General features: G+C 70.0%; 46 protein-coding genes and 1 riboswitch (2 of these 47 cut by a window edge). Of the genes, 22 read left to right on the top strand and 24 right to left on the bottom strand.

What is annotated here, in order from left to right; genetic code table 11:
* On the top strand, positions 1 to 531 hold the end of the coding sequence (locus L324_RS00765) for an acyl-CoA dehydrogenase family protein (RefSeq protein WP_037303322.1). The gene continues 1,200 nt to the left of window position 1, outside the view; 531 of the gene's 1,731 nt are visible here — the last part of the coding sequence; its start codon lies beyond the left edge, outside the window; its stop codon occupies positions 529 to 531.
* A 100-nt stretch (positions 532 to 631) separates the two neighbouring features.
* On the opposite strand, the gene L324_RS00770 is transcribed toward L324_RS00765, so the two are convergent.
* A complete protein-coding gene (locus tag L324_RS00770; protein WP_037303323.1) occupies positions 632 to 3,001 on the bottom strand; it encodes a Tex family protein in 2,370 nt (789 codons plus the stop codon).
* Between the two features lie 161 nt (positions 3,002 to 3,162).
* Here L324_RS00770 and L324_RS00775 point away from each other — a divergent pair, with 161 nt between their 5' ends.
* Positions 3,163 to 4,659, top strand: a complete 1,497-nt coding sequence (locus tag L324_RS00775; RefSeq protein WP_037303325.1) for a chitinase — start codon at positions 3,163 to 3,165, stop codon at positions 4,657 to 4,659.
* A gap of 134 nt (positions 4,660 to 4,793) precedes the next feature.
* Here the strand turns inward: L324_RS00775 and L324_RS00780 are convergent, their stop codons facing one another.
* The 3 genes from L324_RS00780 to L324_RS00790 form a co-directional block, all read right to left on the bottom strand.
* The gene (locus tag L324_RS00780) at positions 4,794 to 6,461 is read right to left on the bottom strand and encodes a GMC oxidoreductase (RefSeq protein ID WP_037303326.1); all 1,668 of its coding nucleotides are present in this window, start codon (positions 6,459 to 6,461) and stop codon (positions 4,794 to 4,796) included.
* Complete coding sequence (locus tag L324_RS00785; RefSeq protein WP_037303328.1) at positions 6,458 to 7,915, bottom strand: flavin-containing monooxygenase; 1,458 nt, start codon at positions 7,913 to 7,915, stop codon at positions 6,458 to 6,460. Before L324_RS00785 ends, L324_RS00780 begins: the two co-directional genes overlap by 4 nt.
* Positions 7,916 to 8,044: 129 nt before the next feature.
* Positions 8,045 to 9,148, bottom strand: a complete 1,104-nt coding sequence (locus L324_RS00790; RefSeq protein WP_037303408.1) for a winged helix DNA-binding domain-containing protein — start codon at positions 9,146 to 9,148, stop codon at positions 8,045 to 8,047.
* 78 nt (positions 9,149 to 9,226) lie between these two features.
* Here L324_RS00790 and L324_RS00795 point away from each other — a divergent pair, with 78 nt between their 5' ends.
* Entirely contained in the window at positions 9,227 to 10,255 is a 1,029-nt protein-coding gene (locus L324_RS00795) for an AraC family transcriptional regulator (RefSeq protein ID WP_037303330.1), read from the top strand.
* On the opposite strand, the gene L324_RS00800 is transcribed toward L324_RS00795, so the two are convergent.
* Positions 10,182 to 10,847, bottom strand: a complete 666-nt coding sequence (locus tag L324_RS00800) for a TetR/AcrR family transcriptional regulator (RefSeq protein ID WP_037303332.1) — start codon at positions 10,845 to 10,847, stop codon at positions 10,182 to 10,184. The two genes, L324_RS00795 and L324_RS00800, sit on opposite strands and share 74 nt — an antisense overlap.
* A gap of 125 nt (positions 10,848 to 10,972) precedes the next feature.
* Here L324_RS00800 and L324_RS00805 point away from each other — a divergent pair, with 125 nt between their 5' ends.
* Positions 10,973 to 11,254 carry a hypothetical protein gene (locus tag L324_RS00805; RefSeq protein WP_037303333.1) on the top strand — a complete coding sequence of 94 codons (282 nt, stop codon included), beginning with the start codon at positions 10,973 to 10,975 and terminating at the stop codon, positions 11,252 to 11,254.
* A gap of 79 nt (positions 11,255 to 11,333) precedes the next feature.
* Here the strand turns inward: L324_RS00805 and L324_RS00810 are convergent, their stop codons facing one another.
* Genes L324_RS00810 through paaI form a run of 3 tightly spaced genes read right to left on the bottom strand, consistent with a single transcriptional unit; the run spans position 11,334 to position 13,611 of the window.
* Positions 11,334 to 11,927 carry a TetR/AcrR family transcriptional regulator gene (locus L324_RS00810; protein ID WP_037303334.1) on the bottom strand — a complete coding sequence of 198 codons (594 nt, stop codon included), beginning with the start codon at positions 11,925 to 11,927 and terminating at the stop codon, positions 11,334 to 11,336.
* Positions 11,924 to 13,207: a phenylacetate--CoA ligase PaaK gene (gene paaK / locus L324_RS00815; protein ID WP_037303335.1), complete on the bottom strand. Its 1,284-nt coding sequence runs from the start codon at positions 13,205 to 13,207 to the stop codon at positions 11,924 to 11,926. Before paaK ends, L324_RS00810 begins: the two co-directional genes overlap by 4 nt.
* Entirely contained in the window at positions 13,204 to 13,611 is a 408-nt protein-coding gene (gene paaI, locus L324_RS00820; protein ID WP_037303409.1) for a hydroxyphenylacetyl-CoA thioesterase PaaI, read from the bottom strand. Before paaI ends, paaK begins: the two co-directional genes overlap by 4 nt.
* A 204-nt stretch (positions 13,612 to 13,815) precedes the next feature.
* Between paaI and paaZ the strand changes: the two genes are divergently transcribed.
* From paaZ to paaE, 6 genes are read left to right on the top strand one after another with little or no spacing between them, the layout of a single operon-like run.
* Entirely contained in the window at positions 13,816 to 15,846 is a 2,031-nt protein-coding gene (gene paaZ / locus L324_RS00825) for a phenylacetic acid degradation bifunctional protein PaaZ (RefSeq protein WP_037303336.1), read from the top strand.
* The gene (paaA, locus tag L324_RS00830) at positions 15,843 to 16,787 is read left to right on the top strand and encodes a 1,2-phenylacetyl-CoA epoxidase subunit PaaA (RefSeq protein ID WP_037303337.1); all 945 of its coding nucleotides are present in this window, start codon (positions 15,843 to 15,845) and stop codon (positions 16,785 to 16,787) included. Before paaZ ends, paaA begins: the two co-directional genes overlap by 4 nt.
* Positions 16,784 to 17,068 (top strand): 1,2-phenylacetyl-CoA epoxidase subunit PaaB, encoded by a 285-nt coding sequence (paaB, locus tag L324_RS00835; protein ID WP_037303338.1) that lies wholly within the window; start codon positions 16,784 to 16,786, stop codon positions 17,066 to 17,068. The genes paaA and paaB overlap by 4 nt, the downstream gene beginning before the upstream one ends.
* Position 17,069: 1 nt before the next feature.
* Positions 17,070 to 17,927 (top strand): 1,2-phenylacetyl-CoA epoxidase subunit PaaC, encoded by an 858-nt coding sequence (paaC, locus tag L324_RS00840; protein ID WP_037303340.1) that lies wholly within the window; start codon positions 17,070 to 17,072, stop codon positions 17,925 to 17,927.
* Positions 17,921 to 18,409, top strand: coding sequence for a 1,2-phenylacetyl-CoA epoxidase subunit PaaD (paaD, locus tag L324_RS00845; protein ID WP_037303341.1), 489 nt, complete (start codon positions 17,921 to 17,923; stop codon positions 18,407 to 18,409). The genes paaC and paaD overlap by 7 nt, the downstream gene beginning before the upstream one ends.
* Position 18,410: 1 nt before the next feature.
* Complete coding sequence (gene paaE / locus L324_RS00850) at positions 18,411 to 19,484, top strand: 1,2-phenylacetyl-CoA epoxidase subunit PaaE (RefSeq protein WP_037303343.1); 1,074 nt, start codon at positions 18,411 to 18,413, stop codon at positions 19,482 to 19,484.
* Here paaE and L324_RS00855 read toward each other — a convergent pair.
* Together L324_RS00855 and L324_RS00860 are read right to left on the bottom strand one after the other, a co-directional pair.
* Positions 19,462 to 21,048 (bottom strand): ABC-F family ATP-binding cassette domain-containing protein, encoded by a 1,587-nt coding sequence (locus tag L324_RS00855; protein ID WP_037303344.1) that lies wholly within the window; start codon positions 21,046 to 21,048, stop codon positions 19,462 to 19,464. The two genes, paaE and L324_RS00855, sit on opposite strands and share 23 nt — an antisense overlap.
* A gap of 196 nt (positions 21,049 to 21,244) precedes the next feature.
* A complete protein-coding gene (locus L324_RS00860) occupies positions 21,245 to 22,459 on the bottom strand; it encodes an HNH endonuclease signature motif containing protein (RefSeq protein ID WP_037303345.1) in 1,215 nt (404 codons plus the stop codon).
* Positions 22,460 to 22,768: 309 nt separating this feature from the next.
* Here L324_RS00860 and L324_RS00865 point away from each other — a divergent pair, with 309 nt between their 5' ends.
* Positions 22,769 to 23,857, top strand: a complete 1,089-nt coding sequence (locus tag L324_RS00865) for a dihydrofolate reductase family protein (protein WP_037303346.1) — start codon at positions 22,769 to 22,771, stop codon at positions 23,855 to 23,857.
* A gap of 202 nt (positions 23,858 to 24,059) precedes the next feature.
* On the opposite strand, the gene cobN is transcribed toward L324_RS00865, so the two are convergent.
* The 3 genes from cobN to L324_RS00880 all read right to left on the bottom strand — a co-directional run bounded on the left by cobN (position 24,060) and on the right by L324_RS00880 (position 30,276).
* Positions 24,060 to 27,656, bottom strand: a complete 3,597-nt coding sequence (gene cobN / locus L324_RS00870) for a cobaltochelatase subunit CobN (RefSeq protein ID WP_037303347.1) — start codon at positions 27,654 to 27,656, stop codon at positions 24,060 to 24,062.
* A 53-nt stretch (positions 27,657 to 27,709) separates the two neighbouring features.
* Positions 27,710 to 27,785, bottom strand: a riboswitch (cobalamin riboswitch).
* 79 nt (positions 27,786 to 27,864) lie between these two features.
* Positions 27,865 to 29,118, bottom strand: a complete 1,254-nt coding sequence (locus tag L324_RS00875) for an SLC13 family permease (RefSeq protein WP_173426331.1) — start codon at positions 29,116 to 29,118, stop codon at positions 27,865 to 27,867.
* Positions 29,119 to 29,148: 30 nt separating this feature from the next.
* Positions 29,149 to 30,276 carry a PrpF domain-containing protein gene (locus tag L324_RS00880; RefSeq protein ID WP_037303348.1) on the bottom strand — a complete coding sequence of 376 codons (1,128 nt, stop codon included), beginning with the start codon at positions 30,274 to 30,276 and terminating at the stop codon, positions 29,149 to 29,151.
* A gap of 126 nt (positions 30,277 to 30,402) precedes the next feature.
* Between L324_RS00880 and L324_RS00885 the strand changes: the two genes are divergently transcribed.
* Positions 30,403 to 31,356: a LysR family transcriptional regulator gene (locus L324_RS00885; RefSeq protein WP_037303349.1), complete on the top strand. Its 954-nt coding sequence runs from the start codon at positions 30,403 to 30,405 to the stop codon at positions 31,354 to 31,356.
* 66 nt (positions 31,357 to 31,422) lie between these two features.
* Here the strand turns inward: L324_RS00885 and L324_RS00890 are convergent, their stop codons facing one another.
* Genes L324_RS00890 through L324_RS00900 form a run of 3 tightly spaced genes read right to left on the bottom strand, consistent with a single transcriptional unit; the run spans position 31,423 to position 33,428 of the window.
* Positions 31,423 to 31,668: a helix-turn-helix transcriptional regulator gene (locus tag L324_RS00890; RefSeq protein ID WP_005162705.1), complete on the bottom strand. Its 246-nt coding sequence runs from the start codon at positions 31,666 to 31,668 to the stop codon at positions 31,423 to 31,425.
* Between the two features lie 3 nt (positions 31,669 to 31,671).
* The gene (locus L324_RS00895) at positions 31,672 to 32,523 is read right to left on the bottom strand and encodes an ABC transporter permease (RefSeq protein WP_037303353.1); all 852 of its coding nucleotides are present in this window, start codon (positions 32,521 to 32,523) and stop codon (positions 31,672 to 31,674) included.
* Entirely contained in the window at positions 32,520 to 33,428 is a 909-nt protein-coding gene (locus L324_RS00900) for an ABC transporter ATP-binding protein (protein WP_037303355.1), read from the bottom strand. Before L324_RS00900 ends, L324_RS00895 begins: the two co-directional genes overlap by 4 nt.
* Positions 33,429 to 33,526: 98 nt before the next feature.
* Between L324_RS00900 and L324_RS00905 the strand changes: the two genes are divergently transcribed.
* From L324_RS00905 to L324_RS00915, 3 genes are read left to right on the top strand one after another with little or no spacing between them, the layout of a single operon-like run.
* The gene (locus tag L324_RS00905; RefSeq protein WP_037303356.1) at positions 33,527 to 34,609 is read left to right on the top strand and encodes a ferredoxin-like domain-containing protein; all 1,083 of its coding nucleotides are present in this window, start codon (positions 33,527 to 33,529) and stop codon (positions 34,607 to 34,609) included.
* Positions 34,606 to 35,229, top strand: a complete 624-nt coding sequence (locus tag L324_RS00910) for a precorrin-8X methylmutase (protein ID WP_037303357.1) — start codon at positions 34,606 to 34,608, stop codon at positions 35,227 to 35,229. Before L324_RS00905 ends, L324_RS00910 begins: the two co-directional genes overlap by 4 nt.
* Positions 35,226 to 36,731, top strand: coding sequence for a precorrin-2 C(20)-methyltransferase (locus L324_RS00915; protein WP_037303358.1), 1,506 nt, complete (start codon positions 35,226 to 35,228; stop codon positions 36,729 to 36,731). Before L324_RS00910 ends, L324_RS00915 begins: the two co-directional genes overlap by 4 nt.
* Here L324_RS00915 and L324_RS00920 read toward each other — a convergent pair.
* The gene (locus L324_RS00920) at positions 36,722 to 37,351 is read right to left on the bottom strand and encodes a response regulator (protein ID WP_235783371.1); all 630 of its coding nucleotides are present in this window, start codon (positions 37,349 to 37,351) and stop codon (positions 36,722 to 36,724) included. The two genes, L324_RS00915 and L324_RS00920, sit on opposite strands and share 10 nt — an antisense overlap.
* A gap of 94 nt (positions 37,352 to 37,445) precedes the next feature.
* On the opposite strand from L324_RS00920, the gene L324_RS00925 reads away from it, so the two are divergent.
* Positions 37,446 to 41,111: an nSTAND1 domain-containing NTPase gene (locus L324_RS00925; protein ID WP_051173552.1), complete on the top strand. Its 3,666-nt coding sequence runs from the start codon at positions 37,446 to 37,448 to the stop codon at positions 41,109 to 41,111.
* A gap of 236 nt (positions 41,112 to 41,347) precedes the next feature.
* The gene (gene helR / locus L324_RS00930; protein WP_173426332.1) at positions 41,348 to 43,525 is read left to right on the top strand and encodes an RNA polymerase recycling motor ATPase HelR; all 2,178 of its coding nucleotides are present in this window, start codon (positions 41,348 to 41,350) and stop codon (positions 43,523 to 43,525) included.
* Between the two features lie 56 nt (positions 43,526 to 43,581).
* Here helR and L324_RS00935 read toward each other — a convergent pair whose 3' ends face one another.
* The 5 genes from L324_RS00935 to L324_RS00955 are packed head-to-tail and all read right to left on the bottom strand — an operon-like array spanning position 43,582 to position 50,361.
* Positions 43,582 to 46,686 carry an arabinosyltransferase domain-containing protein gene (locus L324_RS00935; protein ID WP_081736151.1) on the bottom strand — a complete coding sequence of 1,035 codons (3,105 nt, stop codon included), beginning with the start codon at positions 46,684 to 46,686 and terminating at the stop codon, positions 43,582 to 43,584.
* Positions 46,687 to 46,719: 33 nt separating this feature from the next.
* Positions 46,720 to 47,466, bottom strand: a complete 747-nt coding sequence (locus L324_RS00940) for a cobalt-precorrin-6A reductase (protein WP_037303415.1) — start codon at positions 47,464 to 47,466, stop codon at positions 46,720 to 46,722.
* Positions 47,463 to 48,458 (bottom strand): Gfo/Idh/MocA family protein, encoded by a 996-nt coding sequence (locus tag L324_RS00945; RefSeq protein ID WP_037303359.1) that lies wholly within the window; start codon positions 48,456 to 48,458, stop codon positions 47,463 to 47,465. Before L324_RS00945 ends, L324_RS00940 begins: the two co-directional genes overlap by 4 nt.
* The gene (cobM, locus tag L324_RS00950) at positions 48,455 to 49,216 is read right to left on the bottom strand and encodes a precorrin-4 C(11)-methyltransferase (protein WP_037303360.1); all 762 of its coding nucleotides are present in this window, start codon (positions 49,214 to 49,216) and stop codon (positions 48,455 to 48,457) included. The genes L324_RS00945 and cobM overlap by 4 nt, the downstream gene beginning before the upstream one ends.
* The gene (locus L324_RS00955; RefSeq protein WP_037303361.1) at positions 49,213 to 50,361 is read right to left on the bottom strand and encodes a bifunctional cobalt-precorrin-7 (C(5))-methyltransferase/cobalt-precorrin-6B (C(15))-methyltransferase; all 1,149 of its coding nucleotides are present in this window, start codon (positions 50,359 to 50,361) and stop codon (positions 49,213 to 49,215) included. Before L324_RS00955 ends, cobM begins: the two co-directional genes overlap by 4 nt.
* A gap of 59 nt (positions 50,362 to 50,420) precedes the next feature.
* On the opposite strand from L324_RS00955, the gene L324_RS00960 reads away from it, so the two are divergent.
* From L324_RS00960 to L324_RS00980, 5 genes are all read left to right on the top strand, one after another.
* Complete coding sequence (locus tag L324_RS00960; protein WP_037303362.1) at positions 50,421 to 52,385, top strand: putative cobaltochelatase; 1,965 nt, start codon at positions 50,421 to 50,423, stop codon at positions 52,383 to 52,385.
* On the top strand, positions 52,385 to 52,999 hold the full coding sequence (gene cobO / locus L324_RS00965) for a cob(I)yrinic acid a,c-diamide adenosyltransferase (protein ID WP_037303363.1): 615 nt from the start codon (positions 52,385 to 52,387) through the stop codon (positions 52,997 to 52,999). Before L324_RS00960 ends, cobO begins: the two co-directional genes overlap by 1 nt.
* Entirely contained in the window at positions 52,993 to 54,327 is a 1,335-nt protein-coding gene (locus tag L324_RS00970; protein WP_037303364.1) for a cobyrinic acid a,c-diamide synthase CobB, read from the top strand. The genes cobO and L324_RS00970 overlap by 7 nt, the downstream gene beginning before the upstream one ends.
* Positions 54,320 to 55,327 (top strand): Rv2231c family histidinol phosphate aminotransferase CobC, encoded by a 1,008-nt coding sequence (gene cobC / locus L324_RS00975; protein ID WP_037303366.1) that lies wholly within the window; start codon positions 54,320 to 54,322, stop codon positions 55,325 to 55,327. The genes L324_RS00970 and cobC overlap by 8 nt, the downstream gene beginning before the upstream one ends.
* 62 nt (positions 55,328 to 55,389) lie before the next feature.
* The gene (locus tag L324_RS00980; protein WP_037303367.1) at positions 55,390 to 56,037 is read left to right on the top strand and encodes a hypothetical protein; all 648 of its coding nucleotides are present in this window, start codon (positions 55,390 to 55,392) and stop codon (positions 56,035 to 56,037) included.
* 81 nt (positions 56,038 to 56,118) lie between these two features.
* Here the strand turns inward: L324_RS00980 and L324_RS00985 are convergent, their stop codons facing one another.
* Positions 56,119 to 56,895, bottom strand: a complete 777-nt coding sequence (locus tag L324_RS00985; protein WP_152546658.1) for an adenosylcobinamide-GDP ribazoletransferase — start codon at positions 56,893 to 56,895, stop codon at positions 56,119 to 56,121.
* Positions 56,892 to 57,671: the 3' portion of a nicotinate-nucleotide--dimethylbenzimidazole phosphoribosyltransferase gene (cobT, locus tag L324_RS00990; RefSeq protein WP_037303369.1), read on the bottom strand. The gene runs 240 nt beyond the window's last position; only the last 780 of its 1,020 coding nucleotides appear in the window; the start codon falls outside the window, past its right edge — the gene reads right to left on this strand; its stop codon occupies positions 56,892 to 56,894. The genes L324_RS00985 and cobT overlap by 4 nt, the downstream gene beginning before the upstream one ends.

Here is a 57,671-nt window from a genome sequence, read left to right on the forward strand (position 1 = left end):
CTGTTCGCGCCGCAGGCCTACGAGCCGGTGCCGACGCGCACCGACGCCGCCGACGACGAGTTCCTGTTCCGGCAGGGCCCGGCACGCGGGCTGTCGAAGGTGCGGTTCCACGACTGGCGCGAGGCCTACGCGAAGGCGTCCGCGATCCCGAACGTCGCCCGGTTCACCGAGCAGGCCGAGGCACTGGTGAAGCTGTTCACCGACGCGGCCCCGGACGAGGCGCAGCAGCAGGACATCGACTTCGGGCTCGCGCTGACCGAGCTGTTCACGCTGGTCGTCTACGGACAGCTGGTGCTGGAGCAGGCGGAGATCACCGGCATCGAGACCGAGGTCGTCGACCAGATCTTCGCCATCCTGGTGCAGGACTTCAGCGCCACCGCGGTCGAGCTGCACGGGAAGTCGTCCTCGACCGAGGCGCAGCAGGCGCTCGCGCTGGCTTCGATCCGGAAGCCCGTCGTCGACGCGGCCCGCTTCGACCACGTGTGGTCGCTCGTGCGGGATCTCTCCGGCGCCTACGAGATGGCCCCGTGAGCTGAAGGACGCTTTCCCCTCATCTGACGCGGTGAAGGACGCTTTCCTCGCATCACATGCGGGGAAAGCGCCCTTCAGCCGCTTCTAACGCGCCCAACCCTTACTTGCCGAAGCCGGCCTTCCGGAGCGCGTCCGCCATAGCGCCGCCCCCTCCAGAGTTCCCTCCACGGTCCCGGCCACCTCGGCTACCACCACCCTGACGCTGACCGCCCTGACGCTGGCCGCCACCCCCCTGACCGCGATCGCGCCCGCCGCCCTGCTCGCGAGCAGGCTTGCCCGGTTCGTCGTCCAGCCGCAGGGTCAGCGAGATCCGCTTGCGCGGCACGTCGACTTCCAGCACCTTCACCTTGACGATGTCGCCGGGCTTCACGACCTCACGCGGGTCCTTGACGAAGTTCTTCGACAGCGCGGAGACGTGTGCGAGGCCGTCCTGGTGCACGCCGACGTCGATGAACGCGCCGAACGCGGCCACGTTCGTCACGACGCCTTCCAGCCGCATCCCCGGCTTGAGGTCGCCGATCTTCTCGACGCCCTCGGCGAAGGTCGCGGTCTTGAACGCCGGACGCGGGTCGCGGCCCGGCTTTTCGAGTTCGGCGAGGATGTCGGTCACCGTCGGGAGGCCGAAGGTCTCGTCGACGAACTCCGTCGGCTTCAGCGCCTGCAGCGTCCGCGAGTTGCCGATCAGCGAGCGGATGTCGGTGCCGGTCGAGGACAGGATCCGCCGCACCACCGGATACGCCTCCGGGTGCACCGAGGACGAGTCGAGCGGGTCGTCGCCGTCCGGGATCCGGAGGAAGCCCGCGCACTGCTCGAAGGCCTTCGGGCCGAGCCGTGCGACCTCCTTGAGCCCGCTGCGCGTCTTGAACGGGCCGTTCTGGTCGCGGTGCGCCACGATGTTCTCCGCCAGGCTCGTCGTGATGCCCGAGACGCGGGTCAGCAGCGGCGCCGACGCGGTGTTGACGTCCACGCCGACCGCGTTCACGCAGTCTTCGACCACCGCGTCGAGCGAGCGCGACAGGGAGATCTCCGACAGGTCGTGCTGGTACTGCCCGACCCCGATCGACTTCGGGTCGATCTTCACCAGTTCGGCCAGCGGGTCCTGCAGCCGTCGCGCGATGGAGACCGCGCCGCGCAGCGACACGTCCATGCCCGGCAGTTCCTGCGACGCGAACGCCGACGCCGAGTAGACCGACGCGCCGGCCTCGGAGACGACGGCCTTGGTCAGCTTCAGTTCCGGGTGCTTCTTGATCAGCTCACCGGCGAGCTTGTCGGTCTCGCGGGAGGCGGTGCCGTTGCCGATCGAGATCAGGTCCACCTTGTGCCGGGCGCACAGCGCGGCCAGTTCGGCGATCGACTGGTCCCATTTGTTGGCGGGCTGGTGCGGGTAGATGACGTGGGTGTCGACGACCTTGCCGGTCGCGTCGACGACGGCGACCTTGACGCCGGTGCGGAAACCCGGGTCGAGGCCCATCGTGGCGCGGGTGCCCGCCGGGGCGGCGAGCAGCAGGTCGCGCAGGTTCGCGGCGAACACGCGGACGGCGTCGTCCTCGGCCGACTGGCGCAGCCGCATCCGCAGGTCGATTCCCAGGTGCAGCAGGATCTTCGTGCGCCAGGCCCAGCGGACGGTGTCGGTGAGCCATTTGTCGGCCGGGTGGCCCTCGTTGGCGATCCCGAACTTGTGCGCGATGCGGACCTCGTAGTCGGTCGGCCCGGTCTTCGGCTCGTCGGACGGCTCCTCGGGCTCCATCGTGAGGTCGAGGATCTCCTCCTTCTCGCCGCGCAGCATCGCGAGGATCCGGTGCGAGGGGAGTTTGGTGTAGGGCTCGGAGAAGTCGAAGTAGTCGGAGAACTTCGCGCCCTCGTCGGCCTTGCCTTCGCGCACCTTCGAGGCGAGACGGCCCTGGTTCCACATCTTCTCGCGCAGTTCACCGATGAGGTCGCCGTCCTCGGCGAAGCGTTCGACGAGGATCGCGCGGGCGCCGTCGAGCGCGGCCTGCGCGTCCGCGACACCCTTGTCGGCGTCGACGAACACCGCGGCCGCGGCATGCGGGTCGGTGTTCGGGTCGCTCAGCAGCCCGTCGGCGAGCGGCTCCAGCCCGGCCTCGCGGGCGATCATCGCCTTGGTGCGCCGCTTGGGCTTGTACGGCAGGTAGATGTCCTCGAGGCGGGACTTGGTGTCCGCCGCCATGATCGAGGCTTCGAGCGCCTCGTCCAGCTTGCCCTGGCTGCGGATCGACTCCAGCACGGCGACCTTGCGCTCGCCGAGTTCCCGCAGGTAGCGGAGGCGTTCTTCGAGCGTGCGGAGCTGGGTGTCGTCCAGCATCCCGGTGGCCTCCTTGCGGTACCGGGCGATGAACGGCACGGTCGATCCGCCGTCCAGCAGGTCGACGGCCGCCTTGACCTGCCCTTCGCGCACACCGAGTTCTTCGGCGATCTTCTGCTCGACTGTCTGCAGGCCCTGCACGCTCACTCCCACGCTCCTGAATCCGCCCTCGGGTGCTCTCGGACCCTGCATTCTGCCGCGCGTACCGAGCCGACTTTCGTATGGCCTCCCCTAACCGAACCCTTGACAGGTGTATTGGTCTAGTCCATTTTGATGTGGCCGACGTCACCCGTTCGTGGAGGCCAGCTGTGAAAGTCAAGCCGAAACACGCGTTCCTCGCCCTGTTGTCGTCACTGGCCGTGTGCCTGGGGGTGACTTTCGCGGTCTCGGGCAGCGCCTCGGCCGCCAACATCCTCACCAATCCGGGTTTCGAACTCGGGACCACGAGCGGCTGGACCTGTTCCGGCGCCAACGCCGTGGTCAGCACGCCGGTCCACTCGGGCAGCCGCGCGCTCAGCGCCACCCCCGCCGGACAGGACAACGCCCGCTGCTCGCAGAGCGTGCCGGTGAAGGCCAACACCGCGTACACGCTGTCCGCGTGGGTGCAGGGCAGCTACACCTACCTCGGGGTCACCGGCACCGGGACGGGGGACAAGAACACCTGGACCCCCGGTGGCGGTAGCTGGAGCCAGCTCTCGCTGAGCTTCACCACCGGCGCGTCGACCACGAGCGTCGAGATCTACCTGCACGGCTGGTACGGCCAGCCCGCCTACTTCGCGGACGACGTCAACCTCGACGGCCCCGGCGGTTCGCCGACCACGACCCCGACCACGCCGACGACGTCCACGAGTCCGACGACCACCACCACGACGAGCGAGCCGCCGACGACCACGACGAGCACCCCGCCGACCGGGAACCTGCCGAAGCACGTGATCACCGGGTACTGGCAGAACTTCTACAACGGCGCGAAGGCGCTCAAGCTCGCCGACGTCCCGACGAAGTACAACATCATCGCGGTGTCCTTCGCCGACGCGACGGCCACGCCGGGGGCGGTCACCTTCACCCTCGACTCCGGTCTGTCGAGCCAGCTCGGCGGCTACACCGACGCGCAGTTCAAGGCCGACATCAAGACGGCGCAGGCACGCGGCCAGAAGGTCATCCTGTCCGTCGGCGGGGAGAAGGGCACGATCCGCGTCGAGTCCTCGGCCGCGGCGACGAACTTCTCGAACAGCATGAAGTCCCTCATCGCGACCTACGGCTTCGACGGCGTCGACATCGACCTCGAGAACGGCGTCAACGCGACGTACATGGCGCAGGCACTGCGCAGCATCCACGCGGCGGGCGGCACGGTCATCACCATGGCGCCGCAGACGATCGACATGCAGAGCCCGGCGGCGGAGTACTTCAAGCTGGCGCTGAACGTCAAGGACATCCTGACGATCGTCAACATGCAGTACTACAACAGCGGCGCGATGCTCGGATGCGACCAGAAGGTCTACTCGCAGGGCACGGTCGACTTCCTCACCTCGCTGGCCTGCATCCAGTTGCAGGGTGGCCTGCGGGCCGACCAGGTCGGGCTCGGGCTGCCCGCGTCGGGCTCGGCGGCCGGTGGCGGCTACCAGGCGCCCGGCAACACGGTCAACGCGCTGAACTGCCTGGCGAAGGGCACCAACTGCGGTTCGTTCAAGCCGGCGACGACGTACCCGGCGATCCGCGGCGCGATGACCTGGTCGATCAACTGGGACGCCTCGCAGGGCTACGCGTGGTCGAACACGGTGAGCGCGGGCCTGGCCGGCCTCCCGTGATGATCCGCTAGACCGGGGCGGGTGCCGGCGTCGCGTGGGCGGCGGCACCCGCCCCTTCCATTGCCTGCGTTTCGTCCTCTGGATGCGGTACTTGCACACGCAACTACCGCATCCAGAGGACGAAATGCATGAGGTCAGAGCGGGGTGAGGGGCAGATGGAGGGCGGCCGGGGCGTGTGGGGGCACCACCGGCTTGAGCGGGGCGACGGGGGACAGGCGACGGTAGGGGGAGCCCAGCGGCGGCCGCGGGTCGGCCTCGCCCTTGTTGGGCCACAACGACATCGCGCGTTCCGCCTGGGCGGTGATGGTCAGCGACGGGTTCACCCCGAGGTTCGCCGAGATCGCCGAACCGTCGGCGATGTGCAGGCCGGGATGGCCGTGCACCCGCTGGTACGGGTCGACGACGCCGGCTTCGGGACTCTCGCCGATCGCGCAACCGCCGATGAAATGCCCGGTGATCGGGATGTTCGCCAGATCGGTCCAGGCACCCTGCGCCAGTCCGCCGATCTTGTCCGCCACCCGCCGGGTGACCTCGTGCCCGGCCGGGATCCACTCCGGATTCGGGTCGCCGACGCCCTGTTTCGTGGTCATCCGGCGGCCGAAGAGCCCGCGTTTCGTGTACGTGGTCACGGAATTGTTCAGCGTCTGCATCACCAGCAGCCCGACCATCCGCTCCGACCAGCGCCGCGGATTGTGCAGCCGCGCCAGGTGCCGCCAGTTCCGCCGTAGCTCGCGCAAGCCCAGTACCCACCGGCGTTTCCCGGGCTCGGCGTCGACGAGCACCGTCGTCAGCAGGCCCATGAAGTTGCTGCCCTTGCCGTACCGCACCGGTTCGACGTGGGTGACGGCGTCGGGGTGAATCGACGACGTGATCGCGACGCCGCGGGTGAAGTCGGTGTCCTTCCGCAGCGACCGCGCGGCGAGCACGGCCTCGGAGTTGGTCCTGGCGAGCAAGCCCAACCGTGGCGACAGGTTCGGCAGCGTGCCGGAGTCCTTCAGGGAATGCAGGAGTCGTTGCGTCCCCAGGGAAGCGGCGGCGAAGACGACTTCCGTGGCGGTGAAGGTCCGTTTCCGCTTGCGTACCCAGCGTCCTGTTTGGACGGTGTCCACCGCGTAGCCGCCGTCGATCGGCCGGACCGACACCGCGGTGGTCAGCGGATGGACCTCCGCGCCCGCCTTCTCCGCCAGGTACAGGTAGTTCTTGACGGTCGTGTTCTTCGCGCCGACCCGGCAGCCGGTCATGCATTCGCCGCAGTGCGTGCACGGTTTCCGGGTGGGGCCTTCGCCGCCGAAGAACGGGTCGACATCGCGTTTCCCGAAATAGACGCCGACCGGGGTCGGCCGGTAGGTGTCCGCGATGCCCATGTCCTCGGCGACCTCGCGCAGCACCCGGTCGGCCGGGGTGACCAGCGGGTTCTCCACCACGCCCAGCATCCGTTTCGCCTGGTCGTAATGCGGGGCGAGTTCGGCCTTCCAGTCGGTGATATGCGCCCATTGCGGGTCTTGGTAGAAGGTGTCCGGGGGTTCGTAGAGCGTGTTCGCGTAGACGAGCGAGCCGCCCCCGACGCCCGCGCCGCTCAGCACGAACGTGTTCTTCAGCAGGGTCAGCCGCTGGATGCCGAAGCAGCCCAGCTTCGGGGCCCACAGGTACTTCCGCAGGCGCCACGACGTCTTCGCGAACTCGTCGTCGGCGAACCTGCGGCCGGTCTCCAGTACGCCGACGCGGTAACCCTTTTCGGTGAGCCGTAACGCGGTCACGCTGCCGCCGAAACCGGAGCCGATCACCAGCACGTCGTAGTTCATCGCGGGCCCGCCGTCCGGTAGTCGCCGAGGTCGAGCTTCTTCGTCCGGCGGTCGTATTCGGTCACCAGTCCCGGCCAGTTCGTGCTCACGCGGCCGTTGTCCTGGCGGTACCAGCTGGCGCAGGTCGTCCAGACACTCTGGCCCAGCCGTCGCTGGATCTCCTCGTCGTAGCGTTGTTCGACCTCGGGTACGACGTCCATATAGGACACTCCGGGACGGCTGAGATGTTCGACGGCCTGACGGATGTAGCGGGCCTGCCGTTCGATCATGTAGATGATGGAGCCCGCGCCGAGGTTGGTGTTGGGGCCGTAGACGCAGAACAGGTTGGGGAATCCCGGCACGGTCATGCCGAGGTACGCCCGCGCGCCGCCTTTCCACGCGTCGGACAGCGACCTGCCGCCGAGCCCCTCCACCTTGAGTTCGCCGAGGAAATCCGTTGCCGCGAAACCGGTTCCGTAGACGATGACGTCGGCCTCGTGCTCGACGCCGTCCTCGGTGAGCACCCCGGACGGGGTGATCGCGCTGATGTGCCGGGTCTCCACCGCGACGTTGTGCCGTGCCAGCGCGGGCAGGTACTCGTTGGTGAACAGGATCCGCTTGCAGCCCAAGGGGTAATCCGGGGTGAGCTTCGCGCGCAGGGTTGGGTCCTTGATGTGGCGGCGGCGCAACTGGGCCGCCCGCAGCTCGAAGACCTTGGCCAGCGACGGATGTTTCGTCATCGCGTAGGTCGCGTACTCGGCGAGGAGGAAGATCCGGAGCCTGCCGAGCAGTTGTGTGGCCGGCAGCGAGCGGAACAGCCGCTGCTGCCAGCGCCGGTAGGCGGTGTCCCGTTTGGCCAGGATGTAGGGCGCGGTGCGCTGGAACACCGTCAGCTCCGCGGCCTGACGCTGGAGTTCGGGCACGAACTGGATCGCGCTCGCGCCGGTGCCGATCACCGCGACCTTCTTGCCGTGAAGATCGACGTCGTGGTCCCACCGGGCGGAGTGGAAGCTCGCGCCTTCGAAGGTGTCCTGGCCGGGGATGTCCGGTTGGACCGGCCGCGACAGCTGCCCGACGGCGGGGACGAAGACGTTCGCTTCGTACGTCTCGCCGCCCGCGGTTTCGATACGCCAGAGCCCGCGCTCCTCGTCGAAGACGGCGGCGGTGACGCGGGTGCCGAAGCGGATGTGCGGTTCGAGCCCGTAGCGGCGCACCACGCGTTTGAGGTAGGCGTGGATGTCGGGCTGCAGCGAGAACCGCTTCGGCCAGTCGGGATTGGGTTCGTAGGAGAACGAGTACAGCGGTGACGGGATGTCGCAGCCCGCTCCGGGGTAGGTGTTCTCCCGCCAGACCCCGCCTGGTTCGTCGGCGCTTTCCAGGATGGTGAAGTCGTCGATCCCGGCGCGTTTGAGCTCGATCGCCGTCCCGACCCCGCCGAAGCCCGTCCCTACGATCAGCACGCTCGTCTTGCCCATGCCGATCGAAGTTACGCACCGATCGGCCCTCCCGGAAGTGCACGTCCGGCCACTCAATCGAGATTTCCGGCCACCCTACTCCCGCGTTTCGTCCTCTGGATGCGGTACTTGCGTGTGCAAGGACAGCATTCAGAGGACGAAATGCACGGAGTGGGACTCGGACGTCGGGTGCGCCCAGGTCAGGAGGCGGTGGGCGGAGCTCTCGAGGGCGTCCAGATCGCGCTTCGGGACGCGCTCGAAGGGCGTGATCGTCACCGAAGCCGCCTTCTTCACCGTCTTGATCTCCCAGAAGCCCTTCACGAACCCGCCGACCAGGATGGTGCCCTTGACCAGGCCGTTCTGGGTGATGACGACCTTGCGGTACTCGTCGCTGATCACCCGCGTGCGGTCGGCGTAGGACAGGATCGTCTGGTCGAAGGGCCCCAGCAGCCGCGCCGGCGCGGGGGTGTCCGGATCCGGCCGCGGCGCGTCTTCCAGATCGAACAGCTCGCGCCCGTTCTCGTCACGGAACACCCGCAGTTCCGGCCGCAGCCGCTCGGCGACTTCACCGAGTTTCGTGATCCCGGCCCACGCCTGCGCGTCCTGCACGCTGGCCGGTCCGAACGCGGCCAGATACCGCCGGAACATCGCTTCCGGCGACGGCGTCGCGTCCGGTTCGGCGCTGAGCCAGTCCCCGGTGGTCTGATAGGTCGGCTGTCCCGACTTGCCCCAGACGCCGCGCGGCGGGATCTGCACCAGCGGCAGCAGCGCCCGCGCGACGTGCACCAGCGACGACGGCGCGACGCCCTCCCAATGCTTCGCCAGTTCCGCGCCGAGGCCCGCCGACGAAAGCGGCCGCTCGCCGAGCAGTTTGCGGGCGGTGCGGGCGATCTCCTGGTGGTCGAGGTCCTTGATGTCAGGGCCGAACTGGGTGTTGCCGGTCACCGACCGGTCGTAGAGGGGCTGCACGATGGGCCGCCACGTCAGCGCGTCCGAGGGCGTCACCAGGTGCACGGTGCCGCGCATGAGCGCGATCCGCACGACACTCCTGTCCAGCAGCAGCTCGGCCAGGTCGTCCTGGCGGAAGCCGTGCAGCCGCGTCCACAGCGCGAAGTACGGCGGGTTGGGGGCCTGCGCCTGCAACCCGGCGAGGTGCTCGACCGCCTCGAGCGCGGTCATCTTCGAACGCCGGAGCAGCAGCTGCCGGTCCAGCATGGCGCGGTTCAGCGCGCGCCTGCTCAACGTGTCGGACATGACGGTCACCTTAATCGGCATCCAGGACAGTTATGGTCCTCAGTGCGCCGATCGCTGCCGGGATCCATAATCCCGGCCATGGAACTACCGCCGCCGGTGATCCGGGACTGGGACTACCCACGCGGCACGGCGAGCATCGTGCTCATGGCCCGCTTCGCCGCCGAGAACGGCATCACGGGACTGGAGAACTACGAGCACGCCCCCGTCGACGGCCAGGTCGACGCGCGCCAGGAACTCGCGGTGGTCCGCGAGCTGGTCCGCGGACTCGGCGGCGGGGACGATGTCGCGCTGCGGCTGAGCAGGCGGTACCGCGTCAGCGCGTTCGGCATCTTCGGCTTCGCGTGCATCAGCAGCCCGACGCTGGGTGACGCGATGCGCTTCGCGCTGAAGTACCTGGACCTGAGCTTCACCTTCTGCATTCCGCACGTGACGCTGGAAGCCGGACGGCTCGCGCTGACCATGGACGACAGCCGTGTGCCCGCCGACGTCGCCCGCTTCCTGGTCCTGCGTGACCTCGGCGCCATCCACACCGTCATGCGCGACATCATGCCGGAAATCTCCTTGCGCTCCTTGGCTTTCCGGCACGAACGTCCGTCCCTTGTGGACGAATACGTGCGGACCTTCGGCCTGGTGCCGTCGTTCTCGGCGCCGTCGCAGGTCGCCACCCTGGACCCGCTCCTTCTCGACAAACCGCTGCCACAGGCCAACGACCAGACCGTCGCGGTCTGTGCCGCGCAATGCGAGCTGCTGGTGTCGCGGAAACGGGAGCGGTCCGGGATCGCCCAGCAGGTCCGGGAAAGACTGGTGCGGCTCGGCGGGGTCGACGCGGGGATGGAGGAGGTCGCGCGGCAGCTCGCGCTCAGCCCCCGGACCCTGCGGCGACGGCTGTTCGAGGCCGGGACCGGCTACCGCGCGCTGCTGGACGAGGTCCGCCAGGCGCTGGCGGAGGAGATGCTCGACACCGGCGCGCTCAGCGTCGAGGACGTCGCGCTGCGGCTGGGCTACGCCGAGGCGTCGAGCTTCATCTACGCCTTCAAACGCTGGAAGGGGATGACGCCGGCGGCCTATGCCCGGCGGAACGCGTTGCGAGGACGGCCGGGTAGGTGACCCGCAGCAGGTGCAGGATCGACTCGGTGAGGAAGACCCGCAGTTCCTCGCGGCCGAGCGTGCCGCGGATCAGCCACTCGCGGGACGCCGCGCGCAGCATCCCGCCGTACGAGCGGATCATCGCGCGGAGTTCTTCACGACCTTCGGTGATGTCGCTCATCAGCGCGGCCGCGAGCACGCGGTCGGCGGCGATCTCGTCGGCCTCCAGCATGATGCGCTCGACGTCCGGATCGCGGCCGACGGCCTCCTGGCCGATCGCGGTCAGCCACGCCTGCTCGTTGCGCTCGACCACCTCGATCCAGTGCCGGACGCTGATCGCGAGCCGTTCCTCGGCGGTCGTGTCGGGCAGGTTCTCGACCACGGGCGCCGGCACGATCATCATCTGCCGGACCACTTCCAGGTACAGCTCGCGCTTGCCGCCGAAGTAGTGGTTGATCAGCGGCCTGGCCACTCCGGCGGCCTTCGCGATGTCCGACGTCGAGACGGAGGCGTACGTGCCCGCGCCGAACAGCCGTCGCGCCGCGGCCAGGATCTCGGCACGCCGGGCGGCCGGTTCGAGGCGGCGGCGCCGGCTCTCCGGCTCGGTGTCCATGGGCCGAGCGTAACTGTTTCAGGTGAGCGCTTGTCGTTACTCATTCGGAACAACCCACCGGTAACCCTCCGAGGCCCGGCGGCGACGTTGGGGGCGGGGGGACCGGGCGTCATAGGTAGGGACGAATGGCCAGTGCTGAGCGCGATCCGGTCCGCCGTTCCGGGCGGTGGGTCAGTGTGCGGCTGCAGCACCGTGACGTCCGGATCGAGGGTGACACCGCGGACGAATGCGTCTCGTACGCGGGCATCGTGATCACCAGCTTCGAGAACGGCGCCAAGGTGGGCGAGCGGTGGATCCCGCTCGGCGTCGATCCCTCGGAGGCCGACGACGAACAGCTCATCCAGCAGCTGCGTGACGCGCTGATCTGGCAGGCGCGGCAGCCACCGAAGGCCGCCGGGAGTAGCTGAAGGGCGCCTTCACCGCATCGGACGCGGGGAAAGCGCCCTTCACCGCGTCCGATGCGGTGAAAGCGTCCTTCAGCCCCGCCTACTGGGCCCGCAGGCCGTCGAAGGCGATCTTGCAGACCGCGTCCGCCAGTTCGGTGCCCGCGGAGCCACGGCGCGGCCGGTACCACTCGATCAGCGAGTTCACCATGCCGTACAGCAGCCGCGCGGTGACCGCGGGATCGATGTCGGGCCGCACGTCGCCCTCGGTTTCGGCCTGTTTGACCAGTTCCGTCACCAGCCGGTCGAATTCGCGCCGCCGCGCCAGCGCGGCCCGTTCGATCTTGGTGTTGCCGCGGACCCGCAGCAGCAGGGTGACGAACGGCAGCTGCTCCACCAGCACGAGGACACTGCCCCGCACCAGATGCTCCAGCTTCTCGATCGCCCTGCCCTCGAAGGACTCCGTCTCGGCGGCGACGGCGAACAGGCCGTTCAGCGCGCGGTCGACGGCGAGCCGCAGCAGCTCCTCCTTGCTCGGCACGTGGTGGTAGATCGCGGATTTCGTGATGCCGAGCTTGCGGGAGAGGTCCTCCATGCTGGTGCCGTCGTAGCCGCGTTCGTTGAACAGCTTGACCGCGACCTGCAGCAGCGATTCGAGGTCGTACCCGGGGCGCCCCCGTCGGGCGGGCGTGCTCAACCGCGGTCCCGTTCGTCGAGGACGCGGCGCATCTTGCCCAGCGAACGCACCAGGGTATCCGGGTCGACCACCTCGACGCCGACGCTCACGCCGACCCCGTCCTTGACCCCGGCGATCAGTCGCGCGGCGGCTTCGGCGCGCTGCTCGGCCGTCGCGTCCGGGCGGGCCTCGACGCGGACCGTCAGGTGGTCCATCCGGCCCTTCGTGGACCGGATCAACTGGAAATGCGGGGTGAGCGCGGGGGTCACCAGCACGACTTCCTCGATCTGCGTGGGGAAGACGTTGACGCCACGCAGGATGATCATGTCATCGGTGCGGCCGGTCACCTTCTCCATCCGCCGGTACGCCGGCCGCGCGGTGCCCGGGAGCAGCCGGGTGAGGTCGCGGGTGCGGTAGCGGATGATCGGCAGCGCCTGTTTGGTGAGCGAGGTGAACAGCAGCTCACCGGTGCCGTCGACGGTCTTCTCGGTGAACGGGTCGATCACCTCGGGGTAGAAGTGGTCCTCCCAGATGTGCAGCCCGTCCTTGGTTTCGACGCATTCCTGCGCGACGCCGGGCCCCATCACCTCGGACAGGCCGTAGATGTCGACGGCGTCGATGCCGACGCGCTCTTCGATCTCCGCGCGCATCTGCTCGGTCCACGGTTCCGCGCCGAAGATGCCGACCTTGAGCGAACTGGCCTGCGGGTCGACGCCCTGGCGCTCGAATTCGTCGAGCAGCGTGAGCATGTACGACGGCGTGACCATGATGATCTCGGGTTTGAAGTCGGTGATGATCTGCACCTGGCGCGCGGTCATGCCACCGGACGCGGGGATCACCGTGCAGCCCAGTTTCTCGGCGCCGTAGTGCGCGCCGAGGCCGCCGGTGAACAGCCCGTATCCGTAGGCCACGTGGACCTTGTCGCCCGGCCGTCCACCCGCCGCGCGGATCGACCGCGCCATCACCGTCGCCCAGGTATCGATGTCTTCGGCGGTGTAGCCGACGACGGTCGGCTTGCCGGTGGTGCCGCTGGACGCGTGGATCCGGCTGACCTGCGACTCGGGTACGGCGAACATGCCGAACGGGTAGTTGTCGCGCAGGTCCTGTTTGGTGGTGAACGGGAACTTCGCCAGGTCTTCCAGCGCCTTGCAGTCGTCCGGGTGGACGCCTGCCTCGTCGAACTTCCTGGTGTAGAACGGCACGTTGTCGTAGGCGTGCCGCAGCGTCCACTGGAGACGCTTCAGTTGCAGCGCCTGCAGTTCGTCGATGGTCAGGTTCTCGGCTTCGTCGCTGAAGGTCATCGGGAAGGGCTTTCTTTTGATGTCACAGCCTCGATGGTGCGGCTCCGGCCGCGGAATTCGGCGACGACCTCCGGACCCTCGGGGGTCTCCCGGTGCACGGTGACGTCGTAGATGCCGTTGCGCCCGTAGCGGGTCCGCTCGGTGGCGGTGGCGATGAGGTGGTCGCCGAGCCGTCCGGCCGTGACGAAGGAGATCTCCGCGCCGGACGCGACGGTGACCGGACCATAGCTGTTACAAGCACAGGCGAACGTCGTGTCGGCGAGCAGGAAGACGTAGCCGCCGTGCGCGATGCCGTGGCCGTTCACCATCGTCTCGGTGATCCGCATGGTGGCGACGGCGTGCCCTTCGGCGGCCTCGATCAGCTCGATCCCCAGCGCGCTCGACGCCAGATCGTCGGCGAACATCGCGTGCGCCGCGTTGGTCGTCATGACACCACCTGGTTACTGACCGAATGGACGGTTGTTAAAGGGCGCCGCCAGTAAAGGCGCGCTTCCGCGTGGATGTCAAGGATCCGCCGCCGTCCGGGGGTTTGCAAGACCCGGGACGCGAGCTACAGTGAATTACTGAACGGACGGTCTGTAATTCACCATATTCGAAGGGTCGGCCCCATGGCATTGCTGCGCAGCTACGTCTCCGGCGGGTGGCACACGGCGGACAACGACGGAGTACCGCTGCACGACGCCTCGACCGGCGAGGAGGTCGCCCGGGTCTCGTCCGAGGGCATCGACTTCGCCGCGGCGCTGGAGTACGGCCGCCGCACCGGCGGTCCCGCGCTGCGTGAGCTGACCTTCCACCAGCGCGCCGCGCTCCTGAAGGCGCTGGCCTCGCACCTGCGCGAACACCGCGACGAGCTGTACGCGCTGTCGGCGCGCACGGGTGCGACCAAGACCGACTCGATGGTCGACATCGACGGCGGCATCGGCGTCCTGTTCGCCTACTCCAGCAAGGGTAAGCGCGAACTGCCGAACGACACCGTCTACGTCGACGGCAACGTCGAACCGCTGAGCAAGGGCGGCACCTTCGTCGCGCAGCACATCGCCGTCCCGCTGCGCGGGGTCGCCGTCCAGATCAACGCCTTCAACTTCCCCGTCTGGGGCCCGCTGGAGAAGTTCGCGCCCGCGTTCCTCGCCGGGGTGCCGAGCCTGATCAAGCCCGCCAGCCAGACGGCGTACCTGACCGCGCGCCTGGTCGAGATCATCATCGAGTCCGGCATCCTCCCCGAGGGCACGCTGCAGTTCGTCGCAGGCAGCGTGGGCGACCTGCTCGACCACGTCACCGCGCAGGACCTCGTCTCCTTCACCGGCTCCGCCTCCACCGCGCAGAAGCTGCGCGCGCATCCGGCGATCGTGCGCAACTCCGTCCGGTTCAACGCCGAGGCGGACTCGCTGAACCTGTCGATCCTCGGCCCGGACGCCAAACCCGGCACGATCGAGTTCGACCTCTTCGTCAAGCAGCTGACCACCGAGATGACGGTCAAGGCCGGCCAGAAGTGCACCGCCATCCGGCGCGCCTTCGTCCCCGCCGACCTGCTGGACGACGTCGCCGAGGCCGCGAGCGCTCGGCTGGCGAAGGTCACCATCGGCAACCCCACCGCCGAGGGTGTCCGCATGGGCGCGCTGGCCAGCCTGGAGCAGCGTGAGGAGGTCCGGCGGTCGCTCAAGGCGCTGCTGGACGTCGGCACGGTCGTCTTCGGCGACCCGGAGCAGGTCGAGGTCGTCGGTGCGGACGCCGAACGTGGCGCCTTCATCTCGCCCGTCCTGCTGAAGGCCGATCCGGAGCGGTCCGAGCCGCACGAGGTCGAGGCGTTCGGCCCGGTGTCGACGCTGCTGCCCTACACCTCGACCGAGCAGGTCGTCGAACTCGCCGCGCGCGGCGGCGGCAGCCTCGTGGGTTCCGTGGTCTCCGCGAACAAGGAGTTCGTGCGCGAGGTCGTCCTCGGGGTCGCGCCGTACCACGGCCGCCTGCTGGTGCTCGACGCCGACGACGCCAAGGAGTCCACCGGCCACGGTTCGCCGATGCCGCAGCTGGTCCACGGCGGCCCCGGCCGCGCCGGGGGCGGCGAGGAGATGGGCGGCGTCCGCGGCGTGCTGCACCACATGCAGCGCACGGCCGTCCAGGGCAGCCCGGAGGTGCTCAGCACGGTCACCGGCCGCTGGGTCACCGGCGCTCCCCGGACCGAAAGCGACGTCCACCCGTTCCGGAAGTCGTTGGCGGAGCTGAAGATCGGCGACTCCGTCGTCGCGGGGCCGCGTGAGGTGCTGCAGTCCGACGTCGACCACTTCGCCGAGTTCACCGGCGACACCTTCTACGCGCACACCGATCCCGAGGCCGCCGCGGCGAACCCGCTGTTCGGCGGGATCGTGGCGCACGGGTACCTCGTGGTGTCGTTCGCCGCGGGCCTGTTCGTCTCGCCGGAGCCCGGCCCGGTGCTGGCCAACTACGGCCTGGAGAACCTGCGGTTCCTCACCCCGGTCAAGGTCGGCGACACCCTCACGGTGACCCTGACCGCCAAGCAGATCACCCCGCGTATCGACCAGGAGTACGGCGAGGTCCGCTGGGACGCCGACGTGACCAACGCCGACGGCGACTCGGTCGCCAAGTACGACGTGCTCACCCTGGTGGCGAAGGAGCAGTCATGACAGCGACGCTGCCTGAGGAAGACCTCGAACAGCACTTCGAAGCGACCATCGCGCGTGATCAGCGGATCGAGCCGCGCGACTGGGTGCCCGAGGGTTACCGCAAGACGATGATCCGGCAGATCGCGCAGCACGCGCATTCGGAGATCATCGGCATGCAGCCCGAGGGCAACTGGATCACTCGCGCGCCTTCCCTGCGGCGCAAGGCGATCCTGCTGGCCAAGGTCCAGGACGAGGCCGGGCACGGGCTGTACCTGTATTCGGCGGCGGCCACGCTCGGCGCGGACCGCGCGGACCTGACCGACAAGCTGATCAACGGCAGGCAGAAGTACTCGTCGATCTTCAACTATCCGACGCTGACCTTCGCCGACGTCGGCGTGATCGGCTGGCTGGTCGACGGCGCCGCGATCTGCAACCAGGTCCCGTTGTGCCGCAGCTCGTACGGGCCGTACGCGCGGGCGATGATCCGTATCTGCAAGGAGGAGTCGTTCCATCAGCGGCAGGGTTTCGAACTGCTGATGACGATGATGCGCGGCACCGAGAAGCAGCGGGAGATGGTGCAGGAGGCGGTGAACCGCTGGTGGTGGCCGTCGCTGATGATGTTCGGTCCGCCGGACGCGGATTCGCCGAACACCGCGCAGTCGATGGCGTGGAAGGTCAAACGCCACACCAACGACGAGCTTCGCCAGCGCTTTGTCGACATGTCCATTCCGCAGGCTGAGGCGCTGGGTGTCACCTTCCCGGATCCGGACCTCAAGTGGAACGCCGAGCGCGGGCACTACGACTTCGGCCAGGTCGACTGGGACGAGTTCAAGAACGTGTTGAAGGGCAACGGTCCCTGCAACGCCCAGCGCATCGCGCACCGGCGCCGGGCACAGGAAGACGGCGCGTGGGTACGCGAAGCCGCGACAGCCCACGCCGCGAAGAAAGGTGCCTCGGCATGAAGCACGACTGGCCGTTGTACGAGGTGTTCGTCCGGGGCAAGCGCGGCCTGAACCACGTCCACGTGGGTTCGCTGCACGCCGCGGACGACGACATGGCGCTGCATCACGCGCGGGATCTGTACACCCGCCGCAACGAGGGCGTGTCGATCTGGGTCGTGCGGGCGAGCGCCATCACGGCGTCCTCGCCGGACGAGAAGGACCCGTTCTTCGCGCCCAGCGGCGACAAGGTGTACCGGCACCCGACGTTCTACGACATCCCCGACAACGTTCCGCACATCTGACATGAGTTTCGACAACGCCTACGAGGCGATCACCGAGGAGAACGACTCCCGCTGGGCCTTCGGGACCGGTTTCGAGGACCCGCTGTCCGGTGTGGACACCACGGTTCCGTCCGGTGTGGACGGTGACCGGCTGGCCGCCTACTGCCTGATGCTCGGCGACGACGCGCTGATCTTCTCGCACCGGCTGCAGGAGTGGTGCACGAACGCGCCCGAACTCGAGGACGAGGTCGCGATCGCGAACATCGCGCTCGACCTGCTCGGCCAGGCCCGGCTGCTGCTGGCCCGTGCGGGCAAGGCCGACGGCAGCGAGCGCACCGAGGACTCCTACGCCTTCTTCCGGAGCGAGCAGGAGTACCGCAACGTCCGGCTCGCCGAACTCGACGGCGGCCATTTCGGGCATCTGATCGCGCGGCTGCTGGTCTTCTCGATCTGGCGGCTGGCGCTCTTGCAGCGGCTTCAGTCCAGTGTGGACCCGGTGCTCGCGGCCATCGCGGACAAGGGTGTCAAGGAGGTCGCCTACCACCGCGACTACGCGGCACAGTGGACCGTGCGCCTCGGCGACGGCACCGAGCTGTCCCACGAGCGGATGCAGGAGGGCCTGGACGCCGTCTGGCCTTACGTCGACGAGCTTTTCGTCGCACACCAGGACGAGTTCGTCGACTCGCCCTCGCTGCGGCCGGAATTCGACGCGGTCCTCGACCAGGTGCTGGCCGCCGCGAAGCTGACGCGGCCCGAGGCCGGCGCCATCGCCGGGGTCTCCGGCCGGATGGGCCGCGACGGCGTGCACACCGAGCGGATGGGTTTCCTGCTGGCCGAACTGCAGAGCGTCGCCAGGGAACATCCGGAGGCGACATGGTGACCGCGTATGCCGTGGCGGCCACGGTGACCGATCCGGAACTGCCGATGCTCACCCTCGCCGACCTCGGCGTGCTGCGTGAGGTGTCCGAATCCGGCGGTCGGGTGGTCGTCGCGATCACCCCGACCTACACCGGCTGCCCGGCGATGGACACCATGCGCGACGATCTCGTGCACGCGCTCACCGGCGCGGGCTACGGCGAGGTCGAGGTCCGCACGGTGCTCCAGCCCGCCTGGTCCACCGACTGGATCACCGAGGACGGCAAGCGGAAACTGGCCGAGGCCGGGATCGCGCCGCCGGGGGCCGCGCCGCGGCGGACCGGCCCGATCCCGCTCACGTTGAGCCCGCCGATGTCGTCGGTCCGCTGCCCGCACTGCGGTTCCACGGACACCGAGGAGCAGTCCCGGTTCAGCGCGACGGCGTGCAAGGCCCTGCGCCGCTGCCGGTTCTGTCTCGAACCGTTCGAACACGTCAAGGAGATCTAGCGTGACCGCGTCCACCCTGCGCCGCACCGGGTTCCACACCCTGAAGGTGGCTGATGTCCAGCGCCTGTGCGACGACGCCGTCGCGGTGACCTTCGGCGTACCCGAAGACCTCGCCGAAACCTTCCGGTTCAAGCCCGGCCAGTCGCTGACCCTGCGCCGCGTGATCGACGGCCGGGACGAGCGCCGCTCGTACTCGATCTGCGCGCCCGCCGGTGCGGCGCCGCGCGTCGGCGTCCGGGAGGTACCGGGCGGGCTGTTCTCGTCGTGGCTTGTGCGTGACGTGCGCCCCGGCGACGAGGTCGAGGTCGCCGCGCCGACCGGCAACTTCACTCCTGATATGGCGGCCGCCGGGCATCACGTGCTGATCGCGGCCGGCTCCGGGATCACGCCGGTGCTGTCGATCGCCTCTTCGCTGCTCGCCGATTCCGACGCGACGGTGACCGTGCTCTACGGCAACCGGCGCACGGACACCGTCATGTTCGCCGACGACCTCGCCGACCTGAAGGACCGCTACCCGGCGCGGCTCGAACTCGTGCACGTGCTCTCCCGTGAGCCGCGTGAGGCCGAACTGTTCACCGGCCGCCTCGACGCCGAGAAGCTGCGGCGCCTGTGCACCGTGCTGATCCCGCCCGGGGACGTCGCGCATTGGTGGCTGTGCGGTCCGTTCGAGATGGTGACCGGCGCGCAGGAATTGTTGCGCTCTCTTGATGTTCCCGATGAGCGCGTCCACCAGGAACTGTTCTATGTGGACACTCCGCCGGAGCCGGTGCATCACGTCGATCCGGCCGTCGTGGGGTCGTCCAGCGAGGTCACGCTGGTCCTCGACGGCCGGTCGACGACGATGACGCTGCCGCGCAGCTCCTCTTTGCTCGACGGCGCGCAGAAGTACCGGCCGGATCTGCCGTTCGCCTGCAAGGGCGGGGTGTGCGGCACCTGCCGGGCGAAGATCTGCGACGGCAAGGTGGACATGCGGCGTAACTTCGCCCTGGAGAAGGCCGAGGTCGACGCCGGTTTCGTGCTCACCTGCCAGTCGGTGCCGATCTCCGAGGCCGTCACTGTGGATTTCGACGCCTGACGAGAGGCACCCTCCGGGTGATGCCGATGTCGGCCAGGAACGGCCGGTCGTGGCTCGCCACGATCAGCGCGCCCCGGTAGGCCAGGAGCGCCTCGGTGAGCCGCCGCACGCTCGCCAGGTCGAGGTTGTTGGTCGGCTCGTCGAGCAACAACAGCCGCGGCGTGGGCTCGGTCAGCAGCAACGTCGCCAGCGCGGCGCGGAACCGTTCCCCGCCGGACAGCGACGCCACCGTGCGTTCGGCCGCCGTGCCCCGGAACAGGAACCGTGCCAGTCTGGCGCGGATCTCGTTGTCGGTGAGCGACGGCGCGACCAGCCGCACGTTGTCCACAATGGACAGCGTGTCGTCGAGGATGTCGAGCCGCTGGGGGAGCAGCCTGGCGGGGACGAACAGCCCCACGTCGCCCGACTTCGGCGGGAGTTCGCCGGTGATCGTGCGGAGCAGGGTGGTCTTGCCCGACCCGTTGGGACCGACGAGCGCGATCCGTTCGGGCCCCATGACGTGCAGGTCCACCGCCGGGCCGAACCGGGGCACGGCGTCGATCCGGAGCACGTCCGTGCCACGGGGGACCGTGGTCTCCGGCAGTTCGACGCGGATCTCGGCGTCCTCGCGCACCAGCCCTTCCGCGGCTTTCAGCGTCTCGACGGCGGTTTCGAGCCGGTCGGTGTGCAGGTTCCGGTACTTGCCCGCGGCGATCTGCGCGTCCTCCTGGCGTTTGCGCATCCGGACTTTGGGTTCGCGTTTCCGGTCCCACATCTGCTGGCCGTAGCGGGCGCGCCGGGCGAGTTTGGTCCCTGCTTCGATCAGCTCCCGCTTCTGCCGTCTGACGTCCGATTCCGCCGCCCTGAGGTGCCGCCGCGCGGCTTCCTGCGCGACCTCGACGGCGTGTTCGTAGTCGGTGAGGTTCCCGCCGTACAGTGTCACTTCGTGGTCGCGGACCTCGGCGATCCGGTCGACCAGCTGGAGCAGTTCGCGATCGTGCGAGACGACCACGAGGATCCCGCCCCAGCCCTCCACCTCGCGGTGCACGAGTTCGCGTGCCCGGAGGTCGAGATTGTTCGTGGGCTCGTCGAGCAGCAGCGCGGACGGACGGCGCAGGAGCAGGGCGGCCAGCCCGAGCAGCGTGATTTCGCCGCCGGACAGTTCCCCGGCCCGCTGGTCCAGCCGGATGGCACCCAGGCCGAGCCTGTCGAGGATCGCGTGGATGCGCTCCTCGACGTCCCAGTTGTCGCCGACGAGGGCGAAATGCTCCTCGGTGACATCGCCGTTTTCGACGGCCTTGATCGCCGCGCGGATCGCGGTGACGCCCAGGACGTCATCAACGCGGCGGTCGGTGTCCAGGACGAGATTCTGCGGCAGGTAGCCGAGCTCGCCCGGTGCGGTGATGGAGCCCGAGGAGGCCCGCAGGTCGCCGGTGAGCAGCCGGAGCAGCGTGGATTTACCGGAACCGTTGGTGCCCACCAGGCCGGTACGGCCGGTGCCGATGGTGAGCGAGAGGCGCTCGAACGCCGGGGCGCCATCGGGCCAGGTGAAGGTGACGTCGGAAAGCGTCAAGGAAGAAGACATGAGACTCCCTGCGAAGGAGGTGGATGGGGGCGCAGGTTCGTCTCACAAGATCATGGGACCAGGCTAACCGACCGTCGCGAACTAACGCAACTCCTTTTGCGTTAGATTGCGAGGCATGCTGTCGTCCGCCGCGGTCTCGCTGGGGGCGAATACGGTTCGTATGGTTCGTGCCGGTTGCCGTTTCGCGGCAACCGGGTCAGAACGGTGCTTCCCCGGTACGAGGCGTGTGCAGAGGAGGTGGCGTGCTGTCGTAGGTTTGGCCGGTCGGTGTGGTGATCGTCAGGGTCCCGTCCGGTGCCAGCCGGTAGATCCACCCGGGTTCGTCCTTGAGCCGATGGTCGCGGCGGCAGAAGGCGATGAGGTCGCCGGCGTCGGTGTGCCCCTGGAACTGCCATGGGATGGAGTGGTCGAGATCGCAGGCCTGAGCGGGCCGGTGACACCCAGGTCTGCGGCATTCGCGGTCGCGGACCCGGAGGAACTCGTCAAGACCGGCCGTCGGGCGATACCGGTCCCGGCCGAGATCCGCGACCTGACCTGACAGCGGGTCGGTGATGATCCGCCGCAGCACCGTGTCGGGTCCGCTCGCGATGTGCCGCGCCAGCGACGCCGGGATTTGGCCGTGCCCGGCCATTTCCGCCGGGGCGTCGTTGAGTCCGAGGTAGGTGAAGAGGTCCAGATAAAGGAATACTTCGGCGCGTTCACTTTTCCCGCCGCTGCCGCCCAACAGGAGGTCGAGAGCGACATCGGCGCGAAGCTGATCCAAAGTGCGGGTCTCGTCGCCGGTCTTGAGCGCGCGGGCCTCCCGGTCGATCCGGTTGTAGGCGGCGGTGACCTTCTCCACCGGGCCGTCCTCGATCTCCAGCGAGGCCACGCCCGCCTCACCCTGACTCACCACGAGCCGGCGGCCTTCGCGGGCCCGCTCGCAACGCTTGCCCGCGCCCTCACGATCGACGGTCGCCGCCGCGTGGTTCGCCGCTTTGCGGATCTGTTCGGCATTCTTGCCGGGTAATCGGTCTTCCAACAAGGCGTCGGCGGCGAGCGCGTTTTCGTCGGACAGCCACGCTGTGGCCGTCACGACTTTCATCGCGCCGAACCCGTCCACCTTGCCCTTGTCCATCAAACCCAGGGTGCGGGGCAACCTGGTGGTCAACGCGTCGGCGGCGGCGACCAGCCCGGCCGCGTACCTGTCGCCCACCGACAGGGCGAACGCGACCTCCTGGGCGACGCTACGCGCGCCTTCGCGATGTCGATTCAGCTGGGAAAGGGCACGGTAACGGATCGCTTCCAGGCGGGCGATCCCCGCTGACGCCGCTTTCGCGAGGGCGACGGATTCGTTGTCGTCCAACGAATCCGCGGCGGTATTGATGGCCTTCAGATTGTCGGGGGCGGTGATTTCCTCGAGTAGCGCCACTGCGGTGGCTCGGTAATTTTCCACCCGATCAACCTACGACCCTCCACCGACAGTTCTGGATCATTCGACTGCCGCCACAGTTGCCGATATTCGGTAATTCTGTTCGTGGCAAGGGAAATCTGGGATGCGCGCTTGGCGATGTTCGCCCGATAGTGGTAAGCGGTGCGCGCGGACAGGATTTCTTGAGCGCTGCCCTTGGGGCCAGAGCGTCACGTATTGCCGGAATTCGGCAACGGAGGACCTGGCACAGACCCACCGCCCCGAGAGGCGGTCCGTCACCGCGGCGACCCACGAGGGCATACTGACGACGTGAGCGAACGCCCCCACGTCCTGCTGTCCGCCGCGGTCTCGCTGGACGGTTACCTCGACGACGCGACCGACACCCGGCTGATGCTGTCCAACGAGGACGACTGGGCCAGGGTGGACGGTCTGCGGGCGGCGTCCGACGCGATCCTGGTCGGCGCGAACACGGTCCGCGCCGACAATCCCAGGCTGCTGGTCCGCTCGCCGGAGCTGGTGCGTGAGCGCGTCGCCGCCGGACGGCCGGAACAACCGGTCAAGGTCACGCTGACGCGCAGTGGTTCACTCGATCCGGCGGCCCGGTTCTTCACCCTCGGCGACGCCGAAAAGCTGGTTTACGCGCCGCCCGGCGTCGTCACGGGCGTGAAGGCGACCGTGGTCGAACTGACGGGCCTGCGCGAGATGCTGGCGGATCTCTCCACTCGCGGCGTGCGGCGGCTGATGGTCGAAGGCGGCGGCGCGATCCACACCCAGTTCCTCACCGAGGGACTCGTCGACGAGCTGCATCTGGCGATCGCGCCGTTCTTCGTCGGTGATCCGTGCGCGCCGAGGTTCACCGGGCCCGGTGCCTTCCCGCGCGGGCTGAACCTGATCAAAAGCAGCCGGTTGGGCGATGTTGCCGTCCTGGAGTACCACGCGACCCCGGAACCGTCCGAAGTGGACATTCTGCGGCTGCGCGAGGCCATCGCACTGGCGGATCTTTGCCCGCCGAGGACATTCCGCGTCGGCGCGGTCATCACCGACGCCGACGGCGAGGTGATCTCCACCGGCTACTCGGGGGACGGCGATCCCGCCAACCACGCGGAAGAAGCCGCGCTCGCGAAGCTCGAATCCGGTGACCCGCGGCTGGCGGAGGCGACGATGTACACGTCGTTGGAGCCGTGCAGCTCGCGGACGTCACATCCGCGAAGCTGCACCCAGCTCATCCTCGACGCCGGCCTTCCCCGAGTCGTGTTCGCCTGGCGTGAGCCGTCGGTGTTCGTCGACTGCGTCGGCGCCGAAACGCTGGAAGCGGCCGGACGCCGGGTGATCGAGGTACCAGCCCTCGCCGCCGACGTCCGCCGCGCGAACACCCATATCCCGGGTGTCCACCCCTGAACTTACTTGCAGGCGTCGCAGCAGCCGCAGCCCAGACCGGTGCACGCCGAGCAGCAACCGTGGCGAAGCACGACCTTCAACAGACGCTTGATCATGGCTGTCCTCCCGATCCTTGACGTCCCACCGCCCTTGTCACGCTAAGTTCTGCGCATACGACAGTGGTACCGCCGGGCGGGCCATGGCGCTGCTCCAGCGGGTGACGTCAGGACTCGAGGTCGCCCTCCAGTGAGAGGTAGACCTCACGCAGCTGAGCCAAAAGATCGGCGTCCGGCTCCGCCCAGAGTCCCCGGTCGGCCGCCTCGTCGAGGCGCTCGATGATGCCGCGCAGCGCCCACGGATTGGCCTGGCGCAGGAACTCCTGGTTGACCTCGTCGAGCACGTAGGACTCGGTGAGCTTCTCGTACATCCAGTCGCCGACCACCCCGGCGGTGGCGTCGAAACCGAACAGGTAGTCGACCGTCGCCGCCAGCTCGAAGGCGCCCTTGTAACCGTGCTTGCGCATCGCGGCCAGCCAACGCGGATTGACCACACGGGCACGGAAGACACGGGCGGTCTCCTCACCGAGGGTGCGGGTGCGGACCGCGTCCGGGGTGGTGCTGTCGCCGACGTACGAGGCGGGCGCCGTCCCGGTCAGCGCGCGGACCGTCGCGATCATCCCGCCGTGGTACTGGAAGTAGTCGTCGGAGTCGGCGATGTCGTGCTCGCGGGTGTCGGTGTTCTTGGCCGCGACCACGATCCGCTTGTACGAGTTCTCCATGTCCTCGCGCGCGGGCCTGCCGTCGAGGTCACGGCCGTAGGCGAAACCGCCCCACACCGCGTAGACCTCGGCGAGATCCTTGTCGTCACGCCAGTTCCCGGAGTCCATCAGCGGCAGCAGGCCCGCGCCGTACGCGCCGGGCTTGGAACCGAAGATCCGCGTGGTGGCGCGGCGCTCATCCCCGTGCGCGGCGAGATCCGCGCGGGTGTGGGCGCGGACGAAGTTCTGCTCGTCCGGCTCGTCCAGGTTCGCGACGAGCCGCACGGCGTCATCCAGCAGTGCGATCACGTGCGGGAAGGCATCGCGGAAGAACCCGCTGATCCGCACGGTGACGTCGATGCGCGGACGGCCCAGTTCGGCGAGCGGGATGGCTTCGATCCCGGTGACCCGGCGTGACGCCTCGTCCCAGACCGGCTGGACACCCAGCAGGGCAAGGACTTCCGCGGCGTCGTCGCCCGAGGTGCGCATGGCGGACGTGCCCCACACCGAAAGGCCGACCGAGCGCGGCCAATCCCCGGTGTCCTCGCGGTATCGCCGGAGAAGCGAATCGGCGAGCGCCTGCCCGGTCTCCCAGGCGAGGCGGCTCGGGATGGCCTTCGGGTCGACGGTGTAGAAGTTGCGGCCGGTGGGCAGCACGTTGATCAGGCCGCGCAGCGGGGAACCGCTGGGGCCCGCCGGGATGTAACCGCCGTCGAGGGCGTGGAGCACGGCGTCGATCTCGGCGCCGGTGCCCGCCAGTCGCGGCACGATCTCGGTGGCGGCGAAGGTGAGCACCCGGGCGACGTCCTGGTGCTCCGGCACGTCGGCGACGACCTCGGCGACGGCGGCGGGAGACCAGTCCCTGGCCTCCATCGCCTCGACGAGCGACCGTGCCGTCTGTTCGATCGCGTCCACTTCGGACAGTGGTGCGTCGCTGTTCTCCTTGAGCCCCAAGGCGGAGCGGAGTCCGGGTACGGCGCCCTGTTTGCCGCCCCACATCTGCTGGGCCCGCAGCATCGCGAGCACGAGGTTGATCCGCGCCTCGCCTTCCGGCGCGACACCGAGGATGTGCAGGCCGTCGCGGATCTGGGCGTCCTTGACCTCGCACAGCCAGCCGTCGATGTGCAGCAGGAAGTCGTCGAATTCCGCGTCGTGCGGACGTTCCTCGACGCCGAGATCGTGGTCGAGCTTCGCGGCCTGGATCAGCGTCCAGATCTGCGCGCGGACCGCGGGCAGTTTCGCCGGGTCCATCGCGGCGATGTTGGCGTGCTCGTCGAGGAGCTGCTCCAGCCGGGCCATGTCGCCGTAGCTTTCGGCGCGGGCCATCGGCGGGATCAGGTGGTCGACGATGGTCGCGTGCGCGCGCCGTTTCGCCTGCGCGCCCTCGCCGGGATCGTTGATCAGGAACGGGTAGATCAGCGGCAGGTTGCCGAGGACGGCGTCCGGCGCGCAGGAGTCCGAAAGGCCGGCCGTCTTGCCGGGGAGCCATTCCAGCGAACCGTGCTTGCCGAGGTGGACGACGGCGTGCGCGCCGAACTCCTCCTCCAGCCACCGGTAGGCGGCCAGATAATGGTGGCTCGGCGGGAGGTCCGGGTTGTGGTAGATCGCCACCGGGTTCTCGCCGAAGCCGCGGGGCGGCTGGATCATCAGGATGACGTTGCCGGACTGGAGCGACGCGAGCACGATGTCGCCCGCTGTGTCGAGAGATCTGTCGACGTAAAGCTCACCGGGGGCGGGGCCCCAGTGCTCCTCCATGCCCTCACGCAGTTCCGCGGGCAGCTCGGCGAACCATTCGCGGTACTTGTCGGCGGGGACGCGGATCGGGTTGCCGGACAGCTGCTCCTCGGTCAGCCACTCCGGATCCTGCCCGCCCGCCGCGATGAGCGCGTGGATCAGCGCGTCACCGTCGGGTTGGTCGGTGCCGGTGGGCTCGACGCCGGGGAACGGGTCCTCGCCGAGGTCGTACCCCTGCTCGCGCATGCGGCGCAGCAGGGCGATCGCGGACGCGGGCGTGTCGAGGCCGACGGCGTTGCCGACGCGGGAATGCTTGGTCGGGTACGCGGAGAGCATCAGCGCGATACGGCGTTCCGGCGGCGGCGTGTGGCGCAGCCTGGCGTGGGCCAGCGCGATCTTGGCGACCCGGGACGCGCGTTCGGCGTCCGGCACGTACTTCGGGAGGCCGTCGTCGTCGATCTCCTTGAACGAGAACGGGACGGTGATCAGCCGCCCGTCGAACTCGGGGACGGCCATCTGGTTCCCGGCGTCGAGCGGCGAGAGGCCGTCGTCGTTCGCCGACCAGGTCTCGCGGTCGCTGGTGAGGCAGAGGGCCTGGAGGATCGGGATGTCGAGGGCGGCCATCTCGGAGACGTCCCATGCCTCGTCGTCGCCACCGGCGCCGACCTCGGACGGCCGGGTGCCCCCGGCGGCCAGCACGGTGACGAGGAGCGCGTCGGCCTTGGCCAGTTCGGCCATCATCTCCGGCTCGCGTGTGCGCAGGGACGCGCAGTGGATCGGGAGCGCGCGGCCCCCGGCGTCCTCGATGGCGTCGGAGAGGGAGCGGACGAACTCGGTGTTGCCGGACAGGTGATGTGCCCGGTAGTAGAGGATCGCGATGACCGGACCCTCGGTGTTCTTGGGCTCGCGCTCCAGGACACCCCAGAGGGGCTGCACGGCGGGCGGCTCGAAGCCGTCGCCGGTGAGCAGGAGCGTGTCGCTGAGGAACCGGTACAGCTGGGTGAGGTTGGCCGGGCCGCCCTGCGCGAGGTACGCGTGCGCCTCCGCCGCCGTGCCCGCCGGGACCGTGGACAGCTTCATGAGCTGCGCGTCCGGGGTCTGCTCGCCACCGAGGACGACCACGTGCGCGCCGCTCGCGCGGACCGTGTCGAGCCCTTCCTGCCAGCTGCGCTCGGACCCGAGGATCCGGACGACGACGATCTGGGCGCCGTCGAGCAGGGCGGGCAGTTCGGCGAGGTCGAGCCGGGCCGGGTTGGCCAGCCGGTAGTCGCCTTCGCTGGAACGGGCGCTGAGCAGGTCGGTGTCCGAAGTGGACAGAAGCAGGATCACGGCAGTCCTCACTCGGGGTGTCCGCGCCCCGGGTCGTGCGGTCGCGCCGGCGGGAGTTCCTGGCTCCCCCTCTCGTGCCTGTGAGGGGTGACAGTGGCGGGACCGCCCCGGACTCTCACCGGGTTCCTCCACCTGCCGACGCGTGGGTTCCAGCCCACTCTCCGGGCGGCCCGGCCCGGCGTCAAGGTGATGTGCCCATCAGGGGTGGCTAGAACGCGCCGGGCAGGACGAGCACACCCCAGGCCAGGGCCGGGCCGAAGCCCACGATCGCGCAGGTGTAGCCGATCACCTGCCGGTAGAAGCGCTGCCGGTCCACGCCCTTGGCGTTGCTGAGCACGAGGGCGCCGTTGGTGGAGAACGGCGAGACGTCGACGATGGTGGTCGAGATCGACAACGCCGCGACCAGGCCCGCGGCGCTGAGCTGGCTCGACAGCAGCAGGGGCACCGCGATCGGGATGATGGCGGTGAGGATCGCGGTGGACGAGGCGAACGCCGAGGTGATCGCGACAGTGAGACAGAGGAGGAGCGCGACGAGCAGGGGCGCGCCGACCACGGCGGCGTGTTCCGAGATGGCGTCGATCGTGCCCGCCTTCTCCAGGATGCCCACGTAGGTGACCATGCCGGCGACGAGCAGGATGGTCGACCAGCTGATGCCGTCGACGGCCTTCGCCTGGTTCTTCATGTCGACCAGCGCGAGCAGGGCACCCGCCGCCAGGGCGAGGAAGCCGATCTGCAGGTGGAAGCCGAGCGCGCCGACGATGAGCCCGCCGAGCAGTGCCAGGGTGAGCCACTGTCGCCAGGTGACCCCGCCGGGTGCCGGTTCGTCGGCACCGACGGCGTCCCCGGCGGCCGGTTCGGGCTGCACCTTGTTGCGCAGCAACAGGAATGTCGCCACCGAGAGCAGCACGTTGAACCCGAAGCTGGCGAGGAACAACAACACCGAGGGCGGCACGTCCAGCGGGGTGTCCGCGATCATCCCGTTCACCAGGACCCCGGAGACCGCGATCGGGGAGAACGCGCCCGCGTGCCCGCCGCAGATGATCATCATGCCCATCATCAGCGGGCTCAGCCGGTGCCGGAACGCGATGTTCATGCCGATGGGGACCAGCAGGGCGACCGCGGCGGGGGTGAAGGTGCCGAACGCGGTCAACACGGCGGCGACGGCGAAGAGCACCCACGGGATGAGGGTGACCTTGCCGCGCACGAGGCGGACGCCGTAGCTCACGATGAGGTCGATGGTCCCGTTGCGCTGCGCGATGGAGAACAGGTACGTGACGCCGACGATCGTCACGAACAGCGAAACCGGGAATCCTTCGAAGATCTGGGCCTCGTCCAGTCCCAGCGACGCCGTGCCGATCACGAACGCGGCCACGAAGGCGAGGATGCCGATGTTGATCGGGAGCAGCGTCCCGACGAGGAACATCACGGCGAGGGCGCCGAGGGAAATCAGCTCAGGAGACATCTTTGTCCTTGAGGGAGAGGAGTGGACAGGCTAACCGCGCGAGGCGGTGGGGAGTGCGTGACGCCGGATCGCGAGCGGTTCCGGGACGAGGATCGAGGCGTCGCAGAGGACACGGGCGGCGCGGCGGACGGTGACCCGTCGAGGCCGTCCGTCGCCGATCCCGGTGCTGACGACCTCGACGACACCCGCCGGGGTCCCGATGCGCAGGCGTTCCCCGCCCACCGCGCCGGAGTGCGCGCCGACAACGGAATCGCCGAGCAGGTTGGCCACGGCGATCCCGACCGCCGAGGTGAGGCCGATCGCCGGATGCGGGCTGTTCATCGAGAGCATGCGCACCGACACGTCGTAATCCCCGGCGGCGATCGGCTCGCCGGTGGTACTCACGTAGCCGACGGGTTCGCCGACGAGACCGACCTTGGGGACCGCGTCCGAGGGCTCGAGCCCCATCCGGAGCGCCGCGATCCGCCTGACCGATCTCAACCACGGCACCTCGGCACGAATGTCCACAACGGACTCCGCGCCGCCGCGGCCCACCGAAGAGGCGTCGACGAGGGCCATCGGTGCCCCGGCGTCGAGCAGGGTCACGCGGGCGTGGCGGCCCTCCGCTTCGATTTCTTCGACGGGGACCCCGGTGGGCAGCAGCGAACCGGTCGTTCCCCCGGCCGGATCGAGGAACGTCAGGCCGACCGCGACCCCGCCGGCGCGGGTGCCCGGCACGGTCACGGTGCCGAACTCGGGTACGACGCCGCCCTGGGTGTCCACAATGGCCTCGAGCACCGCGCCGGTGTTGAGGTTGCGCAGGACGACGGTGGTGCGGTCGCCGGTGATCGGCAGGAGGCCGCGGGTGACCGCCCACAGGGCGATGGCGGTCGCGCAGTTGCCGCAGTTGCTGCCCCATTCCACTTTGGGCACACCGATCCCGACCTGCCCGAAGAGATACTCGACGTCGATGCCGTCCGTGTCGCCGGGACGCACGACGGCGGCCTTCGAGGTCGTCGGCGTGGCTCCGCCGACGCCGTTCAAGTGCACCGGATCGTCGGCCCCGTAGGCGTTGACGAGCAGTTCCTCGATGCCGTCGAGGGTGGGGGGAACGTCGCGCTGGTCGAACAGCCAGCATTTGCTGGTGCCGCCACGCACGAGCGTCGCGGGAACGTGCACTCCGGGTACCTCACTCTCGCTAGGACTGAGGTCACCTTCGCTCCGCCGAGAGTTGAGCACAATGCTCGTTCTCTTACACTGGCTTAAGCTCAGCTAAACCCGTCTCAGCCGTCGGAGGTCCGATCGATGCTCGAAGTGCGCCGGATCCTGCTCCTCGCCGAGGTCGCCACCCACGGTTCCCTCACCGGCGCGGCCGAGGCGATCGGCATGACCACCTCGGCCGCGTCGCAGCAGATGTCCCGGCTTGAGGCGGAGGCCGGACAGCCACTTCTGGAGCGCCTGCCCCGCGGGGTCCGGCTGACGGACGCCGGCCTGGCGCTCGCCGAACGCGGCCGGGCGATCCGTCGTCAGCTGAGCGCCGCGCAAGCGGACCTGGACGTGTTCGCCCGCCTCGACCGGGGCACGCTCCGGCTCGGTTCCTTCCCGACGGTCAGCGCGAGCCTGCTGCCGCTGGCGCTGACCCGGTTCTCCCGGAAGTACCCCGGCGTCCGCGCGGCCGTCCGGTCGGCGATGCTGGCCCAGCTGCTCGAACTCCTGCACACCGGCGAGATCGAGCTGGCGCTGCTGTGGGACTACCACTGGAGTCGGGTCGACGACGACCAGCTGACCGTCACCCATCTGCTGGACGACCCCACCGTGCTCGTCGTGCCCGCCAACTCCGAGCTGCTCGAACAGACCGAAGTGAGCCTCACCGCGCTGGCCGGGCAGGATTGGATCATCCGCGCGGACAACCATCCCGTGGCGGAGGTGCTGCGCCGCAGCTGCCGCCTCGCCGGCTTCGAACCGACCATCGCCTACGAATCGCACGACTACCAGGAAGCGCAGGCGATGGTCGCCGCCGGACTCGGTATCGCCATCGCCCCGCGCCTGGCCCTCACCAACCGGCGCAACGACGTCCGCCTGGTCCCCTTCGGCACCGACGTGCCCGCACCGACCCGGCGGATCCTCCTCGCCCGCACCGAAAGCCGCGAGCCCACGCCCGCGGCCCTCGCGATGACCACGATCCTGCACGCGGTCGCCGACAAGTTCAGCGGCCCGGATCTCCGGCGGAGCCAGATCGGCACCGTCCACAGCCGCTAACCCTGACCCGCACTCAGCCGACTAATTGCTTTCCGGGAGGCGCGTTTAGTCGGCTAAATGCGGAAGTCACGCTGACCGTTCCGAAGAGGAGTCCCCGATGCGTGGGAAAGGGGCGGTGGAGAAGATGATCTCCACCGCCACCTCGAAGAACTCCGCGATCCGCAGGGCGAGATAGAGACTCGGGCTGTACTCGCCGCGTTCGAGGTAGCCGATGGTCTGGTAATGCACGCCCAGCGCATCGGCGAGTTCGCGGCGGGAGATGCCCCGCTCCGCCCGTAACATCGCGATCCGGTTGTAAACGACCTCGCTCATGAGCTAACCAATTCGCTGCATCGCCTTTTCGCGTCGTGCCGCCACCGAGGACCCGGACTCGCGCCGCGCCATGCGCCGCAGGACGACCGGGGCCAGCGTCAATCCGATCACGGCCCATACGGCCAGGACACCGAGGGTCTCCCATGGCCGCCACGACTGCCCGATCTCGATCATCACTGTCGAGTCCGGCAGCAGCGCCGATCGCATGCCGAGGCCGAGCCAGTACATCGGGAACACCTGTCCGATGCCCTGTAGCCATTCGGGCAGGCTGGTGATCGGGTAGAAGATGCCGGAGATCGCGCCGATTCCCAAGGTGGGCAGCATGATCAGGCCGATGCTGCGCGCGTTCGTGGTCAGTGAGCCGAAGATGGCGCCGATCGGCATGGTCGCGAGCAGGCCGAGTGCCAGCACCCACAGCAGGCCGAGCCATGACGTCCAGCCGCCGGGCGCGATGCCGTCGAACAGGAACAGGCCGGGGATCAGGACCAGCAGGATCCCGATGACGGTGCTGATGGAGATCGTGACGACCTTGCCGACGAGGTAGCCCATCATCCCGTTCGGGGTGGCCTTGGCACGCAGGAGCGTGCCGTCCTCGCGTTCGACGGCGAGGACGCCCGCCATCCCGAGCATGCCGCTGAACACGATCGACGCGCCCAGCACGCTCGGCACGGTGGCGGCGCCGAGCGAGAATTCCACGCCCGGCAGTTTCGAGTCGCGCATGAAGAACATGACGACCACGAAGATCACCGGGAAGACGAAGTAGTTGAACAGGTCCTCGCGGTCGGTCAGGGTCTGCCGCGACTCCAGGAAGCCCCGTCTGACACCCATCCGGACGCTGTGCTGGATCGCGTTCATCGCGCACCCACCTCCACGAGCGGGGTCTCGGCCTTGCGGACCAGGGTCATGTAGGTGTCTTCGAGCGACGCCCGCCGGACCTCCAGGTCGCCGATGGCGTCCCCGTGCTGTTTGAACAGTTCGTGCACGTACTTCGTCGATTCCGTCGTGGAGTGCACGAACCGCTGGCCGTCCAGGGTCCAGCGCACCTCGGCCTCGCCGGCGATCTGCCTGCTCAGCGCGTCGGCCGAACCGTCGGCGACGATGCGGCCGTGGTTCAGGATGAGGATCCGGTCGGCCAGCTTCTCGGCCTCGTCGAGGTCGTGCGTGGTCAGCAGGATCGTCGTGTCGTCGTCATCGGTCAGCCGGTGCACGAGGTCGTGGAACTCGCGCCGCGCCTCCGGGTCCAGTCCGGCGGTCGGTTCGTCGAGGAACAGCAGTTCCGGACGGCCGACGATGCCGATCGCGACGTCGAGACGGCGCCGTTGCCCGCCTGACAGCATCCGGATCCTCTTGTCCGCGTGCCGGGCCAGCCCGACGGCGGCGATCAGTTCGTCCGGATCCCACGGCCGCTTGATGCGATCGGTGGAGTACGGCGCGTAGTAGCCGCCCAGGTGCTCCAGCAGCTCGCGCACCCGCCATTTCGCGTGGTCGCGCCAGGCCTGGAGGACGACCCCCAGCCGCGCCCTCCAGTTCTCGTCCGCGTTCGCCGGGTCGATGCCCAGCACGCTGACCTCGCCTTCCGAACGCATCCGGAAGCCTTCGAGGATCTCGATCGTCGTGGTCTTGCCCGCCCCGTTCGGCCCGAGCAGGCAGATCACCTCTCCTCGGTGCGCGGTGAAGTCCACCCCGTGGAGGACGTCGTTCGTTCCGTACCGCATCCGCAGATCTTTGACGGAGATCATCACGTCCTGTGGATCTCTCATTGGTCACCCCCATCTCAGTGCTGCGACCGAATGTAGCACACCTACTACATAAGATCCGAGTGGTGCTAACGCCGAACTGAGGCATCTACAGTGAGCGCATGTCCACGAGCGCACGTGTCCGAGCCGACGCGTGCCCCGGCGTTTTCGCCACCCACGACGCCGCCGACGGACCGCTCGCGCGCGTCCGCCTTCCCGGTGGTGCCATCACCCAGGCCCAGCTCAGGGCCCTCGCCGACGCCGCCGACGACCTCGGCGACGGGGCGCTTCACCTGACCTCCCGCGGCAACGTCCAGCTTCGCGGGGTCACCCGGCCCGGTCTCGCGGCCAGGCTCTCCGCGGCCGGGCTCCTGCCCGCGCCGTCGCACGAACGCGTGCGCAACATCCTCGCGTCGCCACTGAGCGACGTCGCCCGACGCCTCGCGCCCGCCCTCGACCAGGCCCTGTGCGCGGCCCCCGAGCTGGCCGGACTCCCCGGGCGCTTCCTCTTCGCCCTCGACGGCGGCCAGGGCGACGTCGCGGGGGAGGGCGCCGACGCCTGCTGGCGTGACGGCGCGCTGCTGCTCGACGGCGCCGACACCGGCCTGCGCGTCACCGAGGAGCACGCCGTCGAAGCCTTGATCTCGGTCGCGCGGACCTTCCTTCAGATCAGAGGCACGGCCTGGCGAGTCAGCGAACTCACCGGCACGGACGCGCTGCTGCGTGGCGTCTCAGGCAAGCGAGTCGAACCGGAGACCTTCGCGACGAAGCCCGGCCTGCCCATCGGGCCGATCGGCGACGGCGCCGTCGGGGTCGCCCCGCCCCTCGGCCGGCTGACTTCCGCGCAGGCACGCGCGATCGCGAAGGCCGGAAAGGCCGTGGTCACGCCATGGCGTTCGATCCTCGTCCTCGGGAAGTTGGCCGGGGACACCGGCCTGATCACCGATCCGCGTGAGCCGTCGCTCGGTATCAGCGCCTGCATCGGACATCCCGGCTGCGCGAAGTCGCGTGCCGACGTCCGGGCCGACGCCGCGCGGATCGGCCGCACGCCGAGGGCGCATTTCGCCGGTTGTGAGCGGCGATGCGGAAAACCCGCCGGTGAGCACGTCGACGTGCTCGCGGCGGAGGACGGATATCTGGTCGACGGGACGTGGGTCCCGGCCGACGAGCTGGCGACAGTGTTGGCGGAGAAGGGACAGCAGTGATCGACTACATCCGCGACGGGGCCGAGATCTACCGGCATTCGTTCGCCACCATCCGCGAGGAGGCGGATCTCGCGATCCTCCCCGACGACGTCGCGGTACTGGCCGTGCGGATGATCCACGCCTGCGGGATGGTCGACCTCGTCGACGATCTCCGCTACAGCCTGGACGTGGTGGAATCCGGCCGCGCCGCCCTCGAAGCGGGCGCGCCGATCCTGTGCGACGCGAACATGATCGCCTCCGGGGTGACCCGCAAACGTTTGCCTGCCGCCAACGAGGTGCTGTGCACGCTGTCCGATCCGAAGGTGCCCGGCCTGGCCGAGCGGATGGGCACCACCCGGTCCGCGGCGGCGCTGGAGCTGTGGCGCGACAAGCTGCCCGGTTCCGTGGTGGCGATCGGCAACGCGCCGACCGCGCTGTTCCGGCTGCTGGAACTGCTCGAAGAGGGCGTCGGCGCCCCGGCGGCGATCGTCGGTGTCCCGGTCGGTTTCATCGGCGCCGCGGAGTCCAAAGTGGAACTCGTGAAGCGGGCACCCGCGCCGTATCTGGTGGTGCACGGACGCCGTGGCGGCAGCGCGATGGCCGTCGCCGCGATCAACGCGATGGCGAGTGAGGTCGAATGAGCGGGCTCGGGAAACTCTGGGGTGTCGGGCTCGGGCCGGGCGACCCGGAACTGATGACGGTCAAGGCCGCGCGGCTGATCGGCGAGGCCGACGTCATCGCCTATCACAGCGCGCGCCACGGCCGGAGCATCGCGCGGTCGGTCGCCGAACCGTATCTGCGGGACGGCCAGATCGAGGAGAAGCTGGTCTACCCGGTCACCACCGAGACCACCGACCACCCCGGCGGTTACGAGGGCGCGATCGCCGACTTCTACGAGCTGAGCGCGAAGCGGCTCGCCGAACACCTCGACGCCGGACGCGACGTGGTCGTGCTCTGCGAAGGAGACCCGTTCTTCTACGGCTCCTACATGTACATGCACGAGCGGCTCGCCGACCGGTACGAGGCGACCGTGGTGCCGGGCGTGACGTCGGTCAGCGCGGCGTCGTCGGTGCTCGGCCGTCCACTGGTGCAGCGCGACGAGGTCCTCACCATCCTGCCGGGGACGCTGCCCGCGCCGGAACTCGCGCGGCGGCTGGCCGACACGCAGGCCGCGGCGGTGCTCAAACTCGGCCGCACGTTCGGCAACGTCCGGGAGGCGCTGGCCGAGGCCGGGAAGCTGGACGACGCCTTCTACGTCGAACGCGCGACCTGGCAGGCGCAGCGCGTCGAGCCCTTCGCCGACGTCGACCCCGAGTCGGTGCCGTACTTCTCGCTGGCGCTGCTGCCCAGCCCCGCCTACGCGTCCCGGCTCGCCGACGAACCCGAAGTCGTCCGGAAGCGGGAAACGCACACCGGCGGCGAAGTCGTGGTCGTCGGGCTCGGTCCGGCGGGCCCGGACTGGCTGACGCCCGAGGCGGCCGGGGAGCTGGCCTCGGCGGAGCACATCGTCGGCTACGGCCCGTACGTCGCGCGAGTGCCGCAGCGCGCGGGGCAGCAGCGGCACGCGTCGGGTAACCGGGTCGAGGCCGAACGCGCCGTCGAAGCGCTGGAACTGGCCTCGGACGGGGCCAAGGTCGCGGTGGTGTCCTCGGGCGATCCCGGCGTGTTCGCCATGGCGTCGGCCGTGCTGGAGCAGGTCGCGGCCGGGCACGGCGCCGGCACGCGGGTGCGGATCGTGCCGGGGGTGACCGCCGCGCAGGCCGCCGCGTCCCGGGTCGGCGCGCCGCTCGGGCACGACTACTGCGTGCTTTCGCTGTCCGACCGGCTCAAGCCGTGGGAGATCATCGAACGGCGGCTCGACGCGGCGGGTGCCGCGGATCTCGTGCTCGCGCTGTACAACCCGGCGTCCCGGACGCGGACCACGCAGCTCGCGCAGGCCCGTGAAGTGCTGCTCCGGCACCGCGCGCCGGAGACGCCGGTGGTCGTCGCCCGCGACGTCGGCGGCCCGGAGGAGGACATCCGCGTGGTCACCCTCGGCACCCTCGATCCGGCGACCGTGGACATGCGCTGCCTGCTGATCGTGGGTTCGTCGAAGACCCGCGCCGAGAACGGGGTGGTCTGGACGCCGCGCACCTACGAGTGACGGCCCAGTCCGGCGTTGCGCGCCTGGCCCAGCAGGGTCTCGCGGTCGTCCGTGCCGACCTTGGCGTGCACCGCCGAGACGACGTTGCGCACGGTCTTGGTCGCGAGACCCAGCCGCCGCGCGACGTCCGCGATCCCGAGTCCGCCCGCCAGCAGATCGAGGACTTCGTGCTCGCGTGAGGTGAGCTGCGGGAACACCTGGATCGGCCGCGCCGTGTTCAGCAGGCCGTAGAGCCGGTTCGCCGCGTGCTCGCCGAAGACGACGGCGCCCGCCGCGACCCCGTGGATGGCACGGAGGAGGTCTTCGGGGCCCGCCGTCCCGGCCAGGACACCCCGGGCACCCGCGCGCATCGCGGCGACCCAGGTCTCGTCGTCGCCGGGCGGGGTCAATACGAGCACGGCGGTTCCCGGCACGCGGGAGGCCACCTCGCGCGTCACGGCGAGGCCGTCGAAACCGGGTGGCCGCACGGGCAGGACGAGGACGTCCGGCCGCAGCGCGGTGGCGCGGGCGAGCGCGTCGCGGTCGTCGGTCGTGTGGGCGAGCACCTCCAGTTCCGAGGACACGGGCAATTCGGCGACGCCCGCGAAGACCACTGTCACCACTGGGGTTCGAATCGGCACGCCATCGGTTGTAGCGCAGAACTTTTGTACAGTGTCCGGCCGTTTTCGGTGAACAATGACCATTCGATAACGCTTCGACGATCAGGGGGGCCTGGTGCCGAGACGCGAGCGCCCGCTGGGGCCGGGCGACGACGTCGTCGTGCGGTTCGCGGCGGATCTTCGGCTGCTCCGGGAGAAGGCGGGCGGGCCGACCTACCGCGAGCTTTCGTCCCGCGCGGGTTACTCGGCCGCCGCGCTGTCCGAGGCGGCGGGCGGCCGGAAACTGCCGGGGCTCGCGGTGACGACCGCGTACGTCACCGCGTGCGGCGGTGACATCCAGGCATGGGAGGACCGCTGGCGCGAGGTCGCCGCCGGACTCGCCGCGGCCGAAGGCGAACGAGACGAGACCGAGCTTCCGTACCTGGGCCTCGCCGCGTTCCAGACGACCGACGCCGCCCGGTTCTTCGGCCGGGACCGGCTGGTCGCCGAGCTGACCGGCAAGCTCGCGCGGCATCGGCTCGTCGGCGTCTTCGGCGCTTCGGGGTCGGGGAAGTCGTCCGTCCTGCGGGCCGGGCTGGCGGCGAAGAGCGAACGTCCGCCCGTCGTCCGGACTCCCGGCGCCCATCCGCTCGAAGCGGACCTCGACGCCGAGGGACGGCTGCTGATCGTCGACCAGTTCGAAGAGGTCTACACGCTCTGCCGGGACCAGGACGAGCGGGACCGGTTCATCGACGCGCTGCTGGCACTCGCCCGCGACGAGCACGGGACCCAGGTGGTCCTCGGCGTCCGCGCCGATTTCTACGGGCACCTCTGCCGTCACGCGGGTCTCGTGGCGGCGCTCACCGACGCGCAGGTGATGGTCGGCCCGATGACCGCCGACGAACTCCGGACCGCGATCGTCGAACCCGCCGTCCGCGCGGGCTGCCGGGTCGAAGCGGCACTGGTCACGACGCTCGTCGCCGACGCCACCGGTCAGCCCGCGGTGCTGCCGCTGGTGTCGCACGCGCTGCTGGAGACCTGGCGGCGGCGCCAGGGGATCACGCTGACCAGCGCCGCGTACGAGGCGGCGGGCGGGATCCTCAACGCGATCGCGCAGACCGCGGAATCGGTCTACACGGCTCTGGAACCGGACAGGCAGCGCGTCGTCCGGCAGATCTTCCTGCGGCTGACCGCGCTCGGCGAAGGCACCGAAGACACGAAGCGCCGCCTCAACCGGCGCGAACTCGACGACGATCCGGCGACGACCGAGGTCCTCGAACGCCTCGCCGAGGCGCGCCTGCTCGTCCTCGACCGCGACGGCGTCGAGATCGCGCACGAGGCGCTGATCCGCGGCTGGCCGAGGCTGCGGGACTGGCTCGCTGAGGACCGCGAAGGACATCGGCTGCACCGTCAGCTCGCCGAAGCGACCGATCTCTGGGAATCACTGGACCGGGACAAGGGCAGCCTCTACCGCGGCACCCGGCTCGGTCTCGCGGCCGAATGGGCGGCCAGGGAGCCGGACGCGCTGAGCGCCCGCGAGCAGGAGTTCCTGCGGGCCGGCCTCGACTCCGAAGCCGAAGAGGCCGCCGTCGGCCGCAAACGGACCCGCAGGCTGCGAAGGCTCGTCGCGCTCCTCGGCGTCCTGCTGCTCCTGGCGGGAGTGGCCGTCGGATACGCCGTCGACGCCGGGCGGACCGCCACCGATCAGCGGAATGTCGCGCTGGCACGGAAGGCCGTCGTCGACGCGAAGGGGCTGAGGGAGTCGAACCCGGCGCTGTCGACACAACTCAGCCTCGCCGCGTACCGGCTCGCGCCGATCCAGGAGACCCATGACGGCCTGCTCGCGTCCATGGCGGCGCCGTTCGCCACCAGGATGCCCTTCGATCCCGGCGACGTCACCGTCGCGCTGAGCGGGCAGCTCATGATCACCTCCGACTCCTACCGGGAGACGAAGGTGTGGTCCATCGCCGATTCGCGGCATCCGGTGGTCCTCTCGACGCTGCCCGGTTCGGCGGAGGTCCGCGGCCCGCTGGCGTTCAGCCGGGACGGCCGGGCGCTGGCGACCGTCACCCGCGAGCACGTCGTCCGGCTCTGGGATCTGACCGACCCGCGGCATCCGGTGCGGAAGGCGGACATCGCCGGGCACAGCGAAGTCCTCCTCTCGGCCGACTTCGGACCCGATGGCCACGTCCTCGTCACCGGCTCCGCGGACCGCACGATCAGGCTCACCGACGTCACCGATCTCGGCGCGCCGAAACCGCTCGGCGCCCTTCCGGCCGAGCAGCTCGAACGCGCCGTCTTCAGCCCGGACGGACGGCTGCTCGCGGTCACGAACACGAACTGGACGGCGGAACTCTGGGACGTCACCACGCTCTCCGCGCCACGACGGTTGTCCGTCCTTTCCGGACACAAGGACATCCAGCTCACCGCGTCGTGGAGTCCGGACGGACGGCGGCTGCTCACCACCAGCTGGGACCGCACGGCGCGGCTCTGGGACGTCACCGATCCGGCGGCGCCCCGGCCGCTGACGACGCTGAACACCCCGGCCGTGGTCTGGGCGGCCGGGTTCAGCCCGAACGGCAGGCTGGTGGTGACCGCCGGGGACGACCAATCCGTGCGCCTGTGGGACGTCACCGGGCAGGCGAAGGAACTGCCGCCGCTTTCCGGGCACACCAACGCCATCTGGTGGACCGCGTTCTCCCCGGACGGCAAGACCATCGTGTCCGCCAGCGCCGACCGGACCGTCCGGTTGCAGGACGTCGGCGAACTGGCGCTGTCCTCGAGCGTGGGCTGGAACGCCGGCACGTTCCTCGACGAGGGGCGCATCCTCGTCACCGCCGGGGACGATCTGCGACTGTGGGCGATGGACGACCTCCGCGCCCCGAGGCAGCTCGCGAAGCTCCCCGGCCTGGCCACCGTCACCGCCGTCGCGGTGAGCCCGGACCGGCGCAGCCTCGCGCTGGCCGCGCACGACGGCGCCGGGGTCGCCGGGACGTTCGTGCTGCAGCGCTGGGACATCAGCGATCCGACAGCACCGAAACCGCTGGCGTCGACCGAGGTGAAGCCCACGTACTCGCTCGCGTTCAGCCCGGACGGGAAGACCTTCGCCTCCGGCCACGACGACGGGCCGATCCAGCTGTGGGACATCAGCGATCCCACCCGGTTCGCCGAGCCGCGGGTCCTCCCCGTCGGTGACGGCACAGTGTGGTCGCTCGCGTTCACCCCCGACGGACGGACACTCGTGGCGAGCCAAGGCCTCGACTCGTCCGCGGTCACCCTGTGGGACGTCGCCGATCCTCGGCGGCCCGGTCTCGTCTCGACGCTGCGGCCCGACTCCGGCGCGCTGTTCAAGATGGCGCTCAGCCCCGACGGGCGCACCGTGGCGGCGGGCAGCGCCGACCGGAACGTCTACCTGTGGGACATCTCCGATCGCGCACACGCCGTGCGCCTGGCGAAACTGGGCGGAAATCCCGAGGGCGTCGGCCCGCTCGCGTTCGGCCCGAGCGGCAGGGAACTGGCGGCGTCGGCCTTCCGGACGGTGCGCGTCTGGGATCTCACCGATCCCCGGAACCCGGTCGAGACGGCGCAGCTCACCGGGTTTTCCGCGACGGTCAACTCGCTGGCGTACCGGGACGACGGGCAGACGCTCGCGATCGGCAGCAGCGGGGTGCAGCTGTGGCAGACGGACGCCGGGCGCGTGGGTGAGGAGATCTGCAGACTGGCGACGCCGAGGATCACCAGAGAGGAATGGCAGAGGTACTTTCCGGGGCTCGACTACACGCCACCTTGTGGGGGCTCGTGAGTGGTAATGAGGGTTCTAACCGTCATTACCACTCACGAGCCCACCCGGAACCCGGACATAAGTCGGCATGAGGTGGCCAGAGACGACCCGCACGGAGATGGCCCGAATGGGCCGACAAGTGAACGAAGGTAACTCCCTCCGTAATAAACATATAGCGCATGGGGGGACTTGCCACAAGACCCCCGTCATGCTTCAGACTCACTCGCCGTAGCCGAAACCTGGCGAAATGGGAGTCTGTGTCAACTCAGGGTCATGAAGAAGAGCTGCGGTCCGAGCGCGAATACGTCGCCGGGCTCTACGCGCGCCTGGACGCCGAACGCGCGCGGGTGAAGGGGGAGTTCCAGGCCGCGCTCGGGGGAACCGGCGGGACGGCCATGGAGCGGGACGTCGAGGTCCGTGCGCTGGCGAGGGAGTCGCGGCGGCTGGACGTCGTGGACAACGGCTTGTGCTTCGGCAGGCTGGACAGTGTTTCGGGGGAGACCTCCCATATCGGCCGCATCGGTCTCTTCGACGAGGAGAACGACTACGAACCGGTGTTGCTCGACTGGCGGGCACCGGCGGCGCGCCCGTTCTACACCGCGACGGCGGCGACGCCGGAGAAGATGCGCCGTCGCCGCCAGTTCCACACGCACGGACGTGAGGTGCTCGGGTTCACCGACGAGGTGTTCGGCCGCCCCGGTGGTGACGCGGAGGGGGACGCGGCGCTGCTCGCGGCCGTGAACGCGCCGCGCGGGGAGGGGATGCGCGACATCGTCGCGACGATCCAGGCCGAGCAGGACGAGATCATCCGGCACGAGCACCCCGGGGTGCTGGTGATCGAGGGTGGTCCGGGTACCGGGAAGACCGTGGTGGCGCTGCACCGCGTCGCCTACCTGCTCTACACCCAGCGCGAGCGGATGGAGCGACACGGCGTGCTCGTCGTCGGGCCGAATCCGGCGTTCCTGCACCACATCGGCCGGGTCCTGCCGTCGCTGGGCGAGACCGACGTGGTGTTCATGACCACCGGCGACTTCGTCCCCGGCAAGCACGTCACCGCCGAGGACGAGCCGGAGGTGGTGCGGCTCAAGGGTTCGCTGAAGATGCTGGACGTCCTCAAGGCGGCCGTCGCGGACCGGCAGCGGCTGCCGGAGGAGCCGATGCCGATCGACCTGACCGACGTCACCGTCCGGATCGACGCCGAGACCGCGGAATGGGCCAGGGACGAGGGCCGCAAGAGCGGGCTGCCGCACAACGAGGCCCGCGCGGTGTTCACCGACATCGTCACCTACGTGCTCACCGAACGGGCGATCGCGCGGATCGGCCGGGGCTGGCTGAGCCGGGACGAACGCGACGAGTGGGAGCGGCTGCGCAAGGACCTGCTCAAGGAACTGGCGGAGAGCGAGGCGTTCACCGCCGCGCTCGACGCGCTCTGGCCGGTGCTCACGCCGGAAGCGCTGCTGGGGTCGCTCCTCGCGTCGGAGGACCGGCTGCGCGCGGCCGGTGCCGATCCGGCGTTGCTGCGCGCCGACGGCGAGGCGTGGACGGTGTCGGACATGCCGCTGCTCGACGAACTCGTCGACCTGCTCGGCCGCGACAAGACGGCGGAGAAGGCGGCTGACCGGACGGTCGCGCGGGAGAAGAAGGCCGAGGCCGAGTACGCCGAAGGTGTGCTGGACACGCTGAAGCTGGACCGCGAGGAGATGGACGAGGACATCATGCTGTCCGCGGAGAACCTCCTCTTCGCCGACGAACTCGCCGACCGGTTCGTCGAGCACGACACGCGCAGCCTGGTCGAACGCGCCTCCGCGGACCGGGACTGGACCTACCGGCACGTCGTGGTCGACGAGGCACAGGAACTGTCCGAAATGGACTGGCGGGTGCTGATGCGCCGCTGCCCCAACCGGTCGTTCACCGTGGTCGGCGATCTGGCGCAGCGCCGGTCCGAGGCCGGGGCGCGGTCGTGGGCCTCGATGCTGGAGCCCTACGTGCCGGGCCGCTGGGTCTACCGGTCGCTGACGGTGAACTACCGCACGCCCGCGGAGATCATGGCCGTCGCCGCTTCGGTGCTCGCCGAGTTCGCTCCGGATGTGCGGGCGCCGGAGTCGGTCCGCGCCAACGGGGTCCAGCCGTGGGCGCGGCAGGTCACCGGGGATTCCCTGGCCGGTGCCATCGAGGAGTTCGTCAAGGACGAAGCCGGGCGTGAAGGCACCAGCGTCGTCATCGGACCGCCCGGCGTGCCGGGGACGGTGCCCGCGTCGGAGACGAAGGGCCTCGAGTTCGACGCCGTCCTCGTCGTGGACCCGGACCGGATCCTCGCCGACGGTCCCCGTGGCGCGGCCGAGCTGTACGTCGCGCTCACCCGCGCGACGCAGCGACTCGGCGTCCTGTACCGGGAGGCTCTGCCGGAGGCGCTGAAGGACGCTTTCCCCGCATGAGACGCGACGAAAGCGTCCTTCACCGCGTCAGATGCGGTGAAGGACGCTTCAGCTCACTACCGGGTCGGGTCCTTGCCGTTCGGCTGCCGCGGCCCGGGACCCGGCGACCACCAGCCGGGGACGACCTTCTCGCCGTGGATGATCGTCGGCGCGATCCCCTCGGTGAACGGTTCGACCTGCAGCAGCTGTCCCCACGACTGGCTCGGCTGGCCGATCAGATAGCTGGGCACCTCGGGTTCGTCCGCGACCTCTTCGAGCCAGCCGATCGGGCCGCCGTTGGTGCTGGACGCCCAGTTCGCCTCGTCGGCCACGGCGCCGGCCGTGATCCGGTAATCCGGCATCTTCGAGATGCCGTCGTGTGAGGTCACCGGCTGCACGCACGGGTAGACGAACGACGCGGGCCAGTCGACGTACACCTGCTTGCCCGCGATCTTCTCGGTCAGCGTGGTGAACGTCGGCACGCGCGGCGCGGACGCGGCGATCCAGCCGTCCTCGGTGAGGTCGTTGTCGACGATGTTGATCCGCACGGAGGTCGTCTCGGCGGGGAGGTCGCGCAGATTGATCCGGGTGTCGTTCCAGCCGTTCGTCCCCGCGCCCGGCGGGAGCACGAACTGGCTGCGGACGACCTTCACGCCTTCGCCGGTGTTCACGCCGTAGTCCAGGCTGACCGACGTCGGCCGCCGCGCCGCGCCCGCGGTGGCGACCACGATCTGGCCGTCCGCGGGCTTTTCGGCGAGGGCGTACCAGTCGCTGCGCAGCCGTCCGGCGCGGGTTTCGGGGTCGAGGAAGCTGCTCCACATCGGCACTTCGTCGGGTTTGAACCCGTGCGGCGGCTCGGCAAGCGGATCCTTGTCGTCGATCGCGCGGGTGTGGAACCCGGTCTGCACGCGGCCGTTGTCCTGTTCCGGATCGGGCAGCGGCGGCGGGGTCTGCCCGGCGGGCGGCTCCTCCTTCTTCACCGGCACCGTCCGCTGTTCGGGCTGGGCCCGCAGGATGCTGGTCGCGGCGTCCCGTTCCACCATCACGTGGTCGGAGAGGTTGCAGCTCTTGCCGGACAGATGACCGAAGTTCGCGGCGCCGAGGCTGTAGGAACCGGCCTGGTTGTGGATCGCCCACGCCATGCTGACGAACTCGCCCGTGGCCATCAGACCGCAGACGACCACCAGCGAGAGCGACCCGAGCCGCAGCGACCGGCTCCGCCCCTCCTGCGGTCCCGCTGGCAGGCCCGGCCGGTGCGCGCGGACGTTCTCCACGAACGCGTAGATCCCGGCGATCGCGGCCGCGCCCAGCAGGATCGTCGACAGCGGGATCCCGCCGATCGACGGCGCCACCGCGGTCCACTGCACGCCGAGTTTCGAGACGAACCAGTAGGAGTTGGGCCCGGTCGCGGCCAGCGCGCCCACCACGAGCAGCCCGGCCAGGAACGCCGCCCGGTTGCGCCGGGACCGCAGCACCGTCGAACTGGTGGCCAGCGCGGTCAGCGCCGCCATGGCCGCGCCGACCGCGGCGAAGGCGCCGAAGTGATGCGTCCACTTGGTCGGGGTCAGCGCGAGCAGCAGGAAGAACAGCGCGACCGTGCCGATCAGGCGACGGCTGGGGCCGAGCGCGGCGCCGGGGATCCGGCCGCGGCGCAGCAGCACCACCAGGCAGGTCCCGGTGCACAGCAACACGAGCAGCACGGGGAACCGGCGCGGCACCGAACCGTCCGGCAGGCTCTCGAAGAGCAACTGGTAGCGCGCCAGTTCCTGGAACCACGACAGGTTCGGGCCGACCTGCGTGCGGATCCGGGTCGCCTCCTGGACGGTGGCGAAGGTCTGGTCGGCGAACACCACGACCAGCACCAGCAGCCCGGCCGCGAGCACCGGCGCGAGTACCGGCAGCCAGCCGTTCTCGGCGCGCTGGCGCACCAGTTTGAACAGCGGTCGGGCGGCGACCAGGAACGGGGCGACGGCGATCAGCCCGGTCGGCGTCGCGGCCAGGGTGAACCCGGCGGCGGTGAGGCCGAGGGCCAGCGGCAGCAGGCGGCGGGTCACCAGCGCGCGCTCGACGGCGCAGATCGCCAGCAGCGAGCCCAGCGCGGCGACCGGTTCCGGCCGGACCCCGTTGTTGAACGGCATCCACCAGACCAGGAACACCGCGGCGGCGGCCCAGCCCGCGGCGCGGCTCGTCCGGACCTGGGTGCCGAGGCGGGGCATGACCTCGCGGCTGATCAGCAGCCAGCTCAGCACGCCGAGCAGGAACGACGGGAGCCGGATCCACGGCGGCACCGTGCTGACGTGCGCCATCAGCTGGTACACGTGGTAGAACCAGCCGAACGGCGCCTCGGCGACGCCGAACCAGCGGTGGTAGTTCGTCAGGTAGCCGGTCTCTTCCGCGACTCTCGACATCGTGAGGATGTAGCCGTCGTCGGAGGTGACCGGGCCGATGAAGACCCAGGCGCCGAGCGCGATGATCACCGTCGCGTCGCGGGCGGTCAGCCGCCACCAGCCGACCGGCGCCCAGCGGGGCGCGCGGCGCGCGAATCCGGAGTCCATCCGCCACACCGCGATCAGGCAGCCGATGAACGACAGCGCCGCGATCACCCCGATGATCCACTTCAGCACCGTGGGCGAGGTCTGGTAGCGGGTGTCCGGGACCACCGAGACGTGCAGGCCGTCGATCGGGTCCTTGCCGGCGTTGAGCGACGAGTAGATCCCGACCAGTCGTGGCCGGACGTCGCCCTCGGCGTGGAACACCGTGGTCTTGGCGACGGTCACCGTCATCTGGTTCGCGTCCGCCGTCAGCTTGACGTCGCAGGTGTTCTCCGGCAGCGGCTGCTGCACGATCTGCTGGCCCTGGCTGGAGGCGAGCAGCACCCCGTTGTCGATGCGCAGCTGCAGGCCGACACCCTTGCCCGCACGCGGGTCGGTGCGGCCGTCGGGCACGGTGGAGAACAGCAGCGCCGGGCCTTGCGTGCGCGCGTCCAGCGAACGGATGGTCGGGCACGGCAGATCCACGCGCAGGTCCTGTGCCCAGTACCCGGTCAAGGGCGCGTTGACGGAGCGGGTGTCGCCGGCCGTTGGCCAGACGACCTCCGCTGTGTCCTGCACCACCGGCAGGAAGGGGAAAGCCAACGCGCACAAGGCGGACAGCAACCCCAGCGTGACAGCGATCAGACGCATCGGCGCAACGCTAACGGGTCTGGTCCGAACGGCTTACGCAGGGCTGCCCTTGGTCGTGACACCGAGCCAGGTTAGGGCGTCACGAACGGTCGTCACGCTGGCCGTTCCGGGTCGCGGAGGCCGCCGGACGACGACCACGGGGAGGCCGATTTCGCGGGCGGCGGTGAGCTTCGCCGCGGTCATCGCGCCGCCGCTGTCCTTGGTGACGAGCACCTCGATGCCGTGCCGCTCCATCAGCGCGCGTTCCTTCTCCACCGTGTAGGGGCCCCGGTCCAGCAGGACCTCGTGCCGCCGGGGGAGCGGCACCTCGGGCGGGTCGACACAGCGGATCAGGAACCAGAGGTCGTCCAGCCCGGCGAAGGCGGCGAGCCCCTGCCGCCCGCTGGTGAGGAAGACGCGTTCGCCGAGGTCCGGGAGCAGGCGCGCGGCGTGGCCGAGGTCGTCGGCCCAGTGCCAGTTGTCGCCGGGTTCCTCGGTCCAGCCGGGTCTGGCGAGCCTGAGCAGCGGCGTGCCCGTCATGCGGGCGGCTTCGGCCGCGTTGGCGCCGATGCGCTCGGCGAAGGGGTGGGTGGCGTCGATCAGCGCGTCGACGTCGTTCTCGGTCAGCCACCGCGCGAGACCTTCCGGGCCACCGAAGCCGCCGACGCGGACTTCGCCGTCGGGCAGTTTCGGCCGCGCGACCCGGCCCGCGAGCGACGACACGACGTGCTCGCCGCGCGCCACCAGCTCCGTCGCCAGCTCGCGGGCTTCACCGGTGCCGCCCAGGATGAGCAGCGTCATCGAGCCACGGCCGCGCGCCACCGTTCCAGCGTGCGCAGGTTGGCGAGTGTCTCGGCCCAGGTGAGTTCGGGCGCCTGCCGGTCGGCGAGATGCGCGGCCACGTGGTCGGCTTCGCGAGCAAAGAGGCCTTGAGTCGCTTCGACCTCGATCACCTCGGGCTCGCCGCCCTCCGGCGTCAGGACGATCTGCGACGTCTTCGGCTTGCGCATTTCGTGGATCCACGCCGGTTTCGGCACGTACAGCTGTCCTTGCGAGCCGTAGACGCGGATGTGGTCGTCCTGGGTCAGCTGGAAACCGCACGCCAGCTGCGCGAGGATCCCGCCGGGCAGCCGCAGCAGGCCGAACGCGACCTCGTCGACGCCGTTCTCGTCGAGCCTCGCCATCCCGAGGACCTCTTCGGGCTCGACGACGTCCTGACCGGTCGCGGCCTGCGAGACCAGCCGCGCGAGCGAAGTGCAGTAGCAGCCGACGTCGAAGATCCCGCCGCCGCCCAGCGCGGGATCGGTGAGCCGGGGAGTGGCGAAGTTGTAGCTGAAGGCGACGTCGACGGCGCGGACTTCGCCGATGGCGCCGTTGGAGATCAGTTCGGCGAGCCGCCGGATCTGCGGGTGCAGCCGGTACATGAACGCCTCCATGAGGAAGACGTCGTTGGCGCGCGCCGCTTCGATGACCTTCTCGGCTTCACTGACCGAGACCGTCAGCGGTTTCTCGCACAGGATGTGTTTCCCGGCCTCGGCCGCGCGGATCGCCCACGCGCCGTGCAGCGGATGCGGCGTCGAGATGTAGACCGCGTCGACGTCCGGATCGGCGAGCAGATCCTCGTAGGAGCCGTAGCATTTCGGGACTTCGAAGCGCGACGCGAACTCGGCCGCCCGGTCGCCGGATCGCGCGGCGACGGCCTCCAGCGCGCCGCGCTTGCTCTCGTCGACGCCCGCCGCGAACTCGGCGGCGATGGTCCCGGCGGCCAGGAGGCCCCAGCGCAGTTCCTTCATAACGACTCCGGTTGGTTCGCGCGATCACGGGTGGCCGAGTACAGGAAGCTGTCGGGAAACCCCTCGGCCGCGAGGACTTCGCCGACGAAGATCATCGCCGCCCTGGTGATGCCGGCTTCGCGGGACTGCGCGGCGATGGTGCCGAGGGTGCCCCGCAGCACCTGTTCGCCGGGCTGACTCGCCAGCGCCACCACGGCCGCCGGGCAGTCCGCCCGATAGAAGGGCAGCAATTCGTCGACTACTTGCTCGACGCGGTTGATCGCCAGATGCAGTGCGAGCGTGGTGCCTGTCCGCGCGAAGTTCTCCAGTGTTTCACCCGGCGGCATGGCGGTGGAACGCGCCTGCGCCCGGGTGATGACCAGGCTCTGGCCGACTTCGGGCACGGTCAGTTCGCGGCTGAGCAGCGCGGCCGCGGCGGCGAACGCGGGCACCCCGGGCGTGACGTCGTAGGGAACGCCGGCGGCGTCGAGACGGCGCATCTGCTCGGCGACCGCGCTGTAGATCGACGGATCACCCGAGCACAGCCGCGCGATCTCGTGGCCCTTCTCATGCGCTTCGACCATGCGCTCGACGATCGCGGGCAGAGCGAGGTTCGCGGTGTCGATGAGCACCGCGTCGCCGGGGCAGTGCTCCAGAAGCGCTGTCGGCGTCATGCTGCCTGGGTACAGGCAGGTCCCGCAGCGGCCGAGCAGGTCACGGCCTCGCACGGTGATGAGGTCGGCGGCGCCGGGGCCCGCGCCGATGAAGTGCACTGTCAAGGTTTGCTCCGATAGGTCCACTGTGTCACGGCCCGCGCCGGGGTCCAGCCGGTGAATCCGCCCAGCGGCGCCGCCTGTTCGACGCCGATCCGGATCAGCTCACCACCGTGTTCGGTGTACGCGCGGGCGAGGGCCTGCTCGGATTCGAGCGTGACGCCGTGCGCGACGATCCGCGCGCCGGTCGCCAGGCAGGCGTCGAGGACACCGGGCACGGTCAGCCCGCCGCCGATGAAGATCGCTCGCGGCTCCGGCAGTCCTGCGAGCGCTTCCGGCGCGGCCCCGAGCACCACTTCGAGTTCCGGGACGCCGAGCGTGTGCGCGTTCCGGGTGATCCGCGCGCCCCGTTCCGGCGACCGCTCGATCGCGATCGCCCGGTTCAGCGGATGCGCCCTCGACCACTCGATCCCGACGCTGCCCGCGCCCGCGCCGACGTCCCACAGCAGTTCGCCGGGCGACGGCGCGAGCCTGGCCAGCGCGGACGCGCGGAGGTCGCGTTTCGTGAGCTGGCCGTCGTGCTCGAAGGCGTCGTCGGGCAGACCGGTCAGCGGCAGCGCGGGGCCGTCGGCCTCGATGGCGAACACGGTCAGCGTGCCGGGCCCGACCCGCTCGTCGGGCCCGCCGAGATCGGACAGGGCGGTGACGCGGCTCTTGCCGTAACCACGGGCTTTGAGCAGGTCGAGCAGGTCTTCGGCGTTCGCGCCGAGGACGAGGATCTTCCGGCCGGGCGCGAGCGCGCGGCTCACCCGGCCGATCGCGCGGCCGACGACGGTGACCACCTCGGTCTCCTCCGCCGCCCAGCCGAGCTTCGCGCGGGCGAGCGTCACCGAGGAGAGCGCAGGCAGGATCTCGACGTCGTAGCCGCGCTGGACGAGCGTCGTGCCGATGCCGGACAGCAGGGGATCGCCGCTGGCCAGCACGCAGACACGGCCTTCGCGTTCGGCGAGGAAGTCGTCCAGGCCGGGAAGAAGCGGGCTCGGCCACGGTTCGCTTTTCACCCCGGCGGGCAGGTACGCGAGCTGACGCGGAGCGCCTACGACCACGTCGGCGTTCATCACCGCTTCCCTGGCCTGCGATGACAGGCCGGGCCAGCCGTCGGCCCCGATACCGACCACGGTCAGGGGTGATTTTTCGCGCACCTCGGTCACGCTAGACGACGGATTTCCTATGCGATGATCGGCCAGAGGTCGTCGACGACAGGAGTGCTGTGAAGCCGTACCCGTTCACCGCCGTTGTGGGGATGCCGGATCTGCGCCTGGCGCTGGTGCTTTCCTCCATCTCGCCCGCCGTCGGCGGGGTGCTGGTGCGCGGGGAGAAGGGCACGGCGAAGTCGACGATGGTGCGTGCGCTGGCCGGTCTGCTGCCCGGCGTCGACGTCGTGGACGCGTGCCGGTTCTCCTGCGATCCCGTCGAACCCGACCCGGCCTGCCCGGACGGCCCGCACGCCGAGGGTTCGCCCGCGCACCGCCGTCCCGCGCGCCTGGTGGAACTGCCGGTCGGCGCGGCCGAAGACCGCGTGATCGGCTCGCTGAACCTGGAACGCGCCCTGGCCGACGGCGTCACCGACTTCCAGCCCGGTCTGCTCGCCGCCGCGCATCGCGGGTTGCTGTACGTCGACGAGGTCAACCTCCTGCACGATCACCTGGTCGACACGCTGCTCGACGCCGCCGCCATGGGACGCGCGACCGTCGAGCGTGAAGGCGTCTCGGTGTCGCATGCGGCCCGGTTCGTCCTGATCGGCACGATGAACCCCGAGGAAGGCGAACTGCGGCCGCAGCTGCTGGACCGCTTCGGCCTCACCGTCGAGGTGGCGTCCAGCCGGGATCCCGAACTGCGCGTCGAGGTCGTCCGGCGGCGGCTCGCCTACGAGGCGGATCCCGACGGCTTCGCCGGGCAGTACGCCGCGGCCGACGCCGAACTGGCCGCGGACATCGAGGCGGCGCAACGGCTTCTGCCGTCGGTCAAGCTGCCGGATGACGCGCTGCGGCAGATCGCCGAGGTCTGCGCGTCGTTCGAGGTCGACGGCATGCGCGCGGACATCGTGACCGCCCGGACCGCCGTCGCGCACGCCGCCTGGGCAGGCCGGACCGAGGTGACCACCGACGACGTCCGGGTCGCGGCCCGGCTCGCGCTGCCGCACCGCCGTCGCCGCAATCCCTTCGACGCGCCCGGAATCTCCGAAGAGCAGCTGGAACAGGCGTTGCAGGACGCCCAACCGGAAGGACCCGGCCCCGACGATGACGGTCCCGGTCCCGGTACCCCGCCGGAGGGCGGCGAGGCTTCGGGTCCGCCGCCGTCGGAGGGCGGCCAGGAACCTTCGGGCGGTGGGCAGAGCGGCGGTGACCAGAAGCCGGTCGGAGCCGGGGAAGCGTTCCGTGCCAGGCGGTTCGAGGTGAAGGGCACCGGCGAGGGCGCCGCCGGGCGGCGGTCCAGGGCGATCACCGACAACGGCCGGACCATCGGCGTCCAGCCCGCCGGGGTGAAGGACGGGCATCCGCATCTGCTCGCGACCGTGCGCGCGGCCGCGCCGCATCAGCGCTCCCGCGGCCGGAGCGGCGCCGGACTCGTGGTGCGGCCCCAGGATCTGCGGTTCGCGCGGCGGGAAGGGCGCGAGGGCAACCTGGTGCTGTTCTGCGTCGACGCGTCCGGTTCGATGGGCGCGCGGCAGCGGATGCGCGAGGTCAAGACCGCCGTGCTGTCGTTGCTGCTCGACGCCTATCAGCGGCGGGACAAGGTGGGCCTGGTGACCTTCCGCGCCTCGGGGGCCGAACTCGCGCTCCCGCCGACGATCAGTGTCGACGCCGCGGCGTCCCGTTTGGACGGTCTCGCGACCGGCGGCCGGACCCCGCTGGCGGAAGGGCTCCTTGAAGCGGCGAGGGTTTTGCGCATCGAAGCGGTCCGCGATCCGCTGCGCCGACCGCTGCTCGTCGTCGTCACCGACGGCCGCGCGACCAGTGGCGCCGATGCCGTCAAGCGGGCACAGCAGGCGGCCGGGCTGCTGGCCGGCAACGTGACTTCGATCGTGATGGACTGCGAGAGCGGCAAGATGCGCCTCGGGCTCGCCGCGGAACTGGCGGAACACCTTGGCGCGGAACATGTTCCGGTCGCCGAGGTCGCCGCCGACACGCTCGCGGGCGCCGTCCGCAGCCGTATCTCCGGAAAGGCGGCGTAATGCCACAGGGCAAACCGGAAACCGTGCCCGCCGACGGGCTCACCACCCGTCAACGCCGCAACCGGCCGCTGCTCGCCGTGCACACCGGCGAGATGAAGGGGAAGTCCACGGCCGCGTTCGGGATGGCGTTGCGCGCGTGGAACCAGGGCTGGTCGATCGGCGTGTTCCAGTTCGTCAAATCGGCGAAATGGCGCGTCGGGGAGGAAGCCGCGTTCCGTGCGCTCGGCAAGCTGCACGACGACACCGGCCAGGGCGGGCCGGTCGAATGGCACAAGATGGGCGAAGGCTGGAGCTGGGCGCGCAAGTCCGGGTCCGAGGAGGACCACGCCGCCAACGCCCGCGAGGGCTGGGCCGAGATCAAACGCCGTCTCGCCGCCGAAACCCACGACTTCTACGTCCTCGACGAGTTCAGCTATCTGCTCAAATGGGGCTGGCTCGAAGTGGACGACGTCGTCTCGGCACTGACGGAACGCCCGGGGCACCAGCATGTGGTGATCACCGGCCGGTACGCGCCGCCCGAGCTGATCGAGGCGGCGGATCTGGTCGCCGAGATGACCAAGGTCAAGCATCCGATGGACGCCGGGCAAAAGGGCCAGCGAGGCATCGAATGGTGAATCGCGTGGTCATCGCCGCGCCCGGATCCGGACACGGCAAGACCACGATCGCCGCGGGGCTGATGGCGGCGTTGCGCGCGCGGGGGCTGAAGGTGTCCGGGCACAAGGTCGGCCCCGACTTCATCGACCCGAGTTACCACGCCCTCGCGACCGGGCGGCCCGCCCGGAACCTCGACCCGTTCCTGCAGGGTGAGGACCAGCTGATCCCGTTGCTGCTGCACGGTTCCGCCGGGGCCGACATCGCGGTCATCGAAGGCGTGATGGGCCTGTTCGACGGCGCGCTCGGCACCGAGGGCTACGCCTCGACGGCGCATGTCGCCCGGTTGCTGGACGCGCCGGTCGTGCTCGTCGTGGACGCCTCGGCCGCGTCGCGCAGTGTCGCGGCGACCGTGCTCGGGTTCGCGCAGTACGACACCCGCGTCCGGCTCGCCGGGGTGATCCTCAACAAGCTGGGCTCCCAGCGGCACGCGGACGAGATCGTCACCGCCCTGGAGGCGACCGGTGTCCCGCTGCTGGGAACGTTGTACCGCAACGAAGAGATCCACGCGCCCAGCCGTCACCTCGGTCTCGTGCCCGCCGCGGAACGGGCGGGCGAGTCGGAGCGGCTGCTGCCGGAACTGGCCGGGTGGATCAGCGAAGGCGTCGACCTCGGCGCCGTCGTGCAGGTCGCGCGCTCGGCGTCCCGGCTTTCGGGGGAGCCTTGGAGGCCGCCGCTTTCCCATGACGGCCCGCGCACGGTGGTCGCCGCCGCGGCCGGTCCGGCGTTCACCTTCCGCTACACCGAGGCGGTGGAACTGCTCGCCGCCGCCGGTGTCGACGTCGTCGATGTGGATCCCTTGCAGGACAAGGAACTCCCCGAGGGCTGCGCGGGACTGTACTTCGGCGGCGGTTTCCCCGAGGTGCACGCCGAAGAGCTGTCGGCGAACGTCGGCCTGCGGACGGCGGTGGCGCGCGCCATCGGCGACGGGATGCCCGTCGTGGCGGAATGCGCGGGGCTGCTGTATCTGTGCCAGGACATCGACGGGCTGCCGATGACCGGCGTCCTCGACGCTTCGGCCACCATGACCAAACGCGGGAAACTCGGCTACCGCAAGGCGTTCTCGCCCGCGGACAGCGTGCTCGCCGTCGCGGGCCAGCGCGTCACCGGGCACGAATTCCACCGTACGATCGTCGAACCCGGCAGCGGGCCGACGCCTGCCTGGGGCTGGGACCGCACGCCCGACGGGTTCGCTTCGGCGTCGCTGCACGCGTCGTACCTGCATGTGCACTGGGCAGGCTATCCCGAACTCGCCGAGCGGTTCGCCGCCGCGGTGCACGCCCATGGCTGAGTACGATCTCTGGCACCACGGCGATCGCGAGGTCGGCGACGGCCTGGTCGACCTCGCCGTCAACGTCCGGCTCCCCGCGCCGCCCGCCTGGCTGCGGGCCGAACTGGCGGCGGCCCTAAACGATCTGGCCGCGTATCCGGACGTCACCGCGGCGACCGAGGCCGTGGCTTCCCGCCATTCCCTGCCACAGTCGCGGGTGCTGGTGACTTCCGGCGCGGCCGAGGCGTTCACCTTGCTGGCGACGGCGCTGCGGCCTTCCCACGCCGTCGTCGTCCACCCGCAGTTCACCGAGCCCGAAGCCGCTTTGCGGGCGGCGGGCCATTCTGTGCACCGGGTCCTGCTGTCGCCGGATGACGGTTTCCGGTTGCGCCCGGTTCCCGAAGAGGCGGATCTGGTGTTCGTCGGGAACCCCACGAACCCGACTTCGGTCCTGCACCCGGCGGCGGATCTGCTCGCCTTGAGACGTCCTGGCCGCTTGGTCGTCGTCGACGAGGCCTTCCTCGACGCCGTCCCCGGCGAGACGGAAAGCGTTGCGGGACAACCGGGTTTCGCCGTCCTGCGGAGCCTGACCAAGACGTGGGGAATCGCCGGGCTCCGCGCTGGTTACGTACTGGCCGACGAGTCCGTTGTGGACAGTCTGCGCGCGGTACAGCCGCCGTGGTCGGTGTCGTCGCTCGCCGCCGTCGCCGTGGTGGCCTGCTGCCGTCCGCCGGCGCTGGAAGAGGCGGAGAAGCTGGCGGTGACGGCCGAAGCCGACCGCGAGTACCTCGTTTCCGGCCTGACCGCACTGGGCGTCGAGGTGCTGGGGGAGCCGCGGGGGCCGTTCGTGCTCGTGCGGCTGCCCGGCGCGGACGGCGTCCGGGACCGGCTGCGGAAGGCCGGGTTCGCCGTCCGGCGCGGGGACACCTTCCCGGGACTGGACACGCGATACCTGCGGATCGCGGTGCGGGACCGCCCCACGGTGGACCGCTTCCTTACGGCGTGGCGAGCGGTGTCGTGAGTGGTAATGACGGTTAGAACCGTCATTACCACTCACGAGCCGTCAAGTGCTTGGATGAGCCGGTGAACTTCGTGATCGGCGTCTTCGATCTCTTCGCCTACACCATCCCCGGCGCGCTGTACGTCGCGTTCTTCGGCTACCTCGGCACGAAGCTGCACATCCTGACAGCGGCGAGCGTCGGCGGCGTGCCCACGGTGGTGCTGGTCGTCGTGATCGTGGTGCTGAGCTTCCTGCTGGGCTATCTGGCCTATCCGCTCGGCGACGCGATGGAGCGGATCGTGCCACGCCGACGGCAGCGGATCCCCGCCGAGGAGTTCGTCCGCCGGATGCCCTCGGCCAAGGATCGCGCGTACCTCGAGGAGAGCCCGCATCTCCTGCTGGGTGCGCTGCAACTGCACGACAAGGAGGTCGCGGGTGACGTCACGCGGCTGCGCGCCTCCGGCCTCATGGTGCGCAACTGCGCGCCACCGCTGCTGTTCGGGGCGATCGCGGCGATCGTGGAGATCTTCGCGGGCAAGCATCCGTTCCTCGCCGCCGGGATCGCGGTCCTGCTCATGTTCGCGTCGATCACCCTGATCGCGCAGGGCCGCAAACTCGGCCTGTGGGCCGGGATGAAAACCCTCGAACTGTGCTTCTGGCTCCCGGAAATCGACGAAAAGCTAGCGGCGGCCCGGGAACCCGCGGCCCCACCGGCACCTGACCCCGCGTAGGTGGTCGTGAGTGGTAAGTGTCGTTAGAACGACACTTACCACTCACGACCAACGCAACCAACGACTACTGCCACCGGCTCTTCAGAACGACAAGGCCAGCAAAACCGCCGCGACGGAGACCTCGACGCAGCCGCCGAGCACGTCCCCGGTGACCCCGCCTAGCCGCTGAACACAGCGCGCCAGCAACACCGACGCGGCCAGATACCCGATCCCCACCGCGATCAGACCTCGCCACCAGGAAAGCGGCCACCAGGAAACCGGCCACCACGAAAGCATCAACGCCGCCGAACCCGCGAGCACGGCGAACACCACCGCGGCCGCCCACACCGGCACCGAACCGGCGACGGTCGCGCCCAAGCCTTCCGGCCGCGCGGAGGGGACACCCCGCGCGCAGCACAGGGAAAGCACGCCGCGTCCGGCGATGACCGCGAGCGCGGCCGCCGCGATCCCGTGCCCGGCCGCGATCGCCCCGGACAGCGCGCCGGCCTGCACGAGCAGCACCAGCACCAGGGTCGCGATCCCGGTCGGCCCGGAATCCCCGCGCCGCATGACCTCCAGCGCCCGCGCGCGGTCGTACGAGGCGCCGAGCCCGTCGGCCGTGTCGGCGAGACCGTCCAGATGCAGCCCGCGGCTCCCGAGCGCCACCGCGCCCAGCGCCAGCGCCGCCGACGCGAAAGAGGGCAGGCCGATCAGCTCACCCAAGTAGACGATCACAGCGGCGACGACCGCGAGCGGCACCGCGGCCAAGGGCGCGAGCACCATCGCGCCCCCGGCCACCCGCCGGTCGATCACCCCCGGCGCGGGCACCCGGACCGTGGTCAGGGTGCCGACAGCCAGCTTCAGCGCATCGACGATCAAGTGAGATCCGCCAGCAGGCCCATGTCCGCGAGGATCGCCCGTGCCGCCCTCAGCGTCGGCACCGCCTGCACCGCGCCACTGCCTTCACCGAGGCGCAGCCCGAGGTCGAGGATCGGCTCCAGGCCCAAGGCCTTCAGCGCGTACGCCTGCGAAGGCTCTGTCGAACGATGTCCGGCCAGCCACCACCGCTCCGCACCCGGCGCGATCTCGTGCGCCACGAGCGCGGCGGCGCCGGAGAAGACGCCGTCGAGCAGGACCGGCACACCGCGGACCGCCGCCTGCACGAGAAAACCCGCCGTCGCGGCGAGACAAGCGCTGCCGAGCGCGGTCAGCACCGCGAAGGGGTCCTTCACCCCGCCTGCCCGCTGAAGCGCCGCCTCGACGACGGCGACCTTCCGCGCTCGCCCGTCCTCGTCGATGCCGGTCCCCGTGCCCACGACTTCTTCCGCCGCCAGGCCGAGCACCGAAGCGACCACGGCCGCGCAGATCGTCGTGTTGCCGATCCCCATGTCGCCCGGGATGAGCAGATCCGCGCCGCCGTCGATCTCCTCGTCCGCGATCGCGAGGCCGTGGTCGAACGCCGTCCGCGCCTCGCCCTCGGCAAGCGCGTCCTCGACGTCGATCGAGCCGGAACCCCGCCGCACCTTGTGCGCGGTGACCTCGGCGGGCACGTCCGCGCCGTCCCAGTCCACCGCGATGTCCAGCGCCCGCACCTTCGCCCCGACCAGTTCGGCCAGCACGCCGACGCCGCTCTTCCCGGCCAGGAAGACCCGGAC

It is taken from the genome of Amycolatopsis orientalis DSM 40040 = KCTC 9412 (assembly GCF_000478275.1).
In the GTDB taxonomy this organism is placed as follows: Bacteria; Actinomycetota; Actinomycetes; order Mycobacteriales; family Pseudonocardiaceae; genus Amycolatopsis; species Amycolatopsis orientalis.

Excerpts from the sequence above, each read along its gene's own strand:
- L324_RS00780 (WP_037303326.1), bottom strand. The coding sequence starts at position 6,461 with ATGAACTACGACGTGCTGGTGATCGGCTCCGGTTTCGGCGGCAGCGTG.
- L324_RS00785 (WP_037303328.1), bottom strand. The coding sequence starts at position 7,915 with ATGGGCAAGACGAGCGTGCTGATCGTAGGGACGGGCTTCGGCGGGGTC.
- L324_RS00790 (WP_037303408.1), bottom strand. The coding sequence starts at position 9,148 with ATGTCCGACACGTTGAGCAGGCGCGCGCTGAACCGCGCCATGCTGGAC.
- L324_RS00795 (WP_037303330.1), top strand. The coding sequence starts at position 9,227 with ATGGAACTACCGCCGCCGGTGATCCGGGACTGGGACTACCCACGCGGC.
- L324_RS00800 (WP_037303332.1), bottom strand. The coding sequence starts at position 10,847 with ATGGACACCGAGCCGGAGAGCCGGCGCCGCCGCCTCGAACCGGCCGCC.
- L324_RS00805 (WP_037303333.1), top strand. The coding sequence starts at position 10,973 with ATGGCCAGTGCTGAGCGCGATCCGGTCCGCCGTTCCGGGCGGTGGGTC.
- paaK (WP_037303335.1), bottom strand. The coding sequence starts at position 13,207 with ATGACCTTCAGCGACGAAGCCGAGAACCTGACCATCGACGAACTGCAG.
- paaI (WP_037303409.1), bottom strand. The coding sequence starts at position 13,611 with ATGTTCGCCGACGATCTGGCGTCGAGCGCGCTGGGGATCGAGCTGATC.
- paaZ (WP_037303336.1), top strand. The coding sequence starts at position 13,816 with ATGGCATTGCTGCGCAGCTACGTCTCCGGCGGGTGGCACACGGCGGAC.
- paaA (WP_037303337.1), top strand. The coding sequence starts at position 15,843 with ATGACAGCGACGCTGCCTGAGGAAGACCTCGAACAGCACTTCGAAGCG.
- paaB (WP_037303338.1), top strand. The coding sequence starts at position 16,784 with ATGAAGCACGACTGGCCGTTGTACGAGGTGTTCGTCCGGGGCAAGCGC.
- paaC (WP_037303340.1), top strand. The coding sequence starts at position 17,070 with ATGAGTTTCGACAACGCCTACGAGGCGATCACCGAGGAGAACGACTCC.
- paaD (WP_037303341.1), top strand. The coding sequence starts at position 17,921 with ATGGTGACCGCGTATGCCGTGGCGGCCACGGTGACCGATCCGGAACTG.
- L324_RS00855 (WP_037303344.1), bottom strand. The coding sequence starts at position 21,048 with ATGTCTTCTTCCTTGACGCTTTCCGACGTCACCTTCACCTGGCCCGAT.
- L324_RS00875 (WP_173426331.1), bottom strand. The coding sequence starts at position 29,118 with ATGTCTCCTGAGCTGATTTCCCTCGGCGCCCTCGCCGTGATGTTCCTC.
- L324_RS00885 (WP_037303349.1), top strand. The coding sequence starts at position 30,403 with ATGCTCGAAGTGCGCCGGATCCTGCTCCTCGCCGAGGTCGCCACCCAC.
- L324_RS00890 (WP_005162705.1), bottom strand. The coding sequence starts at position 31,668 with ATGAGCGAGGTCGTTTACAACCGGATCGCGATGTTACGGGCGGAGCGG.
- L324_RS00895 (WP_037303353.1), bottom strand. The coding sequence starts at position 32,523 with ATGAACGCGATCCAGCACAGCGTCCGGATGGGTGTCAGACGGGGCTTC.
- L324_RS00900 (WP_037303355.1), bottom strand. The coding sequence starts at position 33,428 with ATGAGAGATCCACAGGACGTGATGATCTCCGTCAAAGATCTGCGGATG.
- L324_RS00905 (WP_037303356.1), top strand. The coding sequence starts at position 33,527 with ATGTCCACGAGCGCACGTGTCCGAGCCGACGCGTGCCCCGGCGTTTTC.
- L324_RS00915 (WP_037303358.1), top strand. The coding sequence starts at position 35,226 with ATGAGCGGGCTCGGGAAACTCTGGGGTGTCGGGCTCGGGCCGGGCGAC.
- L324_RS00935 (WP_081736151.1), bottom strand. The coding sequence starts at position 46,686 with ATGCGTCTGATCGCTGTCACGCTGGGGTTGCTGTCCGCCTTGTGCGCG.
- L324_RS00940 (WP_037303415.1), bottom strand. The coding sequence starts at position 47,466 with ATGACGCTGCTCATCCTGGGCGGCACCGGTGAAGCCCGCGAGCTGGCG.
- L324_RS00945 (WP_037303359.1), bottom strand. The coding sequence starts at position 48,458 with ATGAAGGAACTGCGCTGGGGCCTCCTGGCCGCCGGGACCATCGCCGCC.
- cobO (WP_037303363.1), top strand. The coding sequence starts at position 52,385 with ATGCCACAGGGCAAACCGGAAACCGTGCCCGCCGACGGGCTCACCACC.
- L324_RS00970 (WP_037303364.1), top strand. The coding sequence starts at position 52,993 with ATGGTGAATCGCGTGGTCATCGCCGCGCCCGGATCCGGACACGGCAAG.
- cobC (WP_037303366.1), top strand. The coding sequence starts at position 54,320 with ATGGCTGAGTACGATCTCTGGCACCACGGCGATCGCGAGGTCGGCGAC.